This window comes from Actinoplanes sandaracinus (assembly GCF_030009775.1).
GTDB classification, from domain to species: Bacteria; Actinomycetota; Actinomycetes; order Mycobacteriales; family Micromonosporaceae; genus Actinoplanes; species Actinoplanes sandaracinus.
In genome coordinates this window covers 25,141-70,712 of the sequence record NZ_JASCTH010000033.1, presented here as the reverse complement: position 1 = coordinate 70,712, position 45,572 = coordinate 25,141, and the positions used below count along the sequence as shown (strand labels likewise).

Sequence of the window (45,572 nt, the reverse complement as noted above, 5' to 3'; positions counted from 1 at the left end):
TACTCTTGTTTGTGTCCTCGCCGTTTTGTGTCACCCCCACCGGGGGGGGGGGGGCCCCCCCCCCCCCCCCCCCCCCCCGCGTCGATGTTCAGGCTCGCATGGCCACGGCGAGGGTCAGACTCGCATGATCGCCATGGCGACGGTCAGGCTCGCATGACCGTCGCGATCGGGATCCCGGCCGCCCGGATCGCCGGGACGAAACCGCCCAGCACACCCGCGACCAGACCGGCGATCACCCCGGCCACCCCGGCTTCCCAGGGGAACTCCACACCCTGGAGGAACGGCTGCGAATCGCCGGCCAGCGTGACCAACGCCTTCAGGGCCGCCGCGCTCGCCCCGATCGCCAGCGCGGCCGTGAGCAGACCGGTGATCAGCGTCTCGGCCAGCACGATGCCGGCCAACAGGGCCCGGGGCGTGCCGACCGCCCGACGCAGCGCGAACTCCTCCACCCGCTCGCCGACCGTGGCCAGGCCGACGTTGAGGATGCCGGCGACACCGATCAGCAGGACCAGGCCGGCCATCGCCAGGAAGATCCACCGCATCAGGGCCAGCTCGCTCTCCTGCTCCTCACGGGAGTTGACGATGTGGACGTACGGCTCGATGTTGACGGCCTTGAGCTTGCTCGTCAGCACCTGCTCGACGGGCGTCCCGGAGGACATCAGCACCCGCACCTCACCCATGTTCGGGTCGACGAGCTTGCCGGCCGGCACCCACTGGGTCAACTCGTCCAGCCGCACATAGGCCCGAGGCGAGGCGTCGCCGTCGTCGACCACGCCGACGAACTGCGGGGTCATGTTGGCCGACGCCCCGGGCACCCGCATCTCGGCGGGCACCTTGTAGCGGTCGAAGCCCTTCGCCGCCTCCTTGTTAAGGACCAGCCGCGGGGCCATCATCGGCACCGACGTGAAGTCCAGCCACTGACCGGCCTGCGGACGGTACGGCCGGAACTGCCGTACGTCGCCGGTGAGCGCGGTGAGCCGAAGCTCGATGGCCTGACCCTGCGGGCCGAGTTCCGCCGGTGTCTGCTCCCGGCAGTTGCCCTGCTCGTCGCAGATCATCGGCGAGCCGCCCCAGCTGTCGTCGAAGGATCCGCCACCCTGATTGACCGGCCGCACCCCGGGCTCACCGATGATCGCCTGCATGCCGGTCATGGCCACCGCGTCAGACCGGCCGGCGACAGTGTCCAGAACGATCGGCTCGACCTTCGGCGACGAGCCGCCCATCTCCATCACCACGGTGCCGTCGAAGCCGTCGTAGAGTTCCATGTCGGCGAGAACGGCCCGTTCGGCGATGCTCGCGCCGGCCTGCACCACGACCACGGCGAGCACACCGAGGAAGAGGCTCACCATCGACAGCAGCGTGCGCAGCTTGCGGGACCGGATGCCCTGCAGGCCGATGATCAGGGCGGACCGAAGCCGCCCGGAGAACCGGATCATGCTGTGCCTCCGACCGCGACCTGTTCGGTGAGCACGCCCGCGTCCAGGTGCAGGACGCGGCCCATCCGTGCGGCGTGATCACGGTCGTGGGTGACCAGGATCAGCGCGCAGCCGTGAGCGGTGACGCCCAGCAGGGCGTCGATCACCAGGGCGCCGGTCTCGGTGTCCAGGGCGCCGGTCGGCTCGTCGGCGAGCAGGATCTTCGGCTCCCGGACCAGGGCCCGGGCGATCGCCACCCGCTGCTGCTCACCACCGGACATCCGGGCCGGCCGGTTCTTCGCCAGGTGGGCGATGCCGACCTGCTCCAGGGCCTGCATGACCCTGGCCCGGCGCTCCCGGCGAGGCAGCCAGCCCTGGCCGTTGACCAGGGCCATCGCCACGTTCTGCGCCGCCGTCAGGTGCTTGAGCAGAAAGAACCGCTGGAACACGAAACCGAAGTGGGAGCTGCGCAGCTTCGCCGCCCGGCGCTCCGGCAGCCGGCTGATGTCGTTCCCGGAGAGCAGGTACGTGCCCTGGTCCGGACGGTCGAACAGGCCCAGCACGCTGAGCAGCGTGCTCTTGCCGGAACCCGAGCGGCCGACGATGGCGATGCTCTCGCCGGGGAACACCTCCAGGCCGACCCCGTCGAGAATGGTCCGGGGCTGCTCCTGCCCCTTGAGGACCTTGGTGATCCCGGAGAGCTGGATCAGGGCGGTCACCCGGTCACCTCGGTCGGCGCCGCGGTGGGCAGGTTCGGGCCGGGGACCGCGACGGTCTCGTTGCCGGTGAGACCCTTCTTGACCTCCACGACCTTGCCGTCGGAGATGCCCAGCACCACGTCGATCGTCTTGCGCTGCCGCTCCTCGCCGACGACCAGGTCGACCTTGCCCTTGCCCTGCAGGCCGGCGACCGCCTCGACCGGCAGCACCAGGACGTTCTCGGCCCGGCCGGTGACCACGTCGAGGGTCACCTCGGCGCCGTTGATCAGCTTGACCTTCTCCGGGGCGACGCAGACCAGCCGCAGCCCGGTCGGCTCGGAACCGTCGGGCGCGGTCGCCGGCGCCTTGTTCTCGGCGGGCGGTGCGGCGGCCGAGGCGTTGGCGTTCGGGGCGGGGCTCGCGGGGGCCTCAGGCTCGGGGAACGTGCCCGCCGGCAGTGCCGCGATGGTGCCGACCGGCTCGCAGTCGAACGGACCCGGACCGTTCTTGATCTGTGCCTTGATCGACTCGACGGACCCGGAGATCCGGTACGCCTGGGCGCTGTCGATCTCGGCCACGATGCCGTAACCGATGTGCTTGGCGGACACCACCGGCATGCCCTTGGCCACCGGAGTGCGGTCGTTCATCAGCCGCCCGGCCATCACGGCGCCGGTCGGGACGTACACCCGGCGGGGGACGCTGTCCTCCCAGACGGTCGCCACCCAGGTGTCCCGGCTGACCGGCACGGTGGTGGGCTGGCGCTCGGTGAAGCGCAGTTCGCCCTCGGCCGGCGAGACGATCCCGAAGGTCGGGTTGATGCTGACCTTCCCGGTCAGGCTGATCTGGTTGGTCAGGTCCTGCCGGGCCGGCTGCACGGTGGTGAGCACGGTGCCTCTCGTCTCGAGGCCCGGAGTCTGCGCCGGTTCATCGCCCGACGTACAGCCACTCAGGACCATCGCGACGGCCGCGGCAGCCGTCACACCCATACGTCTCTTCACCGGATCCCCCTGAATTCGCGGACATACCGGCATCGACGGTGGTGCTTGCGGGCCGGCGCGGCAGAACGGTACCGGATGGTCGCAACCCTCTCGTCAACCCCTCACAGGAAAGGGGGACAGAGGGGCGGGCGGGTTCAGTCCTCCGGGTAGCCGTGGGCCACGAGCGCGGCCATCAGTCGCGCGTTCCAGGCGGTCTCGTCGGTGTCGTGCCACTGGTGGCCGCTGGGGCACTGCCAGTTCGGCGGCCGCGTGGGCATCAGGCAGCCGCCGAGGGCGAGCTCGCCGCTGCGCGCGGCGGCGCGAGCCTCCGGGACCGGCAGCCCGAAGATCAGCGGCACGCCGGCCGACCCGCAGTCGGGACACGAACAGATCATCCTCCGCACGGTACCCCTCAGCGGCGTTCTGACACCCCGAGCCGGTGAGCGCCACGTCAGAGGAGACGGGTGACCAGGATCCGGCCGCCCTCGAAGACGCCACCGTCGATGGCCAGCACCCGGCCACCGGCGTACCGGTGCGGTGTCCTCGCCTGCTCGGGGGTCAGGCCGAAGCAGCCGATCAGCGTGCTGTGACCGTGAACGATCAGCGAGCCGCCGAACGCGGCGAGGAGCCCGCCGGCCACGGCGGGGGAGTGCAACTCGCCGCGCCCGCTGAGACGGCCGCAGAAGGTGAGCCATTCACCCGGGTCGTCGTCGGCGAGATAACCGGCGGCGGCCTTGTTGACGGCGTCGACGCTGCCGCCGAGCTCCAGATAGCGAGTGCTGTCGCAGTGCTGCAGCAGGTGCCCGTCGACCAGCGCGATCGCCGGAAGCGCGTGCAGCCAGGCGAGATGGTCCTCGGTCAGGCGGCGCAGGTCGCGTTCCCGGCCGCCGTAGTTGCGCCACGCGCCGTAGTACCCGCCCTCCTGGGACTCCCAGCCGGGGATCGGTGCGGTGCCGAACCGGTGCGCGGCCAGCAGGTGGGCCTCGTGGTTGCCGAGCAGGCCGGCCACCTCGCCGCCGGCGGCCGCCGCCTGACCGGTGAGGTGACGGAGGTCGTCGACCACACCGATCCCGTCCGGCCCGCGGTCGAAGTAGTCGCCGAGCACCCACAGCCGGGCGTCGGCGCCGGACCAGTCCCCGGCGGAGTCGATCAGTCCCGCGTCGCGCAGGGCGTCGCGGAACTCGGCGCGATGGCCGTGCATGTCGCTGGCGGCGAAGAGGGGGCGCACGGCCGGGGACTATAGCGATCGATTGTGTCGATCGTGTTGACCTTCACGACGCCAGGACCGGGTCGTCCAGCAGGGCCGCGATCTCGGAGGCCGGGACCGGGCGGGCGAAGTAGAAGCCCTGGGCGTACCGGTAACCGAGCGCGTGCAGCCGCTCGGCCTGGTCGCGGGTCTCCACACCCTCGGCGACCGCCCGCAGGCCCATCGTGCTCGCGATGGTGCTCAGCGACGACGCGATGGCCTCCTGCTCGGCGGTGCCGTTGAGGTCGTCGATGAACGACTTGTCGACCTTGAGCGTGGTGACCGGGCAGGTCCGCAGCAGGGTCAGCGAGCTGTGCCCGGTGCCGAAGTCGTCCAGGGCCAGGCCGACACCCAGCTCGCGCAGTTCGCGGACGGTCTCCAGGGCCGCGCCGCCGGCGAAGACGGCGGTCTCGGTGATCTCGATGGTGATCCGGTCCGGGGTGAGCCCGTGCCGGTGCAGCGCGTCGGCGACCATTCCCGGCAGATCCGGGTCGAGAAGCTGCCGTGCCGAGACGTTGATGTTGACCCGCGGACCGGCCGAGCCGTGGTCCCGCTGCCACAGCGCCGCGTCGGCGCAGGCGGCGTCCATGATCCACGCACCCAGGTCCAGGATCAGGCCGCTGTGCTCGGCGACCGGGATGAACTCGGCCGGGGAGATCACCGGCCCGCCGGTGGGGTGCCAGCGGACCAGCGCCTCGACTCCGCTGACCGTGCCCGCCGGCAGTTCCACGATGGGCTGGTAGAGCAGGCGGAACTCGCCCAGCTCCAGGCCGCGGCGCAGAGCGGCGGCGAGCTCAGCGTGGTGCTGGGCGGTGGCGTCGAGGGCGCTGGTGTGCTCACGGCCGCGGTCGCCGCCGGTGTACTTCGCGGCCTGGAGGGCGACCTCGGCGCGGCGCAGCAGATCGGTCACCGCCTCCCCGGAGCCGGCCGCCACCCCGGCGGTCACGGTGACCAGCAGGTCGCGGGCGTCCACCCGCAGCGGGATGCGGAACGCGCCGACCAGCGTCTCGGCGAGACCGGTGTCGACGCCCGGGACCAGGACGCCGAACTCGTCGCCGAGCAGCCGCGCCACCACCGCGTCGGCGCCGGCGACCGCGGCGACCCGTTCGGCGGCGGCACGCAGCAGCGCGTCCCCGGCGTCGTCACCGAGCCGGTCGTTGAGCGCGGCGAACCCGTCGAGGTCGCAGACCGCGACCGTGGTCGGCCCGGTGCGCCGGGCCAGGGCGCCGGTGAACAGACGCCGGTTCGGCAGCCCGGTGAGGTCGTCGTGATGGGCCTGGTCGTCCAGCCGGTCGAGCAGCTCGGCGTTGTCGAGCAGCGCGGCGAGCTGCCGGGTCACCACGAGGACGGTGAGGAGCACCGAGCCACCGGCCAGGCCGGGCGTCAGGAATCCGGACCGCACCGTCACGGTGATCATCATGGTGGCGGTGACCGCCACGGCGCAGTACGGCACCAGGCTGATCCGCCGCCAGGCCCGGCCCCGGTCGACCGCCCCGGTGAGGGGTTCGGCTCGCGGCGTGAGATCCGGCGGAGTCAGGTTGGCGCGGGTCTGCAGCCAGGCGGCGAGGCCGAGGAGCAGGCCCATCACCGGCATGACGACGACCGTGCCGCCCAGGTGCGGCCACTGGTGCAGGATCGGGGAGATCATCCAGGAGACCGGGGCCATCAGGCCGACCGGAGCGAGAGCCCAGAGGGCGCCGGCCGGGACCGGGCCGGCGCCGGTCACCCCGACCTTGATCACGGCGATCAGGGCGGCGCACGCGATGCCGAGCACGACCAGCAGCATCGCCGCGGTCTTGCCGTGGCCCGCGCCGGGCACCGAGTCGTTCCAGAGGATGTGACTGACCACGAGCGCCGCGGCCACCGACACGATGGCGGTGTCCAGCACCGTCGCCAGGGTGGCACGCCACGCGCGCCGCTTCCCGGGCAGCCGCAGCATCGCCACCACGGTGAGTGTGACCGCGGTCAGATAACAGATGGTGGTCACCAGGCTGAGCGCCGCGGCCGGACCGTTGATCACGACCTGCAGGAACCGGCCGGCGGCACCGGCGGTCAGCACGGTGTTGGCCACGGCGAGACGCGTCCAGAAGACGCGGACCGGACCGTGCCCGGTCGCCGCGGCGATCCGGCAGCCCAGCACGATGGTTCCGGCCGCGCCGACCGCCGCCGGCCAGAGCAGCCAGGGCGGGAGAGGCCGGTGCAGGCCGGCCACACCCAGGCCGGCGGCGAGCACCAGCCAGCCCGCGGCCAGAGCGAGCACCGCGGTGGCCGAGCGGATCGATGGTCTCGTCACGAGCCGTTCGATCGGCAGGCCCCGGCGTCGAGTTGAGTCAATCGGTGGTCAGCAAACCTTTCTGCACCTTGCCCATCGCGTTGCGGGGCAGACTGTCCACCAGGTGCACCACCCGCGGACGCTTGTGCACGGCGAGGCGCCCCGCCACGAAGTCGATCAGCTCGGCCGCCCCGACCGGGTCGGCCACCACGAACGCGGTGATCTGCTCGCCCAGGTCGGGATGCGGCACACCGACCACGGCGGCCTCGTGCACGGCCGGGTGCCGCAGCAGGGTGTCCTCCACCTCGCCGGCGCCGACCCGGTAGCCGCCCGTCTTGATCAGGTCGGTGGACGCCCGGCCGACGATGCGGTGCCAGCCGCCGGGGTCGACGGTGGCCACGTCACCGGTCGGGAACCAGCCGTCGACCAGATCGGGGGGCCGCACGTCGCCGCCGTGCAGGTAGCCGTCGAGCAGGGTCGGTCCCTTGACCTGCAGATGGCCGATGGTCTCGCCGTCAGTGGGCAGGACCGCCCCGGCCTCGTCGACCAGCCGGGTGGTGATGCCCGGCAGAGGCGTGCCGACGTGGCCGGGGCGGCGTTCGCCGTCGGCCCGCGCGCTCACCGTGATCAGGGTCTCGGTCATGCCGTAGCGCTCGACCGGGGACTGGCCGGTGAGCGCGGCCAGCGCGTCGAAGACCGGGACCGGCAGCGGGGCGCTGCCGGAGACGAGCAGGCGGGCCGGGGCGAGAGCGCGGGCGGCGGCCGGGTCGGCGGCGATCCGCGACCAGACCGTGGGGACACCGAAATACATGGTGCCGGGCGTCGACGCGTACGCCGCGGGGGTGGGTTTGACGGTGTGCGCGAGCCCGGAGCCGAGCCGCAGCGGGCCGAGGACGCCGAGGACCAGACCGTGCACGTGGTGCAGCGGGAGGCCGTGGACCAGGGTGTCCTCAGCGGTCCACTGCCAGGCCCCGGCGAGGGCGTCGAGACCGGCGGCGATCGCGGCCCGGGAGATCACCACGCCTTTGGGTGGTCCGGTCGTTCCGCTGGTGTAGAGGACCAGGGCGGCGGTCGAGGGCGCCGGCTCCGCGGGAACGGTCGCGGCGGAGGCCGCGGCGAGGCCGGCCGGCAGCAGCGTCGCACCGGAGTCCCGGAGGATGTGTTCGCGCTCGGAGACGCCGGCGTCCGGTGGCACCGGCACGATCGGGACCCCGGCCAGCAGCGCCCCGGTCACCGTCACGATCGTCGACAGAGCCGGCACCGCCTCCACGGCCACGATCGGGGCGCCGGCGATCGAGGCCGCCACCCCGGCGGCCCGGCCGAGCAGCTCATGCCGGGACAGCGACCCGTGCGGGGTGACCACCACCCCGGCCCGGTCGGCGGATTCGTGCAGCGAGGCGAGTAGACGCATGAACGGATCCTACGAAAGGACGACCGCCCGCCCCCTTGCCGCGCTTGGCGTCCGATCATGCCCATTGCTGGCGCGCGAAACGCCTGCCTACCGTCGGATCTCCTGGTGAGAGGGGGCCGAGATGACCGATCTGGCCCGGTGGCGGGACCTGGTCCGGCTGGCCCGCGGGTACCGCCGCCCGATCCTCGGCGCCGCCGCCCTCAGCCTGCTCGGCACCCTGCTGGCGCTGACCCAGCCGCTGCTCGCCCGCGAGGCGGTCGACGGCGCCGCCGCCGGGTCCCTGCCGTGGCCGGTGATCGGCGCGCTGACCGGACTGTTCGCCGCTCAGGCGTCAGCCCTGGCCCTGGCCCGTTACGTGCAGGCGCACACCGGCGAGAAGATGACCCGCGACCTGCGCCGCACCGTCACCGTCCATCTGCTGCGCGTCCGGCTGTCCGCGCTGGACGACGGCCGGATCGGGGACCTGATCGCCCGCGCCTGCGGAGACACCGCCGCGGTCAAGACGCTGATCGCGCAAAGCCTCGGCACCGGTGTGGCCGGCGTGGCCGGGCTGGCCGCCGCGATCGTGCTGTTGGGCTGGCTCGACCCGTGGCTGCTGGCCGCGGTGGTGGTCCTGTTCGGAGGCTCGTTCGGGGCCCTGCTCGCGGTGGTGCGGCGGGTACGGATCGCGTCGCGTGCCGCCCAGACCGCCGAAGGCCTGCTCGCCGCCGACCTGGAACGGGCTCTCGGCGGCATCCGGGTGGTGCGGGCCTGCCGCGCCGAGCGTCTGGAGGCGGAACGGCTCGACACCTCCGCCGGCCGGGCCTACCTGGCGAACCTGCGGATGGCCGGGATGGTCGCGCTCAGCGGCCCGGCCAACGACCTGGCGGTCAGCGGCGCGTTCCTGACGGTCCTGCTCGTCGGGGCGACCCGGGTGTCGTCCGGCGCGATGACCCTCGGCGAACTGGTCGCGTTCACCCTGGCGATGACCTACCTGGCCGCTCCGGTCTACGAGATCTTCCAGGCGGTCAGCGCGGTCCAGCAGGGTTCCGGGGCGCTGCACCGGATCAACGAGGTGCTGGCCCTGCCGATCGAGCGGGACCGGCCGGTCGCCGTGGCCCCGGTGCGCGGCGCCACCCGCCGGACCGTTCCGGTCCTGGAGTTCCGCGACGTCTGGTTCGGTTACGAGCCCGGCCGCCCGGTGCTGCGCGGCGTCGGTTTCGCGGTCCCGGCCCGCGGCCAGATCGCCCTGGTCGGCCCGTCCGGTGCCGGCAAGTCGACGATCTTCGCGCTGGCCGAGCGGTTCTACGAGCCGGATCGCGGATCGGTGCTCCTGCACGGCCGGAACGCGGCCGTCACCTCCTACGCCCGGCACCGTGCCGCCGTCGGCCTCGTCGAGCAGGACTGCCCGCTGCTCGCCGGAACGCTGCGCGAGAACCTCCTCTACGGCGCCGGCCCGGTCAGCGCCGGCGAACTCCGCCGGGTCCTGGCGATGACCGGCCTCACCACGATGGTCGCCGGGCTGCCGGACGGCCTCGACACCCCCGTCGGCGACCACGGCCGCCGCCTCTCCGGCGGCCAGCGCCAGCGCGTCGCCATCGCCCGCTGCCTGCTGTCGCGCCCCGACCTGATCCTGCTCGACGAACCCACCGCCCACCTCGACCCGGACAGCGAACTCGCCCTCGCCGCCACCCTCCACGAGGTCTCGTCGGTCTGCGCGCTGGTCGTCATCGCGCACCGCTTCTCCACCGTCCGCTCCGCCGGGCGCGTCCTGGTCGTCGACGGCGGCGCGGTCACCGCCGACGGCGGCCACGACGATCTGGTGCGGTCCAGCCCCTTCTACCGGCGGCTCGCCTTTGCCGGTACGGGTGAGGCCGCCCCACCGAACCATCCCGTCCCGGACTCCCCCGCGACGTGGGCGCCACTTCCGGCCGCCCGGCGCCTCTCGGGCTGAGTCCGCTGTCCACCGTGGGCCCCGGACTCCACCCGAAAGTCGCGGGGGAGTCCGGGACGGGATGGTTCGGTGGGGGCTCATGCGGCGTACCCCGCAAAAGGTTTCCGCCGGCCGGCGCAGCGCCAGCGGGCGGCGGTGACGTCCCACCAGCAGCGTCCGCACGCCGGATGGGCGCCGGAGTCCGGGACGGCCTCGGTGAAGGCCTCCTCGGCGACCCACCCGGCGTAGTCGTCCACGCCCATCGCGGCGATCAGCGCCTCGGTCTGGGTGGCCTGGGCGGCGAGGGCGCGGACCTTGCGGGCGAGGGTGTCCTCGTCGAGGGTGAGGCGCAGAGCCAGCGACGGCTCCGGACGGGTGACCGGGAAGCCGGGCAGGAACACGTCGAAGCGCTCGTTGACAGCGCGCCAGCGGTTCGCCCACTCCGGGGTGACCGCGGTCTGCAGCAGGCGGGTTCCGGCGGGGGCGGCCCAGTCGACGGCGGCGGCGGTCCAGCGGGCCACCGTGCGGTGGTCGGGGTGTCCGGTGTTGCCGTCCGGGCCGAACGTGACGACGGTGTCCGGCCGGATCTCGTCGATCAGGTCGCCGAGGCGGGCGATCGCCCCAGACGGTGGCACGGCGGCGCAGCGACCGTCCTGGTAGCCGAGCCAGTGGTGCTCGCCGACGCCGAGGATGTCCAGGCAGTCGCGCAGTTCGGCGGTGCGGCGGACGGCGAGCCGGCCGGGCGGCCAGCGTCGTGGGTCGCCGGTGCCGTGCTCGCCGCGGGTGGCGGTGACGCAGACGACACGGGAGCCGGCGTCGCGGGCCAGGGTCATCAGGCCGCCGGACAGGTACGCCTCGTCGTCCGGATGCGCCCAGACCCCGAGGATCGTGCCGAGCGCGGCGACATCGGTCTTCCTGGTGAGTGTCAGCATGTCGCCGACGATGCGCCGGCCCGCTTGCCCGGCGCTTGCCGCGCGCCTGCCGGGTCAGCCGGGGAAGGTGGCCAGTTCCTTGACGGCGGCGGCGAGGCGCAGGTCGCGGCCGGAGTGGATGAGCTCGCGGCAGTCGTGGTCGCCGGCGGTGGCGAGGCGGCGGATGTCGTGGATGGCGGCGCTGATCCGGTCACGGACCTCGCGGACCATGTCGGTGGTGGTGCCGCGCCAGCCGTACGCGTCGAGCAGCATGCGCAGGCGCCGCGGCCGGTCGGCGAGACCGGCCCACTCGTCGTCGTGGGAGGTGAGCGGCACCCAGGCGAAGGCGGCGAAGGCGAGGTCGGCGTCGCGGGTGACCGGCCCGGCGAAGTCCCAGCCGACGAAGCCGGTGAGGCGCCGCCCGGCGCGGGTGGCGTTGTAGGGCGCCGCGTCGTTGTGCCCGATGATGAGGCCGGGTTCCCAGGCGCCGCCCTTGCGCCAGACCGCGCCGGCGGGCGGGACGAAATCGGCGACGGCCTCGTGGTATTCGCGCAGCCATTGGGCGACCTGCCAGAGGGTGTCGTCCTCGCGGCTCCACTCGGGCCAGGACGGTGCGGCGCCGGTCACATCGCCGTCGACCGGGGGGGCGCCGTCGAAGCCTGCGCTCTCCAGGTGCCGCAGCAGCGCCCGGACAGCGGGGGCCCAGGGTTCCTCCACCGGTACGCCGAGTAACTCCGCGTCGATATTCATGATCAACCTCCGGGGGTGGACGATAGCCCGGAGATCATCGATCACGCATGGGCCGGGTGTCCGCCCGGATGTTGCCGAGTGATGGAACCCATGCAGGTCACGCCCCGTGGACCGATCGGCCCACGAGACATGACCCACACTGGGCGGCTCAGGCGAAGGTCTCGCCCGCCGAGGCCTTGGCGACCAGCAGCGGCGGCGGGGTGAACCGGTCGCCGTAGCGCTCGGCCAGTTCGCGGGCGCGAGCCACGAAACCGGGCAGGCCGCCGTCGTACTGGTTGATGTACTGCAGCACGCCACCGGTCCAGCCGGGGTAGCCGATCCCGAGGATGGAGCCGATGTTCGCCTCCGCGACCGAGCCCAGCACGCCCTCGTCCAGGCACTTCACGCTCTCGATCGCCTCGATGAAGAGCATCCGCTCCTTGAGGTCCTCGAAACTGATCGCCACGTCCGGCTTGGCGAACGCGGACAGGCCCGGCCAGAGCCCGGTGCGCTTGCCGTCGGCGTACTCGTAGAAGCCCGCGCCGCCGGAGCGGCCCGGCCGCCCGAACTCGTCGATCATCCGGTCGATGATCTCCTCGGCCGGATGCGACTCCCACGTCTGGCCGGCGGCCGTCGCGGCGGCCCGGTACTGGTTGCGGATCTTGCGAGGCAGGGTGAGGGTCAGCTCGTCCATCAGTTGGAGCACCGGGGCGGGATAGCCGGCCTGGCTGCTGGCCTGTTCGATGCTGACGGGGGAGACGCCCTCGGCGAGCATCGTGAGGCCCTCGTTGGTGAAGGTGCCGATCACCCGGCTGGTGAAGAAGCCGCGGCTGTCGTTGACCACGATCGGCGTCTTGCGCAGCCGGCGGACGACGTCGAGCGCCCGCCGCACGGCCTGTTCGCCGGTCTTCTCGCCCTTGATCACCTCGACCAGCGGCATCTTGTCGACCGGGGAGAAGAAGTGCAGCCCGATGAAGTCGGCTTGGCGGCTGACGCCGTCGGCGAGCAGCGTGATCGGCAGCGTCGAGGTGTTGGAGCAGAGCAGAGCGTCCGGCGCGACCACGCCCTCGATCTCGGCGAACACCTCGTGCTTGAGCGCCGGGTCCTCGAAGACGGCCTCGATCACCAGGTCGGCGCCGGCCAGGTCGGCGATCCGGTCGGTGGCGGTGATCAGGTCGAGCAGGGCCCGGCCCTTCTCCTCCGAGATCCTCCCGCGGCCGACGTCCTTGGCGACGAGCTTCTCCGAGTACGCCTTGCCGCGCTGCGCGCCCTCGAGGGACACGTCGCGCAGCACCACCGGCAGGCCGGCGCGGGCGGTGACGTACGCGATGGCGGCCCCCATCATGCCGGCCCCGAGCACGGCCACCTTGGTGATCGGCGGCACCTCGCCGATGTCACGCTGGCTGACCTCGTTGAGGTCGAAGAAGAACGCCTTGATCATGCTCTTGGCGACCGGGCCGGTGACCAGCTCGACGAAGTACCGCGTCTCGATCGTGAACGCGGTGTCCACGTCGACCTGGATGCCCTCGACGGCGGCGGCCAGGATGTTGCGCGGCGCCGGGTAGTTCGCCCCCTTGAGCTGCTTGCGCAGGTTGGCCGGGAAGGCCGGCAACTGCATGGCCAGAGCCGGGGTGGACGGGGTGCCGCCGGGGACCTTGTAGCCCTTGACGTCCCACGGCTGGGCGGCGTCCGGGTGGGCCGCGATCCACTCGCGGGCCGCGGTGATCAGCTGCTCCGGGGTGTCGACGACCTCGTCGATCAGGCCGAGCTCCTTCGCCTTGGCCAGCCGGTGCCGGGTGCCCTTGAGCAGCACCTGGGTCAGGGCGGTGACCAGCCCGAGCAGCCGCACGGTGCGGACCACGCCGCCGCCGGCCGGCAGCAGGCCCAGGGTGACCTCGGGCAGGCCGATCTCCAGCCGGGGGTCGTTGAGCGCGATCCGCCGGTGGGTGGCCAGCGCCAGTTCCAGTCCGCCGCCGAGGGCCGAGCCGTTGATCGCGGCGACGACCGGCCGGCCGAGGGTCTCCAGCCGGCGCAACTGGCCCTTGACCTTGGTGGACTGGTCGAACACGTCCTGCGCGCGGTCGGCCGGTACGGACCCGAGCTGGTCCAGGTCGCCGCCGGCGAACCAGGACTTCTTCGCCGAGGTGATGATCACGCCGGTGATCTGGTCCCGCTCGGCCTCGAGGCGGCTGACGGTCGCCTCCATGCTGGCCACGTAGGCGGCGTTCATGGTGTTGGCGCCGCGGCTCGGGTCGTCGAGGGTGAGCACGACGATGCCGTCGTCACCGCGGTCGTAACGGATGGTTTCAGTCACGGAAGTCTCCTGGGGACGGCGAGATCAGAGGCGTTCGACGATGGTGGCGATGCCCATGCCGCCGCCGATGCAGAGGGTGGCCAGGCCGTACCGGCCGCCGCGCCGCTCCAACTCGTCGACGAGGGTGCCGAGGATCATGGCGCCGGTGGCGCCGAGGGGGTGGCCCAGGGCGATCGCGCCGCCGTTGACGTTGACCTTCTCCGGATCGAGCTTGAGGTCGTCGATGAAGTGCAGCACGACGGCCGCGAACGCCTCGTTGATCTCGACCAGGTCGAGGTCGTCGACGGTGAGGCCGGCCTTGGCCAGGGCCTTGCGGGCGGCCGGGGCCGGGCCGGTCAGCATGATGGTCGGGTCGGCGCCGCTGAGCGCGGCCGACACGATCCGGGCGCGCGGGGCGATGCCGGCGCGCTCGCCGGCCTTCGCCGACCCGATCATGACGAGGGCCGCGCCGTCGACGATGCCGGACGAGTTGCCGGCCGTGTGCACGTGGTCGATCCTCTCGACCCAGTGGTACTTCTGCAGCGCGACGGCGTCGAATCCGCCCACGTCGCCGATCGTGGCGAAGGAGGCCGGCAGCCTGCCCAGGCCCTCGACGGTGGTGTCCGGGCGGACGTGCTCGTCCCGGTCGAGGATCAGCAGCCCGTTGCGGTCGCGGACCGGCACGACCGAACGGTCGAAGTACCCGTTCTGCCAGGCCTTCGCGGCCCGCTGCTGGGACTGCACCGCGTAGGAGTCGACGCGCTCCCGGCTGTAACCGTCCATCGTGGCGATCAGGTCGGCGCTGATGCCCTGCGGGATGAAGTCGGTCTTCAGGCTCGTCTCCGGGTCGAGCGCCCACGCGCCGCCGTCGGAGCCCATCGGCACCCGCGACATCGACTCGACGCCGCCGGCGAGGACCAGGTCCTCCCAGCCGGAGCGCACTTTCTGCGCGGCCACGTTGACCGCCTCCAGGCCCGAGCCGCAGAAGCGGTTGAGCTGCACGCCGGCCACCTCGTGGGGCAGGCCGGCCGCGATCGCCGCGGTCTTGGCGATGTCGGAGCCCTGGTCGCCGAGCGGGGACACCACGCCGAGCACGACGTCCTCGATGTCGGCCGGGTCGACGCCCGGGAACCGCCGACGCAGCTCGTCGACCAGTCCCACGACCAGTGAGATGGGCTTCACCCCGTGCAGGGATCCGTTCTTCTTTCCCCGGCCGCGCGGTGTGCGCACGGCATCGTACAGATAGGCCTCGGTCGTCATCGACAGCTCCCCTGCATGCGAATTGCGGCTAACTTTTGCCGATGTTTCCGCTAGGTGTCAAGGATACGAAGACGAAGGTCGGGCGAACCACAGATCACCGATAGGCTGTTCGTCATGAGCATCGCCGCGGCCGGGGAGCCGGCCCCGCCCGTGACCCGGAAGCGGCCGAAGAACCGTAAGACGCAGCTCGCCCTGGCCGCGGCCGAGATGTTCTGCGACCGCGGTTACCACGGCGTGAGCCTGGACGAGATCGCCACCGCGGTCGGCATCAGCGGCCCCGCGATCTACCGGCACTTCTCCAACAAGTACGCGATGCTGGTGCACGCCACCCGCCAGATCGTCGACGCCGTGCTGGCCGCCACCGACCTGCCGGCCGGCGGCGACGCGCACCGCAAGCTCGACGAGCTGCTCGCCGTGCTGGCCCGGCTCGCCGTCGAGCACCGCCGGGTGGCCGGCCTGTACCAGTGGGAGTGGCGCTATCTGACGCCCGAGCACCGGGACGAGTTCATGACCGAGCTGAGCACGCTGGCGGCGCGCCTGGCCGCGCCGCTGCGGGAGCTGCGGCCGGGGCTCACCGCCCGTGACGCGCATGCCCTGGTGCGTGCCGCGCTCAGCGTGTTCGGCAGCCTGGGCACCCACCGGGCCGTGATCGCGCGGGGCCGGGCCGAGGCGGTCCTGCGCCGGGTGGCCTGGGCGGTGCTGCTCGACGAGCCGGCCACGCCGTCGGGGCCCGCGGTCCAGGGCCCGGAGCGGGAGCCGGTGCTGGGGGTGACCGCCCGCCGGGAGATCCTGCTGGCCGAGTCGATCAAGCTCTTCCACCGGCACGGCTATCACGCGGTCGGCGTCGAGGACATCGGCCGGGCCGCCGGGATCAACGCGTCAAGCGTCTATCGTTACTTTCCCGGCAAGGCCGACATCCTGGCGGCCGCCTTCTACCGGGCCTCCGAGCGGGTCGCCGAGGCGACCACGGCCGCCCTGACCGGTGCCACCGGCGACGAGGACGCGTTGCGCCGCATGGCGCGGTCCTACGTGGAGCTCTCCTTCGAGCGCAGCGCTCTGGTGGCGGTCTATCTGGCGGAGAACAACAACCTGCCCGAGGCCGACCGGCATGAGCTGCGCAAGGTGCAGCGGCTGCACGTCGAGGAGTGGGTGCGGCTGCTCGGCCGGCTGCGTCCCGGCCTGGCCGTGCCCGAGGCCCGGGTGCTGGTGCACGCCGCGCTCAACCTGGTCACCGACCTGAGCCGGCTGGTCCGTTTCGATCGCCGCTCCGGTATGGACCGGCACCTCACCCGGCTGATGCTGACGGTGCTGCACGCCTGAGCGGACCTTCCTCGTCCGGCGGAAACGCCTGAAAAGGCTGAGGAAGTTAGCCGGGATTCACATGCTGCCTTCCCAGGAAGTTAACGCGTGTTTACAGTCGCGCCATAGCCGTCCGTCTTCGGCTTCCCAGGAGGCAGCTCATGGATTCCGACATCCAGCAGCGGTGCGCCGACATAGCCCGCGACCTGACGATCCCCGCTCTGCTGCACCGCAACGCCACCGAGTTCCCCGACCTGCCCGCCCTCAGCATGCTCGGCTCGCCGGACACCTTGACCTGGCGCCAGCTGCGCGACGAGGTGGCCGTCCTCTCCCGGGGGCTCGCCGACCTCGGTCTGAGCTCCGGCGACCGGATGCTGATCATGATGTCCAGCCGGCCCGAGCACTGGCTGGCCGACCTCGCCGCCACCTGCCTCGGCGCGGTTCCGTCGACGGTCTACGCCACCCTGTCCACCGACCAGCTGCGCTACCTGGCCCGGCACAGCCGGGCCGAGATCGTGGTGCTGGAGGACGACGCCGCGCTGGAGCGCTGGAAGCCGATCCTCGACGACGTCCCGGAGATCCGCCGGGTGGTCGTGGTCGACCGGGCCGGTGACGACCCCGGCGGGCGGATCCTCTCCCTGCGGCACCTCAGCGTGCGCGGCGCGGCAGCCCAGCGGGACGACCCGGCGGCCTTCGAGAAGACCTGGCGTGAGGTGCGGCCGGAGCAGCCGGTCACCCTGCTCTACACCTCGGGCACCACCGGCGACCCGAAGGGCGTGGTGCTCACCCACCACAACGTGATCTACCAGACGGTCGTCGTGGAGCACACGATCGAGACGCCGGCACACGCCGGATCGCTGGCGTACCTGCCGCTGGCGCACATCGCCGAACGCATCCTCGGCGTCTACAACCCGATCTACCGGGCCGGGCACGTCACCATCTGCCCCGACCCGGCCCAGTTGCTCGCCGGGCTGGTCGAGATCCGGCCGGTGTCGTTCTTCGGCGTGCCCCGGATCTGGGAGAAGATGGTCGCCGGCGTGCAGGGGCAGCTCGCCGCCGCCGACCCCCCGGTGCGGGCCGGGGTCGAGGCGGCCCGGGCCGTCGCCACCGAGGTTCACCGGCTGCGCGAGGCCGGGCAGCCGGTCCCGGCAGACCTGGCCGCGGAGCGTGCCGCGATGGAGACGCGGGTCCTCAAGCCGCTGCGCGCCCGGCTCGGACTGGACAACATCCTCTGGGCCGGCAGCGGGGCGGCGCCGATCCCGGTGGAGGTGCTGCTCTACCTGGCGAGCATCGGGGTGCACGTGCTCGAGGTGTGGGGAATGACCGAGACCAGCGGCACGGCGACGATCAACACACCGGAGCACTTCCGTACCGGGACGGTCGGACGGGCGAACGGCGGCATGGAGATCCGGCTCGCCGACGACGGTGAGATCCTGGTGCGCGGACCGCTGGTCTGCGCCGGATACCTGCGCGCCGACGGCGGGATCGACCCGGTCACCGACGCCGACGGCTGGCTGGCCACCGGCGACGTCGGCACGCTCGACGACGGTTTCCTCACGATCACCGACCGCAAGAAGGAACTGATCATCAACTCCAGCGGGAAGAACATCTCGCCCGCACAGATCGAGAACCTGCTGCGGGCGCACCCGCTGATCGCCCAGGCGGTGGCGGTGGGCGACCGGCGGCCGTACGTCACCGCCCTGATCGTCCTCGACGAGGAGATCGCGCCGCTCTGGGCCGGCGCGCGGGGGCTGTCCGCCCGGACGATCGCCGAGCTCGCCGAGGACCCGGCGCTCAACGCCGAGATCGGGGCGGCCGTGGCCGCCGCCAACGCGAAACTGTCCCGCCCCGAGCAGGTCAAGACGTTCCGCGTCCTGCCGCGGGGCTGGACACCGGAGAGCGGGGAGCTGACGCCGACGCTGAAGCTGCGCCGCCGGATCATCCAGGAGCGCTACGCCGACGAGATCGGCGCGCTCTACCGCGGCTGACACGGACACCGGCCGGAGCCCGGGAAGGGTTCCGGCCGGCACGACGATCTCAGTAGCAGAATTCCGCGAAGCCCTCGGCGTAGCCGCGCATCCAGCCCCGCTCATAGCCGCGCACATAGTCCGACTCGGCCTTGTCCCGCAGATTCTTGAGCGTTCCCTTGGCCCGGCGGTCACACTCGTCGTCCCGGGCCTCGTCCCAGCCGTCCGCACGGCCTTCCCGGTACCCCGTCCGGAAGGCCTTGTTCGGCTTGGGGTCGCCGGATGCCGCCGTCTGTGTGGCGGGCGCCGGCGCCGCGACGGCCGGTGTCGTCACGACGGTGAATCCAGCGGAGGCCAGGAAAAGCGTTCCGGCGGCCAGAGCACAGCTCTTGCGAAGGTCCATGTCTATTTCCTCCCCGCAATTATCCGGGGCGCCGGAAAGGCGTCGCCGGCAGAGGAAAATTTACGCTCCCAAAACCGAGCACGAAGGGGAACGGCTGGTGGTAGGCCTTTCGGTCGCCCAGACGCGCCTTTCGGCGGAGCCTGCCCGAAGTGCCTCGAATCGTTGTGGTCTTGATCATTCCGCACGCTGTCACCGGCTGTTCGGACGAGACGAATCTCCGCGCCGCCGGGCATGATGGGCAGCCGATTGACGGGCTGGTCACAAACTCGGAGAAGGTGGGTGTCGTCGTGAAGCGCCGCCAGTTGCTGACCCTGCTGACACTCACCGGTGCGGCGGGCTGCGGCGACCAGACGTCTCCGGCCGTCCCCTCCGGTTCCGCGCCGTCGCCGGAGGTGACCGCCCGGACAGGTTCGGCGCTCACCATCACGTCGCCGCCTCCGTCGCCCTCCGTGACGCCGTCAGCCGCACGGGACGCCCGGGACGCACGGGACGACCGGGTCATGCTCGGCTCCTATCTCGCTCTCGGTGGCCGGACCCTGAAGCAGAGCCTCGCCCTGCGCCGCGATCAGCTCGGCCGAGAGCAGCGCATCGTCCACCGGTTCTACCCGTGGAACGGTTACGTGCCCACCGCCGAGCCCGACGTCGCGGACAGCAGCCTGCTGATGGTCTCGTGGCACGGCGCCCCCTGGGCCGGCATCCTCGACGGCGGCTCCGATCGCCACATCCGCTCGGTCGCCCGCAAGCTCAAGGGCATGGGCCGGCCGATCCTGCTGCGCTGGGGCTGGGAGATGAACGGCGATTGGTTCGAGTGGTCCGGCGCGCGCAACGGCCGGAACCCCGCCGACTACGTGACGGCCTGGAAGCGGCTGCGCGGCGTCTTCGCCGACCAGGGCGCCGACAACGTGTCCTGGGTCTGGAGCCCCAACTGGAACTCCGCGCCCGCCGCCGGGTGGAACCGGGTGCAGCGGTACTACCCCGGTGACGACCAGGTCGACTGGGTCGGGATCTCCGGCTACAACTTCTACGGCGAGTCGCCGGCCACCCTGTTCAACCCGGTCACGAAGCTCTACGGCGGCCGGAAGCCGATCATCCTGAGCGAGACCGCCGCGGTGCGGGACAAAGCGAAGTGGATCAGGCAGTTGCAGTCCTGGGTCGAGGACACCCCGGCGGTCGGCGCCGTCGTCTGGTTCGACACCGACATCCAGGAGGGCACCGACAACAACTTCCGGTTCGACACCGACGCCGCGGCGCTGGCCGCCTACCGCACGATGGCCCGCGGCTCACGCTTCGCCGGCTGATCATCCGGTACGGAAAATGACGGGCGCCGAAGGCCACGGCTCCGGCAGACTCGCTTCCCATGTCGATCTACAGCCTCGCCGAACTGACCGCCGCCCGGGCAGCGGGGAAGAGGCCGAAGTTCCTGTTCTTCTGGGGTCACCAGGAGGAGCGCGGCGGCGGCATCGGCGCGGGCTGCCTGAGCCAGTGGTTCCCCTCGCGGTTCACCGTCGACGGGGTCACCTTCGCGACCGCCGAGCACTACATGATGTGGCGCAAGGCCGTGCTGTTCGACGACGCGGCCATGGCGGAGCGGATCCTCGCGGCCGGGCATCCGCACCAGGCCAAGATGCTGGGCGGCCGGGTGGCCCGGTTCGACCAGAAGGTGTGGAACGACCACCGGGTCCCGATCGTCGTCGCCGGAAACACGGCCAAGTTCGCCCAAGACCCGGCCCTGCGTGACTACCTGACCGCCACCGGGGAACGGGTGCTGGTCGAGGCGAGCCCGCTCGACCGGATCTGGGGGATCGGCCTGTCCCGCGACGACGAGCGCGCCGCCGACCCGTTCCGCTGGCGTGGCCTCAACCTGCTCGGCTTCGCCCTGATGCGGGTCCGCGACGAGCTGAGCTGACGGCGGCCCCCCTGTCAGGGAGCCGCCCGGCCGGCCGCGTTCACCGTCAACGTCAACGGCGTCGCCCGCACCTGAGCGTCCGGGGTTCGTACGACGTCAGGGGGTGAGGGTCTGTCGTGGGGCGTAGCCGTCGCGGCGCAGCCAGTGTTCGGTGTAGACGATGCGGTCCGGGGTGACCACGGCGATCGTGCCGAGCGGCGGGTCGTCGAGGGAGCGGGAACGCTCGACGTGGTCGGACTGCCAGCGGACGGCCGGCCAGTAGTCGCCGAAGGCGCCGATCGCCGGGTTCGAGGATGCGGGCGGTGCCGAAGAACTGGGCGCCGCGGCTGCTGGCCTGGCCGACGAGCGGGGCGAAGATCCCGGCGGAGACGCGCGGGTCGGCTCGTCGGCCGGACATGGGGCACCGGGCGCCTGCTCGGCAGGCGCCCGGTGCCGCCGGACGGGTCAGCCGCCGAGACTGGTGGCGGCCGAACGGATCGCGGACGAGAAGTAGCTGACCTGGGTGTAGACGCCCGGCTTGTTCGGGCGGGCGCAGCCGTCGCCCCAGCTGACGATGCCGACCTGGATCCAGCCGGACGCGCCCTGGCGGAACATCGGGCCGCCGGAGTCACCCTGGCAGGTGTCGACGCCGCCGGCGGTGTAGCCGGCGCAGATCTCCTCGGCGGCGATCACCTCGCCGCCGTACATGCTGCTGGAGTTGCAGGTGGCGTCACTGACGAACGGGACGGTGGCCTTGAGGAGGTAGCGCTGCTGGGAGCCGCCCTCGCGGTTGGCGCCCCAGCCGGCGACGGTGAACGTGCCGGAGTCGTACGCGGTGGAGGTCGCGATCGGCAGGGTCGCGACGCCGGTGACGGGGCTGGCCAGGCGGATGAACGCCCAGTCGTCGCCACTGCCGTTGTAGCCGGGCGCCCGGTACACGTAGTTCGACCTGCGGGTGACGCGGCTGGACGACTGCAGATCGACGACCCCGAGGGTGGCGGTGATCGAGCTGTTGGTGCCGGTGCGGCTCACGCAGTGTGCGGCGGTGAGCACCAGGGTCGGGCTGTAGAGGGCGCCGCCGCAGCCCATCGACAGCCGGACCATCCAGGGGAACTCGCCCTGGGCGGCGCGGGTGCCGCCGACGACGAACGGGACGACCGGGTCGTTGGCCGCCGCGGCGGGATTGGGGGACATCGTGGCAGCGGTGACCACCGCTGCCAGGACCGCCAGAAGGGTTCGCCATCTGCGCATCTCGGTACTCCTCAAGTCTGGGTGCACCGATCATTACATCGAAGGCCGTAAATATGAACATCCCGCGTGGCTTATATCGTGAGCGGGTGAGCATTCCCGAGTTGAATCTTCTCCAGCGATTCCAGGACCGTGTCGGCTACGGCGCGTACTCCGAGTGCTTCGGCCTCGACGACTGGAACGACACGTCCGGCCTGGAAGCGGGCTGGTCGAAGGACCCGGACTTCGTGTCCCGGCTGATCCCGTTCGCCACCGCGACCGGCAGTGGCTCGTTCTACGCCCTCTGGCGGATCGACGACCGCGCCGACCTGGCGACGCTGCCGGTCGTGGTCTTCGGTGACGAGGGCGGCGAGCACGTCGTCGCCCGTGACCTGCGCGAGTTGCTGCGGCTGCTCACCTTCGACAGCGAGCCGTGCGTGGACCACGAGCAGGTGTTCTTCTACCGCCTGGAGGACCAGGAGGACAGCGACGCCCGCGACGAGTACCGCGCCTGGCTGGACGAGCACTTCGGCCTGGCGGCCGTCGAGGATCCGGACGTGATCCTCGAGGCCGCGCAGGCCGAGTACGGCGAGCGGTTCACCACCTGGAAGAGCCGCTTCCTGACGCTGTGATCAGCAGTACGTCGACTGCTTGTTGATCACCTTGTACGGGCAGTCCGCGGCCTCGGCCAGCATCAGCGCCGCCGTCCGGTTGCGGGCTGTCTCTGTCGGGATGACGCTGGCCGGCGGGTAGAAGCCGCCGCCCGACGCGCTGCCCGGGTACAGCTCGAAGGTGTACGCGAAGATCTTGTGCACGCCCCACAGCCAGTCGAGCGAGTCCCCGTCGGTGATGTAGAGGTCGCTGGACTGCTGCGGGGTGTACCCGTTGGTGGCCGCCAGCTGCCGTCCGAGGGTGGCGAACGTGTTGGCCTGGTCGGCGTTCATGCCGGTGGCCGTGTTGGCGGTGGTGTGCCCGTACGGCCACAGCACCAGCTTCGAGTACGAGTGGAAGTCGATCGCCGCCTTGATCTGCTGCACCCCGCCGACGACCCGGCTGTTCACGAAGTCCCGGATCGCGCGGACCTCCGGCGTGGAGAACGCCGACGGCCCACGGTAGGTGGCCGACGACGTGCTGCCGGACGATCCGCCGCAGCAGCCCCAGTTGTAGCCGTAGTTACGGTTCGGGTCGGTGCCGATGTAGCTGGATCCGCTGTTGGGTTGCCGGTTCTTGCGCCACGACCGGTAACTGCCGCTGGCGATGTCGTACTCGACGCCGTCCGGGTTCACCATCGGGACGATCCAGATCTCGCGGGTGTCGACGACGTTCCTTACCCGGGTGTCGGTCGCGTACGTCCTGGTGAACTGTCCGAGCAGGTACAGCGCCTGCTCCACGGTCAGGTGCTCGCGGGCGTGGTGGTTGGCGTCGTAGAGGACCTCGGGCTCGGACTCGTCGGTGCCGACGTTGTCGGAGATCTTGACGGCGACGATGTCACGGCCCTCGTACGACCTGCCGATGACCCGCTTGCTGGCGATCGCCGGGTAAGCGGCCACCACCGAGTTGATCTCGGCGATCGTCTCCGCGTAGTTGTGGTAGGCCGCGTCGGCGGGCGGGAAGTCGAGGGTCCGGACCGGCGACTCGACGGTGAAGCCCAGTCTGCGCAGCTTGGAGACCTCGGCTCCGGTGGCGGTGACGGTCGCGACGCCGTGCTCGATGTCCTCGATCGCGGCGCCGGTTCGGGCGATCACGTTGCGCTGGGACAGCGTGCGGACGTCGTAGATCTCGTACTCGGCGGCGGGGTCGGGAACCTGCTCCGCGCCGGCGGGGGAGGAGGCGGTCACGGCCGCGGTCGCGCAGAGCGCAACCGCGGCGAGCACCGCGAGGGACCGTCGTCTCATGAACGACCTCCGGATCTGGGGGAGTAGTGCTCACAGCAAACCCCCAGACATCGAAAACCGGCAATGCATCAGGGCATGTCAATATCCCCCTGGTTCTGACGTGATGACCGCCGGAACTCGGCCGGCAGGTCGTCCGGCGGGGGCGGGGCGCCCAGATCGGACGGCTCGTGGCCGCTGGGGTAGCCGGGATAGGTCCGGTTGTTCTTCGACCGGCCGAGCACCGATTCCCGGCGGGGCGGGAAGAACCGCAGCGCACGCGCGCGGGCCCGGAGTCCCGCCGCTGCCAGGACGCCGACCCAGTGGGGCGCCGGCTCGAAGCCGAAGGCGCGCAGCATCCGGTCGTCGAGCATCCCCCGGACGCCGAGCCGGACCGCCGGCCGGAGGGGCCGCGGGAACCAGCCGGCGAACAGGTCGACGGTATAAGTCCCGATCTCCCGATTTGTAGCACTGTATACGAAGTTGCGCGACTCGTAGTCCCGCTTGAAGGCCAGGAAGCCGGAGTAGCTGTTCGGGATGTCCCGGATGCCCATCCGGCTGCCGACTTCGCGGTAGTAGTAGAAGGCCGCGAGCCGTTCATGCTCGTGCAAGGGCCGCCAGCCGTAGCGCGTCAGCCAGTCGATCGGGTCGTAGACGAACGTGGACAGCACGTAGAGCATGTCGTCGTTACTGATCGCGTACCGGCCGTGCGCCCGGTTCACGACCTTGAGAGCGTCCCGGCCGCGTGCGGAGTCGTACCCGTGCGCCGCCATCTCCCCCATCAGCAGCGCCGTGTCGTCGTACCGCCGCTGCGGCCGGTCCCGGAACTCGCCCGTCGCCGCGAGCAGCTTCGAGATGCTCGGCACGCAGTACGTGCGGAACAGCGCGAACTCCAGCGCCCGCGTGTAGTCCCAGGGGAACTCCCGCCCCGACGAGAGCTGATAGATCTCCAGATGGTCGGCGGCCGGGTCGAGGGCCGCGATCCGGTCCCGCACCTCGTAACGCCCCATCTCAGCCGATCAGCTCCTTGGTCCGCGACAGCAGCCGCTGTGGGTCCGCGTCCAGGGGTATCACGTTAAGCACGGTCACGCCGGCCTCCCGGAACGCGGCGATCCGGTCCCGCACGTAGGACTCCGGGCCGATCAGGCTGCTCAGCTCCAGCAGCTCGTCCGGAACCGCGGCGGCGGCCTCCTTCTTACGGCCGGAGAGGTAGAGCTCCTGGATGCGGTCGGCCTCGGCCTCGAACCCGTACCGGCTGACCACGTCGTGATAGAAGTTGCGGCCCTTCGCGCCCATGCCGCCGACGTAGAGGGCGACCGTCGGCCGGGCCAGATCGCGCAGATGCGTCACGTCGTCGCCGATCGCGAGCGGCCCGCCCGCCACGATCTCCAGTGGGCCGAGGTCGGCGGAACGTTTCGCGGCGCCCTCGGCCAGGGCCTTGCCCCAGATGTCGGCGGCGCGCTCCGGAACGTACAGGAACGGGATCCAGCCGTCGGCGACCTCGGCCGTCATCCGCACGTTGGCCGCGCCCAGCGCGGCCACGTGGACCGGAATCCGCTCACGAACCGGGTGGGTGAGGATCTTCAGCGGTTTGCCGAGACCGGTGCCCCGCCCCTCGGGAAGCGGCAGCGGGTAGAGGCCGTCGTGGATGAGCACCTCGCGCCGCCAGATCGCCCGGCAGATCTCGATGATCTCGCGGGTGCGCCCGATCGGCTTGTCATAGGGCACGCCGTGCCAGCCCTCGACGACCTGCGGGCCGGACGCGCCCAGGCCGAGGATGGCCCGGCCGCCGGACATCGCGTCGAGGCCGGCCGCGGTCTGCGCGATCAGGGCCGGGGTGCGCGAGTAGATCGGCAGGATCGCCGAGCCGATCTCGACCCGTTCGGTCTTCGCGGCCAGGTATCCCATGATCGTGGGGGCGTCGAAGCCGTACGCCTCGGCCACCCACAGCACGTCGAGACCGGCCTTCTCCCAGCCTGCCGCCGTGTCCGCGGTCGAGCGTGGATCACCGGCATACATCAGCGTCGTTGCGAGCCGCATCGGTCACCTTTCGTCATTTTTGATATTTGATACGGTGGCGGCCCAGAAAGCGAGAGGTGACAGTGATGCTCTCCGAGGAGGTGGCCGGCGCCCTGCGAGCCCGGATCATGTCCGGCGAGCTGCGCCCCGGCGCCCGCATCCGCCTCGAAGAGGTCGCCGCCTCCCTGGGTGTCAGCATCACCCCGGTCCGCGAGGCGTTGCTCACCCTGCGCGGCGAGGACATGGTCGAGCTGGAGCCCCGCAAGGGATATGTGGTCGCCCCCCTCTCCCGCCAGGACATCCTCGACGTCTTTCAGCTCCAGGGCGACATCGCCGGTGAACTGGCCGCCCGGGTCGCGGCCTCGATCGGCGCGGCCCAGCTCGCCGAGCTGCGCGTCGCGCACAGCAAGGTGGCCCGCGCCCGCCGCGCCGGCGACGTGGAGACGTACGAATACGAGTTCCACCGCGCGGTCAACCGAATGGCCCGCTCCCGCAAGCTGAGCTGGTTCCTGCGCACCGCCGCCCGATACACCCCGGCCCACGTCTACTCGGCCGACCCGGCCTGGCGCGAGGGCATGCGTGCCGACCACGAGGCCGTGCTCGCGGCGTTCGCCGCCGGTGATCCGCCGGCCGCCCGTGCGGCGATGACCCGGCACTTCACCGACGGGGCGGAGCGCCTGGTCAAGCACCTCGACGACCTGGGCATCTGGGAGGCCTGAGTCACCGGCCGTGCCGGTGGCCCCATGAAATCTTGGCTGAGATTTGATATTTGATATGTTACTGTCGCTGTCAATATCGCGATTCACCTGCCGAAACTGTGGGAAGCAGGCGGTATGAGCATCGATCTCACTGACGAGCAGAAGGCCTTCGCCGAGGCCATTGACGACTTCTGCCGCCGCGAGGCCGGCACCCGCGAGCAGCGCGGCGACAGCCCTCACCACCCCGGCCTCTACCGCAGGATGGCCGACCTCGGCTGGCTCGGCGTCACCGTCCCCGACGAGTACGGCGGCTCCGGCGCCGGCATGGTCGACACCTGCCTGTTCCTGGAGCGCGTCGCCTACGGCCAGGCCCCCGTCGCCGGCTTCACCACCAGCGCGATCGTCGCCGCCGCCGTCGAGCGGTCCGGCACCGGCGAGCAGAAGAAGACGGTCCTCGGCGGCCTGGTCGCCGGCCGCGTCTTCGCCATCGCCATGAGCGAGCCGGAAGCCGGCTCCGACGTCGCCAACCTCTCCTGCCGGGCCGTCCGCACCGATGACGGCTGGATCGTCGACGGCCAGAAGACGTGGTGCTCCAACGCCCACATCGCCGATGCCATCCTGCTCGTCGCCCGCAGTTCGGGCAGCCCCGGCGACCACCACGGCCTCACCATGCTGCTGGTCCCCACCGACACCCCCGGCCTGCGGATCAGCGGCATCGAGACGATGGGCGGCAAGGAGGTCAACGACCTCTACTTCACCGGCCTGCGACTCCCGGCGGACGCGGTCGTCGGCACGAGGGACAACGGCTGGCAGCAGCTGATGGCCGGCCTCAACGTCGAACGCCTGATCCTCGCCGCCCTGATGCTCGGCACCGCCCAGCGGGCCTTCGACGACGCCCTCGGCTTCATCAGGCAGCGCAGACAGTTCGGCCGCCCGGTCGGCTCGTTCCAGGCGCTCCGGCACCGCGTCGCCGACCTGGCCACCGAGATCGAATGCTGCCGCCTCCTCGTGCACCGCGTCGCCACCCTCGTCGACCGCGACCCCGCCCGGGTCCTCCCGCGCGAGAGCTCCATGGTCAAACTCAAGACCACCGAGGTCGCCCGCCAGGTGGCCCTCGCCGGCATGCAGATGATGGGCGGCTACGGCTACGCCTGCGAGTACGACATGGAACGCCACGTCCGCGCCACCCTCGCCGCCACCGTCTACGGCGGCACCAGCGAGATCCAGCGCGACATCATCGGCAAGACCTACGGTCTCTGAGACCGCTTCCCCACGCGGCGCTCGCCCTCACCACAAACCCCTCTCCGGTACGCGTCCCGCGGCCCCCGACCGCAACCACGCCGCGCGCGTCGGCTCTCCTTCCCCAGGAGTCCCCGAACACATCACGCGGCCCGGGCGCCGCCCTTGCCGAACTGCTTGTCCAGCCAACTGAACAGGTCGGGCAGCACCGCCCGCCACGTGGTGAAGTTGTGGCCGCCCGCCCGGTCGTCGAGGACCGTGGCCGTGTCCGGAGCGCGTACCAGCGGCGCGAACGCCTTCAGGTCCCGCAGAGCCGCCCGGTCGCCGAGGCCGGCGGTGAGGAAAAGGTGCACGGGAGCGGGCCGCTGCTGACCGATCGTGATGCGCGGGTCGTTGGCGCGGCGCAGGTCCAGGTCGCCGTGGTAGAGATCGCCGGTCGACCGGTCGATCAGCGGGCGGAAGTAGCCGGCGAGCGAGGCCGCGGCGGCGAAGCGGTCCGGGTGGCGCAGCGCCAGGTTGACCGCGCAGAATCCGCCCGTCGAGTAACCCACCAGGGCCCAGTTCTCCCGGCCGCGGGCAGCCCGGAAGTGGTGATGAACCACCTCGGGGACATCGGTGCTGAGGTACGTGTCGGCACGGACGCCGTGGACCGAGTCGACACACTCGCTGTCCCGGCCACGGACCGGGTCCTGCTCCGCCAGGACGGCGATCACCGGAGGCAGACGGCCGGCGCCGATCGCCTCGTCGAGCGCGGCGCCCACCCCCACACTCTTGAGCCAGCTGTCCACCGTGCCGGGATAGCCGGCCAGGAACATGACGACCGGAAAGTCCCGCCGGGCCGCCGCCGGGGAGGCATAGCCGGCCGGCAGGTAGATCTGCGCCGGCAGCGCGTACCCGGTGCCGGCGCCGGCGAGCATGGCCGGGATCACGGTGCCCTTGCCCGGCTCGGCGGGATGGCCGGCGATCCAACGGTCGAGGTCGTCCTTCCCGCCGCCGTCCGACGACAGCCTCGGCGCGCCCGCGGGGAGCGTGCCCGCGTACGTGTCGCCACCGCCCTTGCCGAACAGCTCGCCGAGCGTGACGTAGAAGTTGGCCTGCTTGTTGACCACCGCGGCGATGCTCAGCAGGAGCAGCAACTGCACGACGAGCAGCCCGGCGGCGCGGTGCACCACGCGGAACCGGCCTCGGTCCCAGAACGCGGCGGTGGCCGTGGCGGCCGCCACGGTGATGCCGGCCAGCAGGGCGATCACCCAGCCGCTGGTGATGACGATGTCGTTCACGGGGAGACCCCTGTCCACACGGCGGCACCCGTCCGGTCGATGGTCACCACGGATTTGTCGCGCGACGGCGGCGCCGTGCGCCGGAGCCCCGGAGCCGCGACGAATCCCTCGGCCATCGCGGCGGCCACGGCCACCCTCGGGAAGGTCCGCCCCCGCGGATAGCAGACGAAACGCGGCTGCCACGTCGGCTGGTACTTCTGGTTCGCGCGGTACAGCGACTCGAGCTGCCACCACCGGGACAGAATCTTGAGAATGCCGTACAACCAGCGCAGGAGCGGCCCGGCGCCCAGCCGTTCGCCGCGGGCGAAGACCGACCGGAACATCGCGAAGTTGAGCGAGACGCGCTGCAGGCCCATGACGCCGGCCTGGGCCATCAGCTCGGCGATCATGAACTCGAAGAGGCCGTTGGGGCTCTCCGGGCCGCGGCGCATCAGGTCGAGCGAGAGACCGTCGGAGCCCCACGGCACGAAGCCGAGAACCGCCGCCGGCCGTCCCTCCGCGTCGCGGGCCTCCACCACCACGTACTCGAGGTCGTCCGGGTGGGCGAAACGACCGAGGGCCATGGAGAAGCCGCGTTCGGTGGGACCGTCGCGCCACTTCTCGGCGTACTCGGCCAGTTCGTCCATGGTGTTGGGTGCGACGTCGCCGACCCGATGGATGCGTACCTGGAAACCGGCCCGCCGCACCCGCTGCACGGCCTGCCGCACCCCACGCATCGGCCGTCCCTCCAAGGTGAACTCCCCGGCGTGCAGAATCGCCTCGTCGCCGATCTCCAGCACCCGCAGACCCGCTCGCGAGTAGGCCCGCGCCCCGGCCGGGCCGGCGCCCAGAACAGCCGGGGTCCAGCCGTGCGCGACAGCCTCGTCACGCCACGCCTTGATCGCGCCGGGCCATTCCGAGGGCGCGCCGATCGGGTCGCCGGCGGCCAGGCTCACCCCGTTGACCAGGCGGTAGCAGACGGCGGCCTTGCCCGTGGCGGAGAGCACGACCGCCTTGTCCGGGCGCAGCGCGAAGTATCCGAGGGAGTCCTGTGCGCCGTGCGCCGCCAGCAGCTCGCGCACCTCGGCCGTGCCATGGCCGGGCCGCTGCACGATCCGGCGGCTGGGGCGCAGGGTCAGATAGGCCGCGAGAAGCACGGCGGCCGCTCCGGCCAGCCCGACGCTGAGCGGAATCCACGCCGGAGGTTGCGCGTCGAAGTGCGGCTGCCGGATCCCCACCAGCCATCGCACCAGGAACCAGGTGCCGCAGACGGCGCGATGGGCGCCACCGGAGGTGCCCGGGCTGAACACGGTCAGAACGCACCAGCTCGCCAGCGGGCCCAGCACCGCCAAGGACACCAGCATCATGGTCGTCGACCGGCGTGGCCGTCCGCGTCCGACGGTGAACTCGCCGCTCGCGGCCACGACCACGGCCAGCAGTAGCGCGCCGACCGCGATGCGCAGCCCGGCGCCGTGCGTCCTCGTCGCGTGCCCGCCGTCCGCCACCATCCCGGCGGCGGCCAGCACGAGCTGCAATGTCATCAGGGACACCAGCCACACCCAGGCGGTGTGTTCGCGCCGGATCAGGCCCCGCGCCACGATCAGGTAGAGGATGCCGCTCGCGGCCGACGCCATGGCGGGCAGTCCCGACCACAGCGACGCGTCACCGGCGAGGTCGGCCCGGACGGCGCCCGCGGCGGCCAGGATCCCCAGGATCCCGACGAGGGCACACAGCACGCCGAACGCGGTGGGTACCCGCCGGCGCCAGTCCCACCGTGGGGTGGATTCCCGTCCCTCGTCCTGGTCGGTACGCCTCTGCTTCACTTCATCTCCCCCGATCGCTGCTGTCACGAGTGATCTGGTGGAGCGTCAAGATCAGCCGGACCGTTGAGAGCTTGTCATCACCGCGCAAGGCGGGTATCGGCCGTCGAGCAGACTTGTCTCCTCCTTTCGGTAGACCCGTAGCGAGGTCCATCCCCGCCGGATGGGGGGTCCCCACCCGCCGTCGGACGGGCCGGATCGCTCCGCCCGAGCACACGACGCGGGCCCGCTCCGGCCGGAGGGTAGTGTCCGTCCCATGCTGATCATCGGGAACGTCCTGGCCGCGGTCGTGGCGCTCCTCCACGTGTACATCGCGGTCCTGGAGATGTTCCTCTGGACCAAGCCGCGGGGCCGGAAGGCCTTCAACCTGACGCCGGAGTTCGCTGAGCAGACCCGCGTCCTCGGCCTCAACCAGGGCCTCTACAACGGCTTCCTGGCCGCCGGCCTCATCTGGGGCCTGGCCGGCGGCGGGTTCGGGGTCGTCGTCTTCTTCCTCATCTGTGTGGCGATCGCCGGCATCGTCGGAGCCCTGACCGCCAGCCGCCGCATCATCTATGTGCAGACCGTCCCCGCCGTGCTGGCTCTGATCCCGGTCCTCCTGGCCCACTGACCACCCGCGATCCCGCCGGCTACGACCCTTCCCGCCGCTACGGCAGCCGAGAGCCGCCCGTACGCCGCGGCTTCTGACGACTAGGATCACCGGCGCGGGGGAGGGCTCGTAGCGCAGAGGTCGTCGCATCGTTCTGCAAGACGGGAGACGCCGGTTCGAATCCGGCCGGCCCTCCCTCGCCCGTCCTCACCGCCGCCGCACCCAGCCGGTGGTGATCAGGGCGAGCGCGGCGGCGTAGGTCGTCATGACGAGGACGCCGTGCGCCGGCGGCCGGATGCCCGCCGCGCCGAGCCCGATCAGCAGGTCGGAGACGAGGAAGAGCAGACCCCCGGCGGCGACCCGCCGGGACAACCCAGCCGCTGCCGCCGCCATCGCGGTCAGCGCGAGGCTATAGATCAGCACGGGTACGCGCAGAGCACCCAGCCGCTCCCACAACAGGATGTTCGCCAGCGCCCAGAGCACCCCGTAGCCCGCGAACGCCCACCGTTGTGGCGGGCGGCGCCGCAGGAACGCCACCAGGAAGCAAGCCTGCGCGCCGAGGAAGAACCCCATTCCGGCGAGGAACGCGGTCTGCCCCGGCACGAGCAGGGCGATGTCCCCGGCGGTGGCGAACCCGAGCGCCACGGTCACCAGGTCCCGCTGTCCACGCTGGAACATGTAGGCGATGAGCAGCGGCCCGAGCAGTGGTTTCGCCACCCACTGCACCGCGGTCCAGTCGGCCGCCACCGCGACGACCTCCGCCACCGCGACGGCGACGAACAACGGGAGGATCATGCGGCGGGCTGCCAGCCCGGACGGCCGAACAGGTAACCGGCCCGGTCCCGCCAGTTCTTCGCCCCGCGCAGGTCCCGCCAGATCGCCGCGTACTCGTGTGTCGCGACCTTGATCGGGTTGTACGTCTCGATGTTGCTGGTCAGGCCGTACCGGACACGTTCGCCCTCGGGTTCGAAGCTGCCGAAGAGCCGGTCCCAGACGATCAGGATGCCGCCGTAGTTGCGGTCCAGGTAGGGGTCGTTCGCGCCGTGGTGCACGCGGTGGTGCGACGGCGTGTTGAAGAACCACTCGATCGGCCGGGGCAGTTTGCCGATCCGCTCGGTGTGCAGGAAGAACTGGTAGGCGAGGCTGATCGACTGCTGCAGGAAGATCATCCACGGTGGGAAGCCGAGGGCCGCCAGTCCCAGCCAGAACGGCAGCGAGGTCATCGGTGTCCAGCTCTGCCGCAGCGCGGTGGACAGGTTGAAGAACTGGCTGGAGTGGTGCACCACGTGGCCGGCCCAGAACACCCGCACCTCGTGGTGCAGCCGGTGGAACCAGTAGTAGGCGAGGTCGTCGGCGAAGAACAGCAGCACCCACACCCACCAGTCGTGCGGGTCGAGCTGGAAGGGGCTGAGCACGTAGAGCCCGGCGAACGCGACCGCGGTGACGAGTTTCCACGGCACGCCGATGATCTGGCTGCCGAGGCCCATGGACAGGCTGGTGGCGGTGTCGCGGGCTTCGTAGCCACGCTCGGAGTCGTCCGGCAGGAACCGGAACGACAGCAGTTCCATGACTATGAGCAGCAGGAACGCGGGTACGGCGTAGAGGACGGCGGGAATCATCGGCGTTCGGCCTTCTGTTCGGAACCGACTACAGGGGTGAGCAGCGCCCGGGCCGCCCGCTCCGCGCCGGTGGCGTCGCCGGTGTCGATCAGCGAGGCGAGCCGGCGGTGGGCGGCGACGTCGAGCAGCTCGGCGGCCCGCAGGTGGGGCGGCACGTGGCCGACGGCCAGGTCGCCGGAGGTGAGGCTGTTGTAGGCCAGCAGGTAGGCGATGTTGCCGGAGCCCTCGATGATGCGCCGCCACACGGCCAGGTCGGCCACGCCCATGGCGGCCAGGTCGGGGACCGCGGCGGCGTAGGCCTCGACGGCTTCGGCCACCGCCGCGCGAGCCGATGGGGTCGCGCGGAGAGCGCAGAGGCGGGCCGCGTCGGCGCCGATGCTGACCCGCATCTCCATCACGTCGCGGGCCAGGGTGGGGACCGGCAGCACGTCGCCGGCCTGGGTGAGCGCCATGGCCAGGTCGAGGCCGGCGGTGGCCCGCCAGTCCAGGACGCGGGTGGCGCCGCCCTGACTGACCCGGACGAGGCCGAGTTGCTGGAGGCGGCGCAGCGCCTCCCGGATCGCGTGCCGGTTGACCCCGAAGGAGCGGGCCAGCTCCCGTTCGCTGGGCAGGGCGTCGCCGGCCGCGTAGCGGCCGCCGAGAACGGCGTCACGAAGCCGGCCGAACACCTGGTCCGAGACGGACTGCCTGTCGAGCGGTGCGAACGTCATGCCGGGCAGTGTGCCCACCATCACGTCAACCCGTCAACTGGTTGGACCAGTTCGTGATCCACGAAGAGGCCCGCCGGACGGGGCCGGCGGGCCGTCGATCAGCGTTGCAGGGCTCGCAGCAACTCGGCCTTCGTCATGGTCGAGCGGCCGGCGATCCCGCGGTCCTTCGCCTTGGCGTAGAGCTCGGCCTTGCTCGCGCCCTCGCGGGGCTTGTCCGACGACTTCATCGTCTTCGTCGGCTTGCCGAGTTGCTGCCACCGAGTCTCGGTCACCTCCACGCCGTACTTGCGCGCGGCCTTGCGGATCCGCGTGAAGGCCTCGTCCCGTTCGGCGTCGCTGACGTCGCGGACCTGGTCGAAGCGGGCGAGGGCGTTGCGGACGTGGCTCGCGTCGTTGAGGGGTTCCTTGCGCAGACGCGGGAACGCGAACACGCTGTCCGGCAGCGCGTCGCGGTCGGCGGCGTCCAGTTCGTGATTCTTCGTTCGTCGAGTAGCCATACGCGACGTTTACCCGTCGGGGTCCCGGCCATGCGGCCGGGACCCCGATCAGATCAACGGGCGACGCTGTACGGCGTCACCGTCACCTTGTCGATCACCGGCGCGTACTTCGACCGGAGCAGCACGTCCGGCCAGGTGGCCGAGGCGTACGTGGCGCCGTCGAAGTTCGGCAGTTCGGCCGACGCGAACGAGACCGTGTTGCGGCCCTTCGCGAGCGCGACCGGCACGGTCAGTTCCCAGAAGTTGTTGTCGTGGAAGCTGTGCGGGAAGAGCACCCGCTTCGCCGTACCCCCGTTGATCGTGATGTCCGCGTGCCGGGCGAGGGGGTCCGGGTTGTAGTGGGTGGCGACCGCCTGCTCCGGGTTGGAGTAGCGGACCCGCATCGCGTACGTCCCGGCCGTGGCCGCGGTGAGCGTGAACGTCACGGTGTTGGCGTTGCCCGGCTCACCGCCCACGCCGGTGACCGCTTTGCCGCCGCCGGCCAGGGATTTCGCGGTGACCGTGGCGGTGCCGGACAGGGCCGCGTCCTCGGCCTCGTAGGATACCGAGGGCAGCGCGGTGTCGGCCCGGCGCACGTCGAGCCGGTCGATCGTGCTGTCGCGTGACGTGCCGGTCACCACGATCTTGTTGACGCCGCCGGTCAGCGAGACCGCCGGCTTCCGGCCCTCGACCGCGGTGCCGTTCACCGTGATCTTCACGTTTCCGCTGGTCACCGCTTCAACCAGCGACGAGGTGTCGGCCTTGGAGTACACCCAGAAGGTCGCCGTCCCGCCTCGGCCCAGCGCGGCCCCGCCGGTGATGGAGCGGGCGTGGTCGAGTTCGGCCAGTTCGGCCTCGTAGACGTCGGTCTTCGCGGCCGGATTCGGCAGGGCGAGGGTGATCCGGTCGACGATCGCGTCCCCCTTGGTGGCCTTCGTGCCGTCCAGGCTCTTCGCCGCGAGCGAGATGGTGTGCGTGCCCTTGGTGAGCGTGACCTTGGTGTCGCTGTGGTCCCAGACCACCCACTTGTAGCCGAGCGGCAGGAAGACCTCCTGCTCGGCGCCGCCGTCGACGCGCAGGAACACGTTGGTCGGCCCCTGCTCGCGCACCCGGTCGAAGGTGTTGAGCGAGTTCGCGAAGACACTCAGGTCGTAGCTGCCGTCGGCGGGTACGTCGACGGTGAAATCGAGGACACCGTCACTGCCGGTGCGCAGGCCGCCGACGTTGAAGCCGCCCGAGGTGTAGAACTTCGACACGTCCGACGGCGAACCCTCCGGCCCGTTGCGGCTGTAGCCGCCGCCGGTGTACTTCGCGTCCTCGGCCTCGAACGACCCCTGCCACACGGTCGGCGTCTTCGCCGCGGAGGCCTTCCCGGCGGGGGCGAGGACGATCTCGTACGCCGAGGACTCGATCAGTTCGTCGAACTCGAAGGCGACCGCCCCGTCGACGACCTTGACGTCCTTCTCGGCGATCAGCCGTGGCGGGGCCGAGTCGCCGACCTGCCCGGTCCAGCCGATCTCCCGGATCCAGGCGTGCACCGTCGGGCCGAGGTTCTTCGGGACGTTGTCGAAACGGATGTACCCGGCGCCGGTCGTCCCGCCGAAGATGGCGCGTGCCTGCCGGCGGTCCTTGTCGAGGGTGGCGACGCCCTGCAGCGAGTAGTTGCGGCCCGGGTACGGCGGCGTCACCTTCACGGTGTCGCCGGTCATGCCGCCGTACGCGTTGTAGAGCCACCACTGCCCGTTGCCCCGGTTGGCCTGCACCGCCGAGTCGGACAGGTTGCCGTCGATGTTCCAGTAGGCGATGTCGGCGTCGACCTTGGACTCCTCGATCGCCGAGATCCACTGGATCATCTGGCCGGGCACCGAGGTGTGGTAGTTGAACGCGTACTCGTTGATGTTGATCGGCAGCTCGCGCCCGATGATCGCGGTCTCCCAGGCGCGGTACTTCGCGACGCTCTCCCGGACCGCCTCGGGGTGGCTGAGCTCGTGCCAGGTGATCACGTCCGGAACGGTTCCGGCTGTGACCGTGTGCTCCAGGAACCCCTTGACCTGCTCGTACAGGATGCTGGTGTTCGGTCCGGCGATCCGTGCGGCCGGAATCCTCGCCTTGATCAGGGCGTGGACGTCGTCCCAGGCCCGGAAGAAGTCGTCCGGGTCGCTGAGCCAGCTGACCCCGTCGTAGCTCCACTCGCCGGTGCCGAACATGTTGCCCTCGGGCTCGTTGAACGGCACGAAGACGATCCGGTCCCGGTAGGAGGCGTCGAGCTGGAGGACCTGGTCGACCTGCTTGGCGATCTTGTCCTTGAAGGCGGTCAGCTTCTCCGCCGGGGTGCTGCCCGGCCACTGGTACGGGAAACCGCGGTGGATGTCGGTCATGTAGACGTAGACGTCGCCGCCGGTGCTGTCGGCCAGCGGCTTGACCACTTCGAGGGCGTCGGCGCCGGGGTGCTGCGGGCCGTCCTGTGCCTTGGTCGAGACGGTGCGCAGGTGCATGCCCTCGATCAGGTTGTTGGTGGGGACGCCGTCGCCGTACAGCCCGTAGAGGGTTCCGGAGGCTCCGCCGTGGAAGGCGCCGGTGGTCCGGGCGAGGTCGATGGTGAGCTCGCCCTCGCGGATCACGGTGACCGTGGCGGTCACCGGCAGCCCGGCCGCGGCGCCGGTCACGGTGAAGGCGCCGCGCCGCGCGTACGCCGTGGGGTCGACGGCCGCCCAGTCGACCGGGACGTCCCGGTCGTACCCGTCGGTGAACCGGGATCTCACGGTGGCCGGCAGGGACGGCGCCGTGCCGATCGTGGTCCGCACGTCGAACGCGGTCTGCGCGAGGCCGGCCGCGGCCGGCGGTGTGCCGCCGAACTCCCGTGCCACCTGCCCCGCGTCCAGCGCCGTGCCGTAGATCCGGAACGAGTCGACGGCGCCGCCGAAGAGCGGGTCCGGGTAGAACGACTTCCCGATGAAACCGGCCGACGTGGTCGCGGCGTCCAGGAGATCCGCGGCGGTCACCGTGGTCGCTGCCCGCGCAACGGCGACCCCGTCGAGGTACGTGGTGACGTGCCCGCCGCCGAGGGTGACGGTGAGGGTCTTCCACACGTTCGAGGGCAGGGCCGCATAGCCGGTGACCTGTGCCTCCGCGCCTGCGGAGTCCTTGGTGACGGCGGTGCGCAGCTTGCCGTCCCCGTGGTGGGGCGTGGTGAACAGGTAGCGGCCGGTGTCCTTGCCGAGCGCATAGATCCACTGCCAGGGCGCGGTGGTGCCGTCCCACTTCACGCGGGCCGACACGGTCAGGTCGGTGGGGCCTTCGAGGGCTTCGCGGGGGATGGTGACGTAGGCGCCGTTCCCGGTGGGGGAGCCGCCCGGCAGTCGCAGCGCACCGTCCTGGAATGCCGCGGTCGCACTGTTGACCAGGGTGCCGTCGAGGCCGTTGCCGGAGCTGTCGGTGATGACGCCGCCGCCCGGGTCGGTGTCGAACTCGTAGGCCAGGACCGGGGCGGGGAGGTCGGCGGCCCGCGCCGGGATCGCGGGACAGGTGATCAGCAGACCGGTGACCAGCAGGATCTTCCAAGCTCTCATACATCGCTCCAACGCGTGGATGTGAGCGTTAACAAAAGAACGCGGAGCGAGCGACTGCGTTCTGTCAACGAGGGATTTCGGCCACATTACGAACTAAATCCAGGCCCGTCAATGCTTTGTCCGGAGATCCGCCGCCGTGGCCGCCGGCGGGCCGCCCTGGCTCTCGGCCCGCTCGTGCGCTGTTCCCTTGTCCACTGCCTTACTGATACGAGACGAGGGACGCCGTTCCCGGCGTCCCTCGTCTCCTGTCAGTACCCGTAGCCACGGTTCCGTGGCCGCTTGTAGCGGCGCCGCGGGTCCGACCGCATCATCCGCCAGGTGATGAACCCGGCCCCGCCCAGGCCCGCGATGACCAGGAGCGCGATCACCGGGAAGCCGACCGCGGGCGGGTTGCCGCCGGCGTTCGCGGCGGACAGCACCGGACTCGCCGAGTTCGCCGAGTTCGGTGCGGCGGCGTTCGGCGGCGGCGCGGTGGGCAGCGCGGCGAAGTCGACGATGCCGCTGCTCTCCAGCAGCGTCAGGTGCGTCATCACGAACTGGTTGGTGCGCTGGGCGAGCTTGCGCACGGTGTCGTTGCGGGTGCTGGTCCGGATCGTGGCGATCGCGGGGAAGATCTTGCCGTGCGCGGCCCGGAGGCGGTCGATGTAGATCTGGTCGAAGGCCTTGCCGTCGGCGGCCTCCATCTCGTCGAGCCAGCCCTGCTGATCCTTGTTCGGCTTGTCCGGCAGGTCGACTTCCAGCTTCTTCGCCGCGTCCTGCACCAGCCTGTCCAGGACGCCGTGCTGGTCGGCGATGTCCTTGCCGATCGACTTGATCCGGGCGCTGTCGGACTTCTCCTGGGCCATCACGCCGGCCGGGATCTCCCACAGCCCGGCGAGGCGCACCTTCACCACGAAGTCCTTGTCCGCCTCGGAGATCTCGCCCCGGCCGCGGTCGGTCAGCAGGCCGCTGGGCGGATCCGGCACCCCCGGTTCGACGGCGCCGGCTGCTCGTGTGTCGAACAGAGCTAGCGCCAGGGTCGCGGCGAGCAACCCGGCCACCCGGCCGGGTGAGGCGAACAAACGAACGACAGCGAGCACGTGTGCCTCCATGGCCTGTGTCGGAGTTACCCCGATGGTCATGAGCACGGATGGGAGCCCACAGCGGATCAACAGAATCTCTTCCGTCCTCAAAACGAGCTCAAGTGTCCGGAAGGGGTCAGCGGCCTCGTGTCCAGTGTGGAATGGTCGTTCGCATGGTGAAACTAGGCGTCAGTCTGCCCCAATTCAGTCACTTCGACCCCGGCGCCGACGTGGTCGCCGCGGCCCGAGCGATGGAGGAGATCGGCTACGACAGCCTGTGGGTGTTCGAGCGGGTGCTCGTGCCCGAGGACCAGAGCGGGCCGCACGGCCTCTACAGCGTGCCCGGCCTGCCCTGGCCGGACATCTACCGCGGTGTCGCCGACGCTCTGGTCACGCTGGCCACGGCGGCGGCGGTGACCGAGCGGATCGAGCTGGGCACCGGTGTCCTGGTGGTGCCGCTGCACCTGCCGACGCGCCTGGCCCGGGAACTGGCGACGCTGGACGCGGCCAGCGGCGGCCGGCTCATCGCCGGGCTGGGCACGGGCTGGTCGCCGGACGAGTTCGCGGCGACCGCGCCGGTCCCGCTCACCGAGCGTGGCCGTGCGCTCGACGACTTCCTGGACATCGCGGCCGCCGTGTGGGGGCCGAACCCGGTGAGTTTCTCGACGCGGCACTACGAGGTGGCGGCCGCCGACATCGGCCCGAAACCGGCCCGGCCGATTCCGGTGCTGCTCGGCGCCGGCCCGGGTTCGGAAAAGGCGCTGCGACGGGTGGCCCGGCGGGCGGACGGCTGGGTGGCCAGCGGCGTCACGCCGGAACAGGTGACGGCCACCCGGGCCCGGCTGCGTGAACTGGCCGAGGAGGCCGGTCGTGATCCCGGCGCGATCGGTTGCACGGTACAGATCGCCGCGATGGCCCTGACAGAGCCGTCGGCGCAGCCCCGGCAGCCGTTCACCGGGACCGTCGCGCAGTTCGCGGAGGACGTGGCGGCGATGGCCGAGGCCGGGGCCGACCACGTCTACCTGACGCTGCCGGCGGCGGTGCGTGACGTCAAGGAGCTGATCGACCGGGCGGCCGAGCTGCACGAGCAGGTGCGCGCCGCCGGGGTCTGAGGCCGGGTGTGGGTGGGGTGTGGGCACCAGCGCCCACACCCCACCGATCAAAGGGCGTTCCCCCGCCGCTGCCGACCCGTGATCAGTAGACGTACGGCCAGGCCGACGAGTCCCACCCCAGCAGATTGATGCCGAGCCTCGCGGCGCCGGACGAGGTGTAGTAGTGGTAGACGAGCACGTCGGCGTCACTGTCGGTGAACACCGCCGGATGCCCGGGCCCGCGGATGCCGTCGTGCGCGGCGAGGATCTCGGTGCCGCCGCCCGCGGTGGCCAAAGTGCCGGCGCGGTCCCGGTACGGCCCGGTGATACTCGTCGACCGGGCCACCATCGTGCGGTACGTGCTGGACGCCCCTCGGCAGCAGAAGTCGAACGACATGAACAGGTAGTAGTAGCCGTTGCGGTAGTGGATGAACGGCGCCTCCACCGACTTGCTGTTGGTGAACCGCTCGGCGATCGCGCGCAGTGTGCTGTCCGCCCGCAGGCCGGTGCTCGCGTTCAGTTTGACCATCTTGATGCCGGTCCAGAACGAGCCGAAGGTCAGCCACCACTCACCAGACGGGGTGACGGTGAGGTTCGGGTCGATGGCGTTCCAGCCGCTCGTGGTGGTCGACTCGATCACCTTGCCGACGTGGGTCCAGCTGCCGGACGTGCCGGTGGTGCTGGTGGCCAGGAAGATCGCCGATTTGCTGGACTCGAACGTCGAGGCCGAGTAGTACATCCAGTACTTTCCGTTGCGGTACGACACGTCGGGCGCCCACAGGTGGGCGCTGCCCCCGGTGTAGGAGCTGGCCCAGGGGGTGCCGTTCGGGAACGCCTTGCCGGCGTCGGTGAAGGCCGTCCGGTTCGGGGAGGTCTTCAGGGTGATGCCGTCACCGGTGGTGGCGAGCAGATATCCGCCGGTGGGCCGCTTCACCATGGTCGGGTCGTGTGCGCCGGTCGAGCCGGTGACCACGCCGGGGTTGGGGTAGGCGGCGGCGTTCGCCGAGCCGGCGCCGTACACGACGGCGGTGAGGGCGAGCATGCCGGTCACGCCGGCGACGAGCAGTCTTCTCATGGGGATCCACCTTTGACACCGGATGCGCGAATCCGCTCGGGGAAGCGGCTCCGCAGAGATAGGGGATGCCCGTATGTTAGCGATCACAATCAATACGTCAAGGCGGATCGCATGGACTGGCACAAACACTTACGCCGACGGTCGGCGCTCATGTCTGTCGATGCGTAGCTCGCGTTCCAGCTCGGCCATCGCGGACCGGAGATCGTCGAGCCGCTGACTGATCATGATCCGGTCGATCTCGTCGGGAATGCCGTCCTGATCCTCATCGGTCGCCATGTGCTCGGTCATCTCCAGGCGGCGGGCCTCCTCCATCGAGTTGACGATGACCGCGATCAGGATGTTCACCAGCAGATTGACGGTGATGAGCACGTAGCTGACGTAGTAGAGAAGCGTCCACTGCGACAGCGCCAGACCCTGCTCGATCAGATCGGGCAGGGTCTCCAGCGACAGCAGCACGAAGAGGGTCAGCACCGCGCGGCCGAGAGTGCCGTACTGATCCGGATCGGCCTCGGCGAAGATCAGCCAGCCGGCCATCCCGTACACGTACAAGGTCACCAGGGCCAGCGCCAGAAAGCCGCCGACACCCGGCAGGCTGCGCCACAGCGCCGACACGATCGTGCGCAGGCCCGGCGAGAAACGGACCAGCCGCACCACCCGGGCGATCCGGATCACCCGCAGCGCCGCCGAGTCGCCGTGCAGGCCCGGAATGAACACCGCGGCGATCACGACGAAGTCGAACACGTTCCAGCCGTGCCGGAAGAATTCCCGGGGACGGTCGCCGTACGCCAGGATCCGCACCGCGATCTCGGCGACGAACACCGCGCGGAAGAACCACTCCAGGCCGTGCAGCAGCGGAGCGGCCGACTTCGGGTACGGGTACGTCTCGACAGCCAGCAGGGCCGCGTTCGCGCCGATCACGACGACGATCAGCACCTCGAACACACGGGATTCGGCGATCCGGGCGCACCGTTGGGCCATTCGTGGTCGTCGCACTGGTGGTCCCGGCATGCCGCCAGCCTACGAAAGCGCCGCCCACCGGGAAGGGCGCCTCTTGCGCTGGGGCAGAGCGGGGTCGCCCGTACCCCGCATGGGTTTGCGGTTTCGCCTCAGATGGCTGCTCGCAGCGCCGATCGACTGGCCTGGACGGTGCGCGAATGCGGGCCGCGGGCGAAGGAGCGGACATGGGCGCGGCCGGGGAACGGTGGTTCGGGGTCGGGCGCAGCCTGGCGGCGGACCCGGCGGAGGCCGGGGCCCAGGCGTGCCGTGAGGCTCTGGGCGGACGCCGGGCCGGGCTGCTGGTCGTCTTCGCGTCGCTGTCGCACGCGACCAGGGGGATGGCCGAGGCGGTGCACGCCGAGGCCGGCGGCGACGTGCTCATGATCGGTTGTACGACGTCGGGCGAGTTCACCACCGACGGCCGCGGCTCCGGCGTCGTCGTCAACGCGCTCGGCGGATACGCCGCGTCGGTGCGCGCCGTCCCGCACGACAGCGTCGACCTGTACGAGGCCGGTGTCATCGCCGCCTCCAGCCTCGACGACATCGACGCCGAACACCGCGTCGTGCTGCTGCTCGGCGACGGGCGCAGCAGCGACCAGCAGGAGATGGTGCGCGGCGCCTACTCGGTCGCCGGCGCGCAGGTGCCGCTGGTCGGCGGCTGCGCGGGCGACGACGCCACCCAGACCGGCACCTGGGCATTCTTCAGCTCCGGCACCGACGTGCAGGTCCTGCCGAACGCGGTCCTCGGCGCGCCCGAGCCGTTCGGCATCGGCGCCGCTCACGGCTGGCGGCGGACCGGCGAGCCGATGGTCGTCTCGCGCAGCGAGTCCGGCACCATCCACGAACTCGATGGCGAGCCGGCGCTCGACGTCTACCTGCGCCGCACCGGCGGCGCCCCCGGCCTGGCCGCCGACCCCGCCGCGTTTCTGCGGTTCGCGGCCGTGCGCCCGCTCGGCCTGGCCCGCCGCACCGGCGAGGACATCCGGATCGTCTTCGCCGCCGATCCCGTGGAGCGGTCCCTCTCCGGACTCGCCGACACCCCCGAAGGCGCGATGGTCTGGCTCATGGAGGCCGACGACGACGAGGTCGTCGATGCGACCGCGACCGCCGCCGTCGCCGCGGTCTCCGCGGTCTCCGCGCCGCTCGGGGTCCTGGTCTTCGATTGCTGCGTACGGCCGATCGCGCTCGGTTCCGACGGCATCGACCTCGCCGTGTCCCGGCTGCGCGACGCGCTCAAGCCCATCCCGTACGGCGGGTTCTACTCCAACGGTGAGATCGTCCGTAAACCGCAGGCCAAGGGCATGCACCATCTGACCGTCGTCGCTCTCGCCGTCGGTTGACGCCGTGTCCGGTTGGTCAGCCCTCCAGCTCACCGAGTTCTTCAGCGCCATCACCCGCGCCGGAACCATCGCCAGCGCGGCCCGCATCGCCGTGCAGCGCGCCACCGAGTCGACGGACGCCGAGGTGGCCGCGGTGGTCTGCGGGGACGACGTGCTGGCGTCACTGGGTCTCGGCCGCGACCCGTCATCGGTACTGTTCACCAGCCTGGCCCACGGCGCCGGGACGGCGTCGTTCTCCGGCGCCGGCCGGATGCACCTCACCGTGCACGTCCTCGGCCAGGACACCTCCGAGCGGCTGATCGTCGCCCGGGCCGACGAGCCGTTCGCCGCCGAGGAACGGCAGATGCTGCAAGGCATGGCCCGGGTCCTCGGCCTGGCCCTGCGCAGCCTGCGCACCCTGGAGGCCGAACGTCAGCTGCGCCTCGAACGGGAGCGGGAGGCGCTCGCCCGCCTCGAACTGGTCGAGGCCCTCGAACGGCGGGAACGGCTGCTGGAGACGCTGCTGCGGGTCCAGCGTTCGGCTCACCAGCGGACGCCGCTGGCCGAGGTCTTCGCCATGATCACCGAGGGCGCCCGGTCACTGCTCGACGACGTGACGGTGGCGCTGGTCCTGCACGGCGCGGTCGCCTCCGTCAGCGGAGGCGGATGCGACAGCACCGCCCTGGCCGAGGCCGCCGGCCGCGCGATGGCCGCGGGCGGCGCGGTCACCCGCGGTCCGCTGATCGCCGCCCCGGTCCACATCGACGGCGCCGTGGCCGGCGGTTTCGTCATCGCCTCCGCCGCTGCGGTGGGGCTTGGTGGCGGCGTCCGGGAGTCTGAGCGGCGTGACGTGCTGGCCGCGTTCGCCGAGCAGGCCAGTCTCGCGCTGACCGGGGCGCACACCCTCGCCGCCGTCCACGAGGCCCACCACGACCCGCTGACGAGGCTGCCCAGCCGTACCCTGTTCCTGCAACGCGTCGAGGAGGTCATCGCCGCCGACCCGACCCCCGCCGCGGCCGCCCTGCTCTACCTTGACCTGGACCTGTTCAAGCAGGTCAACGACACCCTCGGCCACGCCGCCGGCGACGAGCTGCTGCGGGCGGTCGCCGGCCGCCTGCGAGCCGCCGTCCGCGACACCGACATGCCCGCCCGACTCGGCGGCGACGAGTTCGCGGTCCTGCTGGACCCGCTGGCCCACGAGCAACAGGCCCGCGACATCGCCCAGCGGGTCATCGACTCCCTCGCCCGCCCCTACGACATCGCCGGGCGCACGGTGTTCACCCGGGCGAGTGTCGGCATCGCCTACAGCGGCGGCCGCTCCGCGGGACGCCTGGTGGAGGAGGCCGACCTGGCCATGTACCAGGCGAAGCGGTCGCGAAAGGGCACCTACCAGGAGTTCCAGCCCCACATGCCCGCCGACCTGCCCCAGGCCTGCTGAGCATGCGGGGGCGGCGGTGCCCGGGTGGAGTTTATGTCATAACAACACCAAGCTATTCTCGGTCCCGTGACGACCCGGGACCACGCCCTGCTCCGCATCGCGGTGGACCTTGTCATCCTCACCGTTCGCGAAGGAGCCCTGCAGACGCTCGTCGTCATCCGCGGCAACAAGCCTTTCGCGGGCCAGTTCGCCCTGCCCGGCGGCTTCGTGCGCGCGGGCGAAGGCCTTGACGACGCCGCTGTTCGCGAGCTCGCAGAAGAGACCGGCCTCGACGGCGGCAGTCTTCACCTGGAACAGTTCGCGGTCTACGGGGAGCCCGACCGTGATCCCCGGGGGCGTGTGGTGAGCGTGGCCTACCTCGCCATCATGCCCGACCTGCCCGTCCCTACCGCTGGTTCGGACGCGAGCGGCGCGGCCTGGGTGCCGGTGAGCAAGATTCACGGCAGCCTGGCTTTCGACCACGACCGGATCCTGACAGATGCGGTGGAACGGGCGCGTAGGCGGCTCGAGCTGACGACACTGGCAACGGCATTCTGCCCAGCTGAATTCACGATCGGCGATCTGCGCTCGGTCTATGAGGTGGTCTGGGGCGAGAGCTTGGACCCACGCAACTTCAGCCGGAAAGTCATCAACACGGAGAAGTTCATCGAGCCGACCGGTGCGAAGCGGATCCCCCCGACGGGCCGCCCCGCGGCGCTCTATCGCGCCGGCGGCGCCACCACTCTCAACCCGCCCATCATGCGCAACCGATCCCGCTGACCGGGGCTCGGGGGCGGGCGCCGGGGCGCCCCCCCCGGCGAGCCACCAAAGCGGGGAAC

Annotated in this window: 39 protein-coding genes, 1 tRNA gene and 1 pseudogene; 14 read left to right on the top strand and 27 right to left on the bottom strand. The window is 71.2% G+C overall.

Annotated elements, in window-relative coordinates; genetic code table 11:
* Positions 1 to 143: 143 nt before the first annotated feature.
* The 7 genes from QLQ12_RS38170 to QLQ12_RS38140 all read right to left on the bottom strand — a co-directional run bounded on the left by QLQ12_RS38170 (position 144) and on the right by QLQ12_RS38140 (position 8,019).
* Positions 144 to 1,436 carry an ABC transporter permease gene (locus QLQ12_RS38170; RefSeq protein ID WP_282765814.1) on the bottom strand — a complete coding sequence of 431 codons (1,293 nt, stop codon included), beginning with the start codon at positions 1,434 to 1,436 and terminating at the stop codon, positions 144 to 146.
* Positions 1,433 to 2,134, bottom strand: a complete 702-nt coding sequence (locus QLQ12_RS38165; RefSeq protein WP_282765813.1) for an ABC transporter ATP-binding protein — start codon at positions 2,132 to 2,134, stop codon at positions 1,433 to 1,435. The genes QLQ12_RS38170 and QLQ12_RS38165 overlap by 4 nt, the downstream gene beginning before the upstream one ends.
* Positions 2,131 to 3,000 (bottom strand): efflux RND transporter periplasmic adaptor subunit, encoded by an 870-nt coding sequence (locus QLQ12_RS38160; RefSeq protein ID WP_282765812.1) that lies wholly within the window; start codon positions 2,998 to 3,000, stop codon positions 2,131 to 2,133. Before QLQ12_RS38160 ends, QLQ12_RS38165 begins: the two co-directional genes overlap by 4 nt.
* Before the next feature lie 245 nt (positions 3,001 to 3,245).
* Positions 3,246 to 3,485, bottom strand: coding sequence for a hypothetical protein (locus QLQ12_RS38155; protein WP_282765811.1), 240 nt, complete (start codon positions 3,483 to 3,485; stop codon positions 3,246 to 3,248).
* A 56-nt stretch (positions 3,486 to 3,541) separates the two neighbouring features.
* Positions 3,542 to 4,318: a metallophosphoesterase gene (locus QLQ12_RS38150; protein WP_282765810.1), complete on the bottom strand. Its 777-nt coding sequence runs from the start codon at positions 4,316 to 4,318 to the stop codon at positions 3,542 to 3,544.
* A 43-nt stretch (positions 4,319 to 4,361) separates the two neighbouring features.
* Complete coding sequence (locus QLQ12_RS38145; RefSeq protein WP_282765809.1) at positions 4,362 to 6,629, bottom strand: putative bifunctional diguanylate cyclase/phosphodiesterase; 2,268 nt, start codon at positions 6,627 to 6,629, stop codon at positions 4,362 to 4,364.
* 37 nt (positions 6,630 to 6,666) lie between these two features.
* Positions 6,667 to 8,019 carry an AMP-binding protein gene (locus QLQ12_RS38140; RefSeq protein ID WP_282765807.1) on the bottom strand — a complete coding sequence of 451 codons (1,353 nt, stop codon included), beginning with the start codon at positions 8,017 to 8,019 and terminating at the stop codon, positions 6,667 to 6,669.
* 121 nt (positions 8,020 to 8,140) lie between these two features.
* On the opposite strand from QLQ12_RS38140, the gene QLQ12_RS38135 reads away from it, so the two are divergent.
* Entirely contained in the window at positions 8,141 to 9,952 is a 1,812-nt protein-coding gene (locus QLQ12_RS38135; protein ID WP_282765806.1) for an ABC transporter ATP-binding protein, read from the top strand.
* Between the two features lie 77 nt (positions 9,953 to 10,029).
* On the opposite strand, the gene QLQ12_RS38130 is transcribed toward QLQ12_RS38135, so the two are convergent.
* The 4 genes from QLQ12_RS38130 to QLQ12_RS38115 all read right to left on the bottom strand — a co-directional run bounded on the left by QLQ12_RS38130 (position 10,030) and on the right by QLQ12_RS38115 (position 15,124).
* Positions 10,030 to 10,863 (bottom strand): PIG-L deacetylase family protein, encoded by an 834-nt coding sequence (locus tag QLQ12_RS38130; RefSeq protein WP_282765804.1) that lies wholly within the window; start codon positions 10,861 to 10,863, stop codon positions 10,030 to 10,032.
* Positions 10,864 to 10,917: 54 nt separating this feature from the next.
* Entirely contained in the window at positions 10,918 to 11,592 is a 675-nt protein-coding gene (locus QLQ12_RS38125) for an aminoglycoside phosphotransferase family protein (protein WP_282765803.1), read from the bottom strand.
* Positions 11,593 to 11,740: 148 nt separating this feature from the next.
* Positions 11,741 to 13,885, bottom strand: a complete 2,145-nt coding sequence (locus QLQ12_RS38120) for a 3-hydroxyacyl-CoA dehydrogenase NAD-binding domain-containing protein (protein ID WP_282765802.1) — start codon at positions 13,883 to 13,885, stop codon at positions 11,741 to 11,743.
* A gap of 24 nt (positions 13,886 to 13,909) precedes the next feature.
* Complete coding sequence (locus QLQ12_RS38115) at positions 13,910 to 15,124, bottom strand: acetyl-CoA C-acetyltransferase (protein WP_282765801.1); 1,215 nt, start codon at positions 15,122 to 15,124, stop codon at positions 13,910 to 13,912.
* Between the two features lie 114 nt (positions 15,125 to 15,238).
* Between QLQ12_RS38115 and QLQ12_RS38110 the strand changes: the two genes are divergently transcribed.
* Positions 15,239 to 16,444: a TetR/AcrR family transcriptional regulator gene (locus QLQ12_RS38110; protein WP_282765800.1), complete on the top strand. Its 1,206-nt coding sequence runs from the start codon at positions 15,239 to 15,241 to the stop codon at positions 16,442 to 16,444.
* 140 nt (positions 16,445 to 16,584) lie between these two features.
* A complete protein-coding gene (locus QLQ12_RS38105) occupies positions 16,585 to 18,411 on the top strand; it encodes an AMP-dependent synthetase/ligase (protein WP_282765799.1) in 1,827 nt (608 codons plus the stop codon).
* Between the two features lie 49 nt (positions 18,412 to 18,460).
* Here the strand turns inward: QLQ12_RS38105 and QLQ12_RS38100 are convergent, their stop codons facing one another.
* Positions 18,461 to 18,793 carry a hypothetical protein gene (locus QLQ12_RS38100; protein ID WP_282765798.1) on the bottom strand — a complete coding sequence of 111 codons (333 nt, stop codon included), beginning with the start codon at positions 18,791 to 18,793 and terminating at the stop codon, positions 18,461 to 18,463.
* A gap of 275 nt (positions 18,794 to 19,068) precedes the next feature.
* Here QLQ12_RS38100 and QLQ12_RS38095 point away from each other — a divergent pair, with 275 nt between their 5' ends.
* Positions 19,069 to 20,091, top strand: coding sequence for a glycoside hydrolase family 26 protein (locus tag QLQ12_RS38095; protein WP_282765797.1), 1,023 nt, complete (start codon positions 19,069 to 19,071; stop codon positions 20,089 to 20,091).
* Between the two features lie 59 nt (positions 20,092 to 20,150).
* Positions 20,151 to 20,699 (top strand): NADAR family protein, encoded by a 549-nt coding sequence (locus QLQ12_RS38090; protein WP_282765795.1) that lies wholly within the window; start codon positions 20,151 to 20,153, stop codon positions 20,697 to 20,699.
* A 96-nt stretch (positions 20,700 to 20,795) separates the two neighbouring features.
* Here the strand turns inward: QLQ12_RS38090 and QLQ12_RS38085 are convergent.
* Both QLQ12_RS38085 and QLQ12_RS38080 read right to left on the bottom strand, forming a co-directional pair.
* Positions 20,796 to 21,081: pseudogene (locus QLQ12_RS38085) on the bottom strand (pyridoxamine 5'-phosphate oxidase family protein); the annotation flags it as partial.
* A 62-nt stretch (positions 21,082 to 21,143) separates the two neighbouring features.
* Positions 21,144 to 21,929 carry a S1 family peptidase gene (locus QLQ12_RS38080; protein WP_282765794.1) on the bottom strand — a complete coding sequence of 262 codons (786 nt, stop codon included), beginning with the start codon at positions 21,927 to 21,929 and terminating at the stop codon, positions 21,144 to 21,146.
* 86 nt (positions 21,930 to 22,015) lie between these two features.
* Here QLQ12_RS38080 and QLQ12_RS38075 point away from each other — a divergent pair, with 86 nt between their 5' ends.
* On the top strand, positions 22,016 to 22,537 hold the full coding sequence (locus QLQ12_RS38075) for a hypothetical protein (RefSeq protein WP_282765793.1): 522 nt from the start codon (positions 22,016 to 22,018) through the stop codon (positions 22,535 to 22,537).
* Here QLQ12_RS38075 and QLQ12_RS38070 read toward each other — a convergent pair whose 3' ends face one another.
* The 3 genes from QLQ12_RS38070 to QLQ12_RS38060 all read right to left on the bottom strand — a co-directional run bounded on the left by QLQ12_RS38070 (position 22,538) and on the right by QLQ12_RS38060 (position 25,816).
* Positions 22,538 to 23,800, bottom strand: a complete 1,263-nt coding sequence (locus tag QLQ12_RS38070; protein WP_282765792.1) for a M14 family metallopeptidase — start codon at positions 23,798 to 23,800, stop codon at positions 22,538 to 22,540.
* A gap of 68 nt (positions 23,801 to 23,868) precedes the next feature.
* A complete protein-coding gene (locus QLQ12_RS38065) occupies positions 23,869 to 24,786 on the bottom strand; it encodes an oxygenase MpaB family protein (protein ID WP_282765791.1) in 918 nt (305 codons plus the stop codon).
* A gap of 1 nt (position 24,787) precedes the next feature.
* Positions 24,788 to 25,816: an LLM class F420-dependent oxidoreductase gene (locus QLQ12_RS38060; protein ID WP_282765790.1), complete on the bottom strand. Its 1,029-nt coding sequence runs from the start codon at positions 25,814 to 25,816 to the stop codon at positions 24,788 to 24,790.
* 65 nt (positions 25,817 to 25,881) lie between these two features.
* Between QLQ12_RS38060 and QLQ12_RS38055 the strand changes: the two genes are divergently transcribed.
* Positions 25,882 to 26,514 (top strand): GntR family transcriptional regulator, encoded by a 633-nt coding sequence (locus tag QLQ12_RS38055; RefSeq protein ID WP_282765789.1) that lies wholly within the window; start codon positions 25,882 to 25,884, stop codon positions 26,512 to 26,514.
* 114 nt (positions 26,515 to 26,628) lie between these two features.
* Positions 26,629 to 27,753 (top strand): acyl-CoA dehydrogenase family protein, encoded by a 1,125-nt coding sequence (locus tag QLQ12_RS38050; protein ID WP_282765787.1) that lies wholly within the window; start codon positions 26,629 to 26,631, stop codon positions 27,751 to 27,753.
* Between the two features lie 122 nt (positions 27,754 to 27,875).
* On the opposite strand, the gene QLQ12_RS38045 is transcribed toward QLQ12_RS38050, so the two are convergent.
* Positions 27,876 to 29,012, bottom strand: coding sequence for an alpha/beta hydrolase (locus QLQ12_RS38045; RefSeq protein ID WP_282765785.1), 1,137 nt, complete (start codon positions 29,010 to 29,012; stop codon positions 27,876 to 27,878).
* Positions 29,009 to 30,814: a phosphatidylglycerol lysyltransferase domain-containing protein gene (locus QLQ12_RS38040; protein WP_282765784.1), complete on the bottom strand. Its 1,806-nt coding sequence runs from the start codon at positions 30,812 to 30,814 to the stop codon at positions 29,009 to 29,011. Before QLQ12_RS38040 ends, QLQ12_RS38045 begins: the two co-directional genes overlap by 4 nt.
* A gap of 253 nt (positions 30,815 to 31,067) precedes the next feature.
* On the opposite strand from QLQ12_RS38040, the gene QLQ12_RS38035 reads away from it, so the two are divergent.
* The gene (locus tag QLQ12_RS38035) at positions 31,068 to 31,421 is read left to right on the top strand and encodes a DUF1304 domain-containing protein (RefSeq protein ID WP_282765782.1); all 354 of its coding nucleotides are present in this window, start codon (positions 31,068 to 31,070) and stop codon (positions 31,419 to 31,421) included.
* A gap of 101 nt (positions 31,422 to 31,522) precedes the next feature.
* Positions 31,523 to 31,595, top strand: a tRNA-Ala gene (locus tag QLQ12_RS38030).
* Positions 31,596 to 31,607: 12 nt separating this feature from the next.
* Here QLQ12_RS38030 and QLQ12_RS38025 read toward each other — a convergent pair.
* The 6 genes from QLQ12_RS38025 to QLQ12_RS38000 form a co-directional block, all read right to left on the bottom strand.
* Entirely contained in the window at positions 31,608 to 32,195 is a 588-nt protein-coding gene (locus QLQ12_RS38025; RefSeq protein ID WP_282765781.1) for a lysoplasmalogenase, read from the bottom strand.
* Positions 32,192 to 33,019, bottom strand: a complete 828-nt coding sequence (locus QLQ12_RS38020) for a sterol desaturase family protein (RefSeq protein WP_282765779.1) — start codon at positions 33,017 to 33,019, stop codon at positions 32,192 to 32,194. The genes QLQ12_RS38025 and QLQ12_RS38020 overlap by 4 nt, the downstream gene beginning before the upstream one ends.
* Positions 33,016 to 33,729, bottom strand: coding sequence for a FadR/GntR family transcriptional regulator (locus QLQ12_RS38015; RefSeq protein WP_282765777.1), 714 nt, complete (start codon positions 33,727 to 33,729; stop codon positions 33,016 to 33,018). Before QLQ12_RS38015 ends, QLQ12_RS38020 begins: the two co-directional genes overlap by 4 nt.
* A gap of 98 nt (positions 33,730 to 33,827) precedes the next feature.
* Complete coding sequence (locus QLQ12_RS38010) at positions 33,828 to 34,226, bottom strand: DUF6582 domain-containing protein (protein WP_282765775.1); 399 nt, start codon at positions 34,224 to 34,226, stop codon at positions 33,828 to 33,830.
* Between the two features lie 53 nt (positions 34,227 to 34,279).
* The gene (locus QLQ12_RS38005; protein WP_282765773.1) at positions 34,280 to 37,774 is read right to left on the bottom strand and encodes a LamG-like jellyroll fold domain-containing protein; all 3,495 of its coding nucleotides are present in this window, start codon (positions 37,772 to 37,774) and stop codon (positions 34,280 to 34,282) included.
* A gap of 248 nt (positions 37,775 to 38,022) precedes the next feature.
* Positions 38,023 to 38,853 (bottom strand): DUF4142 domain-containing protein, encoded by an 831-nt coding sequence (locus QLQ12_RS38000; protein ID WP_282765772.1) that lies wholly within the window; start codon positions 38,851 to 38,853, stop codon positions 38,023 to 38,025.
* A 155-nt stretch (positions 38,854 to 39,008) separates the two neighbouring features.
* Here QLQ12_RS38000 and QLQ12_RS37995 point away from each other — a divergent pair, with 155 nt between their 5' ends.
* Positions 39,009 to 39,947: a TIGR03619 family F420-dependent LLM class oxidoreductase gene (locus QLQ12_RS37995; RefSeq protein ID WP_282765771.1), complete on the top strand. Its 939-nt coding sequence runs from the start codon at positions 39,009 to 39,011 to the stop codon at positions 39,945 to 39,947.
* 82 nt (positions 39,948 to 40,029) lie between these two features.
* Here QLQ12_RS37995 and QLQ12_RS37990 read toward each other — a convergent pair whose 3' ends face one another.
* Together QLQ12_RS37990 and QLQ12_RS37985 are read right to left on the bottom strand one after the other, a co-directional pair.
* The gene (locus tag QLQ12_RS37990; RefSeq protein WP_282765770.1) at positions 40,030 to 41,001 is read right to left on the bottom strand and encodes an arabinan endo-1,5-alpha-L-arabinosidase; all 972 of its coding nucleotides are present in this window, start codon (positions 40,999 to 41,001) and stop codon (positions 40,030 to 40,032) included.
* Between the two features lie 129 nt (positions 41,002 to 41,130).
* Positions 41,131 to 41,979 carry an ion transporter gene (locus QLQ12_RS37985; RefSeq protein ID WP_282765769.1) on the bottom strand — a complete coding sequence of 283 codons (849 nt, stop codon included), beginning with the start codon at positions 41,977 to 41,979 and terminating at the stop codon, positions 41,131 to 41,133.
* 203 nt (positions 41,980 to 42,182) lie between these two features.
* On the opposite strand from QLQ12_RS37985, the gene QLQ12_RS37980 reads away from it, so the two are divergent.
* The 3 genes from QLQ12_RS37980 to QLQ12_RS37970 all read left to right on the top strand — a co-directional run bounded on the left by QLQ12_RS37980 (position 42,183) and on the right by QLQ12_RS37970 (position 45,513).
* Positions 42,183 to 43,337 carry an FIST signal transduction protein gene (locus tag QLQ12_RS37980; RefSeq protein WP_282765768.1) on the top strand — a complete coding sequence of 385 codons (1,155 nt, stop codon included), beginning with the start codon at positions 42,183 to 42,185 and terminating at the stop codon, positions 43,335 to 43,337.
* Positions 43,338 to 43,341: 4 nt separating this feature from the next.
* Positions 43,342 to 44,754, top strand: coding sequence for a GGDEF domain-containing protein (locus QLQ12_RS37975; RefSeq protein WP_282765767.1), 1,413 nt, complete (start codon positions 43,342 to 43,344; stop codon positions 44,752 to 44,754).
* Between the two features lie 66 nt (positions 44,755 to 44,820).
* Positions 44,821 to 45,513, top strand: a complete 693-nt coding sequence (locus QLQ12_RS37970; protein WP_282765766.1) for an NUDIX domain-containing protein — start codon at positions 44,821 to 44,823, stop codon at positions 45,511 to 45,513.
* Positions 45,514 to 45,572 lie beyond the last annotated feature (59 nt).

Excerpts from the sequence above, each read along its gene's own strand:
- QLQ12_RS38170 (WP_282765814.1), bottom strand. The coding sequence starts at position 1,436 with ATGATCCGGTTCTCCGGGCGGCTTCGGTCCGCCCTGATCATCGGCCTG.
- QLQ12_RS38155 (WP_282765811.1), bottom strand. The coding sequence starts at position 3,485 with ATGATCTGTTCGTGTCCCGACTGCGGGTCGGCCGGCGTGCCGCTGATC.
- QLQ12_RS38140 (WP_282765807.1), bottom strand. The coding sequence starts at position 8,019 with ATGCGTCTACTCGCCTCGCTGCACGAATCCGCCGACCGGGCCGGGGTG.
- QLQ12_RS38135 (WP_282765806.1), top strand. The coding sequence starts at position 8,141 with ATGACCGATCTGGCCCGGTGGCGGGACCTGGTCCGGCTGGCCCGCGGG.
- QLQ12_RS38130 (WP_282765804.1), bottom strand. The coding sequence starts at position 10,863 with ATGCTGACACTCACCAGGAAGACCGATGTCGCCGCGCTCGGCACGATC.
- QLQ12_RS38125 (WP_282765803.1), bottom strand. The coding sequence starts at position 11,592 with ATGAATATCGACGCGGAGTTACTCGGCGTACCGGTGGAGGAACCCTGG.
- QLQ12_RS38115 (WP_282765801.1), bottom strand. The coding sequence starts at position 15,124 with ATGACGACCGAGGCCTATCTGTACGATGCCGTGCGCACACCGCGCGGC.
- QLQ12_RS38110 (WP_282765800.1), top strand. The coding sequence starts at position 15,239 with ATGAGCATCGCCGCGGCCGGGGAGCCGGCCCCGCCCGTGACCCGGAAG.
- QLQ12_RS38105 (WP_282765799.1), top strand. The coding sequence starts at position 16,585 with ATGGATTCCGACATCCAGCAGCGGTGCGCCGACATAGCCCGCGACCTG.
- QLQ12_RS38100 (WP_282765798.1), bottom strand. The coding sequence starts at position 18,793 with ATGGACCTTCGCAAGAGCTGTGCTCTGGCCGCCGGAACGCTTTTCCTG.
- QLQ12_RS38090 (WP_282765795.1), top strand. The coding sequence starts at position 20,151 with ATGTCGATCTACAGCCTCGCCGAACTGACCGCCGCCCGGGCAGCGGGG.
- QLQ12_RS38080 (WP_282765794.1), bottom strand. The coding sequence starts at position 21,929 with ATGCGCAGATGGCGAACCCTTCTGGCGGTCCTGGCAGCGGTGGTCACC.
- QLQ12_RS38070 (WP_282765792.1), bottom strand. The coding sequence starts at position 23,800 with ATGAGACGACGGTCCCTCGCGGTGCTCGCCGCGGTTGCGCTCTGCGCG.
- QLQ12_RS38065 (WP_282765791.1), bottom strand. The coding sequence starts at position 24,786 with ATGGGGCGTTACGAGGTGCGGGACCGGATCGCGGCCCTCGACCCGGCC.
- QLQ12_RS38060 (WP_282765790.1), bottom strand. The coding sequence starts at position 25,816 with ATGCGGCTCGCAACGACGCTGATGTATGCCGGTGATCCACGCTCGACC.
- QLQ12_RS38055 (WP_282765789.1), top strand. The coding sequence starts at position 25,882 with ATGCTCTCCGAGGAGGTGGCCGGCGCCCTGCGAGCCCGGATCATGTCC.
- QLQ12_RS38050 (WP_282765787.1), top strand. The coding sequence starts at position 26,629 with ATGAGCATCGATCTCACTGACGAGCAGAAGGCCTTCGCCGAGGCCATT.
- QLQ12_RS38035 (WP_282765782.1), top strand. The coding sequence starts at position 31,068 with ATGCTGATCATCGGGAACGTCCTGGCCGCGGTCGTGGCGCTCCTCCAC.
- QLQ12_RS38025 (WP_282765781.1), bottom strand. The coding sequence starts at position 32,195 with ATGATCCTCCCGTTGTTCGTCGCCGTCGCGGTGGCGGAGGTCGTCGCG.
- QLQ12_RS38020 (WP_282765779.1), bottom strand. The coding sequence starts at position 33,019 with ATGATTCCCGCCGTCCTCTACGCCGTACCCGCGTTCCTGCTGCTCATA.
- QLQ12_RS38015 (WP_282765777.1), bottom strand. The coding sequence starts at position 33,729 with ATGACGTTCGCACCGCTCGACAGGCAGTCCGTCTCGGACCAGGTGTTC.
- QLQ12_RS38010 (WP_282765775.1), bottom strand. The coding sequence starts at position 34,226 with ATGGCTACTCGACGAACGAAGAATCACGAACTGGACGCCGCCGACCGC.
- QLQ12_RS38005 (WP_282765773.1), bottom strand. The coding sequence starts at position 37,774 with ATGAGAGCTTGGAAGATCCTGCTGGTCACCGGTCTGCTGATCACCTGT.
- QLQ12_RS37995 (WP_282765771.1), top strand. The coding sequence starts at position 39,009 with ATGGTGAAACTAGGCGTCAGTCTGCCCCAATTCAGTCACTTCGACCCC.
- QLQ12_RS37990 (WP_282765770.1), bottom strand. The coding sequence starts at position 41,001 with ATGAGAAGACTGCTCGTCGCCGGCGTGACCGGCATGCTCGCCCTCACC.
- QLQ12_RS37985 (WP_282765769.1), bottom strand. The coding sequence starts at position 41,979 with ATGGCCCAACGGTGCGCCCGGATCGCCGAATCCCGTGTGTTCGAGGTG.
- QLQ12_RS37980 (WP_282765768.1), top strand. The coding sequence starts at position 42,183 with ATGGGCGCGGCCGGGGAACGGTGGTTCGGGGTCGGGCGCAGCCTGGCG.